This is a genomic window from Pseudoxanthomonas sp. (assembly GCF_036845285.1).
Taxonomy (GTDB): domain Bacteria; phylum Pseudomonadota; class Gammaproteobacteria; order Xanthomonadales; family Xanthomonadaceae; genus Pseudoxanthomonas_A.
In genome coordinates, this window is sequence record NZ_DAIUEE010000016.1 from 1 (window position 1) to 56,239 (window position 56,239).

Sequence of the window (56,239 nt, forward strand, 5' to 3'; positions counted from 1 at the left end):
CTCATGGCCTGGATCGGCCTTCTTGTAAGTGTCCGTGAAAACGGGGGTGAACCCTACATACCCTGGGTGCACGATGCCTTGCTACCCGGAGAATCGACCTACGCCTTGCTTAACAAGCTGGGTTGGTTCGCGGGAAGAGGGCCTCTGCAACTAATGCGCGATCTTCGCATCACTGAGAAGAATCTGTATCCAGGCAAGCCTGAACGGATCGACTACGCCACCGTCGCGAATGAATGGAGCAGCGAGGCGTATAGACACCTTTGGCCAATACTGCGCGGGAGACTGAAGGACTACTTCGATAAGTCCCGCTTTCTGACTCTGAACGACTATGTTCCTGCCGCATGGGAAGACGAACATCTGCGTTTATGCAAGGAATGCATCGCGCTTGGCATGCATTTCACAGTCTGCCAGCTGAAGTTCATCGAGTTCTGTCCTTACCACAAACGACGACTTATCTCGCACTGCCTGGATTGCGGGGAGCAACTGGATTACAACGCCGCTTTGCTCCGCCCTGCATTTTGCTGCAATGCATGCGGCAGCTCTCTGTTGGCTGCCGATATGAGCGATATATGCGCGAATCAGCGCATCCGACGGGCGATTGCACACGCTCATCGAGATCTCATTGCGGCAATGGATGCTTCCGCGCCGATTACTTCAATGGTAACGAGTTGGATTGGCATGCAAGGTCGGTTTCCGGGTGTCAAGGAAGCTATGACAGAGATGTTAGAGCCCCAAAGACAGCGTTGCGAGGATCTTTCCCTTGTTCCTCGCTATGCCGCTATCAACATCGCAATCAATCAGCACGGACTGCCATCAATACAGCCGATTTCGAGACCCCCACGTAGCGACGAACCTTATTTGATCAATGGGGAGCATCAATATGCTATCCATAAGAGCGCCCAGTTGCGTTCGGGTGCGTGGCTGCTCCAGCGGTACTCCGATCATCTGGTGTGCATCGCCACCTCGCGAGAGGTGATCAAACGCAAGGGGGTGTCACAGTTTTCATCTCGGATCGCATCCGAGCTCTGCTGCATAGGAAACGGGTTCGCCGTTTGGGAGAAGGGCTGTAATGAACGTGTATATGAGAAGCTCCCTTACAAATTCTGGGATGCCTGGGGGCTGAAGAGCACGGCCGAGAGATCCTTCGGGTCTTACATCCTAGAGAAGGCGTGTCTGACCGGTGCCATCGCGACGTTCCTGAGAAGCGAGCAACAGGAACTGACAGGATGGCAAGCCAGTAAGTGGTCAACAACCTTTCAGAATTGGGAGCCAATCAGGAAGCAGGGGGCCAAGCCCGCGATACTTTGGCATGATCTGAGTGACATCGACTTCTCCGAGGTGTGTGAAGCTTCAGATCTTAACGAGGCAGCACGATGGCAATGGGCTTCGGCTCACTGCGCGGAGCGCCATGAAGCACCGGACAATTCGGCGCTTGGAAGAATCCGCGTGGAGCATGAAGCCAAGTATCTTAAGATCGACTACGGAGCGCGCGAGCGTGCAGCGACCGCTATGCCGATCTTGCACGCGAGGATAAACGAGGCGAACGGGTGTCCCCGCCACCGCGGTAACCGCTAGACGACGTTGCATGGGTTCCGAGGGTATTGGCCGTCGTGATCAACAGCGACTTTTCATATTCACGCGAGATATCGCCGTGCGTCTTAAGCAACGCCAGTCGCAGCGTGAGCAACGCCGCCTCAACACTAGCCTTTGCGGGGGTATGTGAGGTCAAACCGTCCACTGTTACTTCTAGGGCGCCATGCTGATAGCGCTCCGGCAGGCGGTGTCCAATGCGCTCATACCATGCTTCGCCAGCCGCATACAGGCAGGCGCAGGCATCGAGCATGTCCTGGTTCCTCTCCACCAGGAAGGGCAGTGGCGAGAAGTCCTCCAATGCCGGCGCGAGGCTCGAAGGCGCGGATCGATCACCCCACACCGATACATTGGCCACCGCATCGTGCAGGTGAGGATGAAGGTGCTCGGCCAGTCGCTGGCCATCTTCGAAGCCGCGTTCTTGCATCGATGCAGTGAACGCAGCTACTGCGTTGTAAGCCAATTCCCTTGCCGCCTCTTTCTCCCAGCGCCTGCGCCACGTGACCTCGTGCAGAAAGGCGAGGACAAAGAGCAGCGTACTGGGGGTGGCTGCCCTGATTAGCGCCCCGGTACACCGGTGCTCAAGGTCGGCGGACAGCGCCGGATCCAGGTGCTTCACGGCGGCCATGATGCGCCCCGGCACGAGCATGAGCCCCCGCGTGTTGGTGTAGGCCAGCAGTTGCTCGCGTGAGTCCAACAATGAAGGCGGATCTGCCTGCATGTAGCGGCTGAAATCGCGTAGCAACCAGGCGCGTGAAGCCGGGACACGCTCGCATACCCGTTCGAGCAGGTTGAATTTCTTGGTTTTGTCCTTGATCTCTTTCCAATAGGCCCCGTCGGGCTTCTTGCCCGCGTGGTGGATCTCCTCGAAGACCCGAGGCGTCAGCCCCTCATAGATCACTTCCGTGAAGCCTTCACAGGGCAGAAGCAAAGTGCGATTCAACCACTCGACGTCGCAGTCCAACGACCTCAACAGGTATCGGGTCCAGACCCGGGCGCCCAACTGAGGAAAACCGCTAGCACAGTCCAGCACCATGATCGGGGCTCTTCGGGCGAGGATTGAAAATCAAACCACGGCCGGAGGTTCGATTTGACGACCTCCCGGACAGGTAGCCTGTACGCCAGTACCACTGGGATTAACAACTAGCTCATAAAAAAGAGCCCGCCACGGCAATGGTCGGACTCTTGAGGCCAGGTCGTTGGAGGACCTGTTGATGCCAAAGACACTATACACCCCTTCCCGCCAGGCGGGTCAAGGTCGTACCCGTTTGCCTGCAGCCGTCGGTCTGTCCGGGCACGCCGATGGCTAAGACTCCGGCGCAGCAGAAGCGCAGCCAGTACCTGGCCTCTGTGCGGGCCAGAGGAGCCAGCGGCTACAACCTGTGGTTCGTCAGCCCCCCACAGGACACGCAGTCGCTCCCGCTGACGCTATGTTCGGACATCGAGCTGGACACCTTCTTCTATCTGGAAGGCTCGCCGGACCTGGCATCCATCGACTATGCCCCTCTGCGCCACGGGCAAGCGCCCTCGCGGCCGGGGCGGCGGCACTTCGCGACCGTCACCACGCTGGAGGGAACCGAGCTGGATGTCGAACTGGCCCCTGAGGCCGACAAGGCATCGGTGGCGGGCCGGCGATTGATCAGCCTGGCGGTGCTCAACGCGGGGAAGGTGCGGATTCAAAGCTGGCGGGCCATCGTCCCCACGATCAACCGGTGCCGATCGCACTCCTTGGGCCCGGTAATCATTCGCTGCCGGCATCTTCTGGAAGAACATAGCGAGCTCACGGTTCGAGTCCTGTGCCAGCAGCTGGCCACGGAGAGCACCGCACTGGTGACTGGCGCGCTGGCCACGCTGCTGCGCGCACGCGAGATCCAAAGCGACGCGGACACCCACCTGTGGGGGCCGGGCACCGTGTTGCGGGCACATCGTCATGGGTAAGCGCCTGACCCTGAAGACGACGCCCCCCGAGCGTTTGGTGCTCGACAGCTGGGCCATGCCGTCCCTTGAAGGCCTGGAGGCGGCGCAGCAGAAGCGGTTCCACTCGCTCAAGGACGCCATTTTCGCCTATGTGGGCGGCGCTCGGATCACGCCCAAGCTGAAGGAGTTGTCGATCTGGAGAGAGGTGTTCTATCGCGCGTATGACAAGTGCGTCACCCCTGATGAGCGAGGCGCGCCAATCGGCTGGGTGGGGCTGTTGCCCTATCTGGAGATCCGGGCACGTCAGCGTCGGGCGCCCCTGCCGAAGCACCAAAGCAAAGGCCTGGCAGGAGCGCTGGGACAGCTGCTAAGCACAAACAGCGACATTGCCGCAGCGCTGGAGTCGTACTTGCTGTGCAATGCCAAACGAAAGCCCGGCGGTGAAGCGGGCATTCGCCACAAATCGGTCCACAGGGAATTCCTGCGCATGTGCGAGGCCAAGGATCCCGACAAGCAGTCGTGGCCGTTTACCTCCCGCCGGCAGGGGGCAGGGGCCGTGCGCGAGTTCACCGAAGCCTTCCTGATCAAGCGCTATGACGAGATCGTGGCCACTCAGTATGGCGACAAGGCGGCGACCAAAGCCAAATCCGGCAACGGCCACGTCTCCCGACTAGTGGCCTGCATGCCGATGGACATCGTCGAGATGGACGAGCACGCCATCGGCTGCATCGGCACCGTCAGGATCGACACACCGGAAGGCTTCCGGTTCTTGGATGCAGGCCGCATGACGCTCCTGCTGCTGGTTGATCGCCACAAGGGCTGGATCATGGCCTTCAAGGTGATCTTCCGCGAAGCGGCCAACGCCGGCGATGCCATGGACGTGCTGCATGCGGGCATGGTCGGCGAGCCGGACTGGGCCCACCGGAAGGGCGATCAGCTCGCCAAGCGCCCTTTGGTTGATCTGGATGACCGCTTCGGCTGGTGTGGGTTCAACTGCCTGCTGCTGGACAACGCACTCATCCATCTGGCCGACGAGCTGCTCTCGCGCGTCATGGCGCTGAGCGGATGCACGGTGAACTTTGGTCCGGTCAAGACGCCGGCCAGACGCCAGTTGGTGGAGCGCGTCTTCAATGAACTGGAGCGCGCCGGCTTCAAACGACTTCCCCAGACCACCGGTGCCGGTCCCCAGGATCCAAAGCGGCAGAAGGCCGAGGAAGCCGCGCGGGCCTGCGTGATATCCGAGCGCGAGATCGTGGCCCTCGTGGCGGCCCTGGTGCGCAAATTCAACGAGAAACAGGGCAAAGCCAACCTGGCGGCCAGCCCCGCCCAGCGCATGCATGCGCTGATCTGCGGACCCGAACGCGATCAGTACCTGTTTCCGTTCCTGCCTCCGCTGCGGGAAGGCGAGGCGGATCTGTCCAAGTCGATCCTCACAGCAGAGATTCGGGGCAATCAAGCCACCGGACGTCGCCCCTATTTTTCCTTTCTGGAGGTCGACTACACGAACCCGGCGGTGGCCAAGGACTGGAGTCTGCTTGATCAGCAGGTAGACCTGCATGTGACGCGCACCAACGTCCGATTCGTTGACGTCTTCTACCGCGGGCGTCCCTTTGGTACCTGCCAGGCCGGCGGCCGCTGGCGCTGGAGCGATCACTCGATTGATCTGCGGCGCCAGATCAATCAGCTGCTTCGTGAGGGCTACATCGAGAACGACAGGAATGACGATGTCGTGGCCGCCTTCCTGAAGAAGGTGGCAGATGACTACGCCAAGGCCAAGGGCAAATCCAAGCCCGCCAAGACAGCCGTGCGACATGTGGGCGATCACAACGCCCGTCGCGATGTGCCCGATGACGTCGCCACCACCACCGCGCAGGTGCAAGAGGCCGAGGTCGCGGTGACTGAGCTACTGGATCGAGCCAGCGAATCAACAAGTTCCCACTACATGCAGTGGGACGACATAGGTGCCTTCAACGGAGATCGCAATGACTACTGAGGAAATTCTGCGTTTGCGTGATCAGATATGGGATGAGCATCCGCTGATCATTGAGCGGGCGGTGCTGCCCACACTGGCGGCCAAGGATGTCCTGGGCCGTGTCTGGGCACTGGGCCGAAAGGGCAGGGGCTCCATTGCCTTCTTCGCCCAGCCGCTGTCGGGCAAGAGCTCCTGTGCCGAGCTGCTGCTGGTGGAGATGAAGCGAAAGAAGCCCGGCTGCGGCGTGCTGATCTTCGAGGTGGTCGAAGACACCAATCCGGCCGAAGGACGATTGCTCGCAGAAATCCTCAATCAGATCGACTACGCACCCAAGATCCTACGTGACCTGGCCGGAAAGCGTACGCAGGTGCATCGCGCGCTATTGGCGCTGTCGGGGGAAGCGCGGCACCTGTTTCTGATCTTCGATGAGGCCCAGGAGCTGAGCTGTGATGAGTTCGCCTGGCTTAAGTCGGTGATTAATCGCCTGGTGCGCGACCGCGTCAAGGTGACGGTGGTGCTGTTCGGGCAGGTGGAGCTCAAGGAGAAGCGTCAACAGCTCAAAGCCGCACGCTCGGATCTGGAAAAACGTTTCATGTCCACCCTCAATGAGCTTAAGGGCATCCAGAATGCGGGCGAGCTTAAAGCCGTCTTGGCAGCTGTTGACGACAGCTCCGAGTTCCCCGCCGGCTCGGGTCTGACGTATTTGCAGTTGCTCATGCCCAGGTTCTATGAGAGTGGGGGGCGGCTGCAGGCGCACTGTGACCCGATCTGGCAGCAGCTCAAGAAAAGGCGCCTGCCGGGGGTGGGCACGGTGGTGGCCATGTCCAGTGTGGCCGGGTACTTGGCTAACCTCTTCATTCTGCTTCGCAAATTGGACAGCGACGAGTTGAAGATCACTGCGGAGGTGTTGCAGAGCGTCCCTAGTGAGTAAACCACTACTCACCGGGACCTGGGTACCTAGTTTGCCCGATCACTGCAACAACTCATTGTTCGGGGCGCTATTCTCGATCGCGCGCTTCAACCTGTGCAGCGCCTTGGAAATCGCACGGATCGTGGATGCACTCGCGGCGTCGGAACTGGCTCATCTCAAGCCACCGTCGGTCATTCACCTGACCGTGTTCATGCGATGGGCAGCATGTATTGAGTCTGACATTCACCGGCTGGAGAGCGACTTCCTGATACAGGTCCTGGCGCGTGCGCGGCAGGACCTGGACGAGGTCCCGGCAGAATGGCTACTGGCGGCTCTTCGTTGTTGTCCGCAGTGCGCCAAGACGGAAACACACCTCATCGCGCATCAGCACAGGGCAATACATCATTGCCCTGTGCACGAAGTGCCGCTGCGTGGGTTCTGTGATTACTGTGGCATGGAGCGTCGCTATCGCATCGTTCGTGGTACTAGGTTCCTGTACTGCAGCCGATGCATGAAGCGGGCTGGATACCGGTACTGGGAGAATGATAAGACCGTCAGCCTGCTTGCGACGCGAGGGATCGCCCGGCAACGGCAGATCGCTCAGGCCGTCCTGATCGCAGGTCTTCCTAACGACGATGATCCCCTGCACGCGTGCGGCATCAGTCCCCAGGACCTGCGGTGCCTGTATGCCGAGGGCTATCTGGATCCTCGGCAGCGGTCTGCGCAAAGTCAGGTGCTGGATCGCTATTTTCGCTTCCTGTCACCGCCACTTGCCGATTCCGCTGCCCCGTTCAGCCATCTTGAAGGTGTGCACCGCGTGCTGAAGCACGTACGTTTTCTGGCGATGATGACCGGCCACGACTGTCTTGATGAGCCGCCGGGTGATCAGACAGAAGATGATCTACGCTGTCCCTGCCAAGTGGGCTTTCAGCTCTGGGCGTGGCGTGTTCACGAGGGCTTGTTCGCCAGGCAGGGTCCTTCCGCCAGACTGAATGCGGAACAGTTCGAAAGCGCCCATCTCGGCTTATGTCTGTCGGTGGCCTGGTTTGCCCACACACAATGGGAGACGACCGGCGATCTGGATGCTTACCGAATGCTCCTGCGATTTCTTGAGCCAAAGATGGTGCGAGTATGCGGCAGCGAGGATCGCGCCGAGGACGACGCGGTCGAACTCGGATTGCTCTGCCACCAGCATCAATGGTCTGCCATACGATGCCCGCGACCCAATCAGCGGGTGGCGCGCATGGTGCGAAAGCTGGCCAGCTTCGATCGAGGTGCGACTCGCGCAGAAGGCAGCGATACGATCACAGATGTCGCGTGGATCATGTCCATGGCGTCTCCACGGCCAGCCTGACCCGCACGGATTCGCATTCCTTTGTTCAAAAATGTGATCGCATCTTACGTGCGGTGATCCACTAAACTCAGTTTGATTCGGCCATCAAGTCCTAGTGAACACAAGGTATTACACGCATGAGCAAACCGACGCTGGATTCCATCGCCACCGCCAAGGCCCAGTTGGAGAAGGAGCTTCGCAAGCTGGAAGAACAGGAAATTCAGCTCCGCCAGCAGCAGTCCATAGAGGCACATACCGAGGTAGTGAGCCTGTTGAGCCAGTACGGTGCACATTTCAGTGCCAAGCAGAAGGCGGACATCTCGGCCCTCTTGGGCGCCGGCGGGCCAAAGCAGGTCAAAAAGGAGGCGGCAGGCAAAGAGGTCGCGCCGAAGTATTGGCTCCCCCATACCCAGGAGACATGGAGCGGGCGCGGCCGCCCACCACGCTCATTTACCGCATGGGAGGGCACCGCCGCTTATAAGGAGTGGAAGGCAAAACATCCCAGTGAGAAGTTCCCCAAATTCCCGGGGTAACCGCTTCAGGCATGGCGACCTTTTGCACAGCATCGCCCTCCTCAGAACGATTCTTCATGTTCCTGATCACATTGACGCCCCGGCGGATCCTAGCTCTGGCAGGATCCGACAAAAGGTGCTGGGGTGTATTGATCAGAAGTCTTTAGCCCAGCTCCGTAGTGCTTACGGGCATACCACGATGCGGGGTTGTAATGAGTGAGGTCAGGTCGAAACCTTTCTCACGCGCCGTGCCCAGATATTCGTCCCTGACCGACGCCGGCACCACCGCTTCCCGGGCCAACAGCCATAGATACTTGCGGTCCGGCGAACCCACCAAGGCGTAGCGATAGTCGTCATCCAGGCGCAGGATCCAGTAATCGCCCTTGGTGAACGGAAGCCATTTCAGGCCATCAGGCATGAAGGACACCTCCAGTTTGGCGCCATGGGATTCGTCCACCACGGTGGCTTCTCCGATGGATTGCTGCGCCTTGCCATCTCCATCCCGTGCACGGTTGTCCACGCGAACCGTGCCATCTTCGTTCAGCGAGTAGGTCGCGGTGATGTCCGTGTAGTCTTCTGGCTCGTGCCGCATCGGCAGCCGAGCGATTTCATACCACGTGCCGATGTAGCGATTCAGATCCACCAAGGTCGCGGTGGTGGGTTCGGAGGCGTGCGTCATGGCATGGCACCTGGTTCGGGAAGATGTGTCCGAGGCTAGACAGGTCCCCGTGAAGGGTCCGTTTCATCGCTCCTTAGTCCTCGTCCCACGCTTCTTCTTCATCCTCAAGCGGCGTGTCGTCAGGCATCACCGGTTCCAGCAGGGTGTAGTCATCTATGTCCGGCTTGGCGATCGCGCGACTGACGGGATAGCTCTCCAAGTCAGGCTCCATGGCATGCCGGAGTAGCGATCGGGGTGAGGAAATAGAGCCGCTGAGCCACCGCATGGCCGCTTTGCCCTCCAGGAACACCGGTCCATCAGGTGTGAGTGGGGCCGGGATGGCCGAATTGGGCGCGGTGAGCACGGCGAAGGAGTGCATCACCTCTCCCTCCTGTCCCTCCCATCGTTCCCACAGCCCCGCAGCCAACAGCGCATTTCCATCAGCGCGCTGGATGAAGTGCGGCCACGGTGGCTTTCGTTGCCGATCCCACTTGTAGTACCCGCTCAGTGGTACCAAGCAATGCCGATGCTTCCAGGCGTCGGCAAAGATGCGGCTACGTGGTGCCCGCTCCAACCGGGCTGTGACGGTGGTGTAGCGGGTGTAGGGCGTCTTTGACCAACGGGGCACCAGGCCCCACACCATGTCAGCTACCACGACCAGACGTTGCTCGGTCATGGCCACGGCATAGGCTGGCTTGCCTTTACCCACGTTGTAGCGGTCAGGACCGGTGGCAATCGCCTGCGCGATGGCATCGGGGAGCTCCCCTGGCAGCTGGCCACGCTCCGCGATCGCTTGGGCAAACCTTCGCATGCAGCCAACTTAGCCAGTTTGAAGTGATTGAAGGGTTAGGAGCTGGGCGGACTTTCACTTTATGACCATGTGGCAGCTTCTAGGGTCAAGGCTCCCCCGCATGAGACGTCCTGCCATGAAGCACAAGCCCCTCAATGAACAAGTCATCGTCATCACCGGTGCCTCCAGCGGCATTGGCTTGTGCACTGCATTGCTGGCGGCCGAGCGGGGGGCGAAGGTGGTCTTGCTGGCGCGCAGTTCCCAGACCCTCAATGAGATCGTTCATACGATTTCAGCCGAAGGGGGCAGGGCACATGCCATTACCGTGGACGTGTCCGATCGAGATGCCCTGCAACAAGCCGTGATCGAGATCGTCACCCTGCATGGTCGGATCGACACGTGGGTCAACAATGCAGGTGTCGCGATCTACGGCAAACTGGACCAGGTCACCGAGGCGGACAGCAAGCGGCTGTTCGAAATCAACTTTTGGGGCGTGGTCAACGGCTCGCTGCTAGCGCTGCCGGCGTTGCGCTCCGCACATGGCACGCTGATCAATGTGGGCAGCGAGGTTTCTGAAGCGGTCGTTCCCCTGCAGGGCATGTACTCGGCGTCCAAGCACGCGGTGAAGGGATTCACCGATACACTCCGGGTAGAGCACGAACACGTGGATGAGGAGAAGGTGTCAATCGTGCTGATCCAGCCCACTGCGGTGAATACTCCCTACCCGCAGCACGCCCGCAACTACTTGCCCAGTGAACCCAAGCTGCCCAGCCCGCTCATCGACCCGCACCGGGTGGCTGAGGCAATTCTGGGAGCCGCCGTCGACGGCGGCAGGAACATCAAGGTCGGTGCGTTGGCCCACGTCAACACGGCTACCAGCAATTTGCTGCCGGCTCTGGCAGATCGTATGTCGGCCATGCAGGCCAACCGCCAGCAACACGACCAGGCCCCGCTTGATCCGGACGGCACGTTGTTCAAGGCCGGCGAAAGTGGTCGTGTGTATGGCGTGTCCAAGGATGGGCAGATCCTTGAAACCACCGCGGATCCGCGCTCGCAGGGCAGCTGATTACTTTGGCGGTGGTCCGGGCGCTCTTAGCGCCCGGCAATGCCCCGAATGCGCAATTCGGCCTGGATCGCCTCTTCGATGGTCCGTCGATCATCCGGACCGAACCCGCGCAGGAGCGGCTCACTGGCGTGGTCGATGGCGCGCCAGAACACCAGCTCATCGTCGGTGGCATCGGGCAAATCTTCCAAAGCAGCCAGGAAGGTGTCCCACGCCGGGCCACCAAGGCGCTGCTCGGCAGCCGTGCCCCCGTTAACCCCTAGCAACTCTGCCAGGGACTGCAGTCGGTCATAGATTTCAGGCTGCAAGTGGGTCGGGGCTTCTTCGTAAATTTGGGCCCACAGCCTTTCGAGAAAGTAGTGCGGATCTTCGTTGAGCGTGCCCGTCCGAATGACGTGCTCGGCCTGAGAGAGGCTTGCGGTGATCTGATCCTGGCTCAACATGGGCGGCTCATTGGGTTGCTCCGTCCTTAGCCCTGCAAGAAACGTTTGGGCAGACGGGAGACGTGACGACTGTCGGGAACGTGCCAGCGCCACAAGTGATTGGTGGCTTTGGAGATGCCGATCCGCGGCGTACTGGCGGGCTGGGAGGGGGGCGCGATGCCGTCATCGCCTACCCAGATGCCTCGATCCCGGGTTACCAGGTCCGCACCGTTGAGATCCAGGTTGATGCCGAGCCCCTGCGCCAGACGGCCAGGCCCGCTGCCGAGTTCGCGATCCTGCCTCGGATGACCGCGGGCATCACGGATGGCCTCCACACGTTGCACCGGCTCTATGGCCCTCAACAGCACGCCGTACCCTTCACCTATCTCACCGCACACGGTGTTGGCGCACATGTGGATGCCATAGCTCAGGTAAACGTAGAGGTGACCCGCGGGGCCGAACATGGTGGCGTTGCGTACGGTCTTGCCGCGGTAGGTGTGGGCAGCGGGGTCTTCCGATCCGCAATAGGCTTCAACCTCCACGATCCGGCCAGCACGTCCATCCGGCGCCACGATCACCTTATTGAGCAGCTCAGGCGCAACCACGCGCGGATCTCGACGGTAGAACGAGCGGGGAAGGGCATGCACAACCGCGGTGCTCAGTCAGGGTGCAGCGCGGCGGGACTTCGACCGGTGATCCGATGGGCGATCGCACGCACCAGTGCGGACTGTCGGCATTGTGCCCATCGCATGACCCAAGCCTTGCCGTCTTCCGGCGAGGGCACCGCGATTCGGGCGGGAGGTTCCCCGTCATGCATGAGGGTTCGTACGACCCATGCATTGCCGGCCGGCTCGATCTGGGCCAGCGGGATCTCCTGCAGGCGCAAAACCAGGCGGCTGCCGTCTTCAAGCCACGAGAACTCGGGTGAAAGCGGTTTGTAGCTGGCCATGGGCACTCCTGAGACACTATCCCCGACGCTAGGTGGGGGTGCGTCAATTCCGTGTCAATCGCACAGCCATCCGTACGAGCGGCGCCCGCGTATCTCGGTACAGGGCTTCTATCGCGCTTTGACTAACTGATCCCAGCGCGTGGTGTAGGCCGGCGAAAGACTTTTCTGGTTCATCGCCCAGCGCGGCCTGACCGACCCGACCGCACGCGGTTGCCAAGCGGAGGAGGCCATGGCCACCGTGCCGCGACCGAATTTGGCATTGGCCTTGTCCATCACATTCATCAGGGCTTGCGAGCGCGGGTCGATACCGGCAAACAGATCTGCCTGGTGCACATCGCCTGCGGTTAGATCCAGCAAGCCCACCCCGGCCTTCTTGTAGTGGTATCCGGGACGATACATCGCCTTGGCCAATCCCTGCGCGATGAGCAGTACCTCACGCGTATCACTGGTGGGGCCGATGAAGTTGAAGGCTTTGGAGGGGTGGTACTGGGCGGCACTGGATTTGAAGGGATTGGTGTTCAGCCATACCCACACGCCGCCGGCTTGCAGGGACCGGGCGCGTAGCTTTTCGCACGCTCGCTGGGCGAAGGTAGATACGGCTTGCTGGAGATCCTCCAGCGCAACCACTTCTTGGCCGAAGGAGCGCGAGACCACGATTTGCTGCCGATCCGGCTCTGCCTCCTCCAGCTCGCTACACACCACGCCCTGCAACTCGCGCTGTGTGCGCGCCAAGGTGACCCCATAGCGTGCGCGCAAGGTATCGGGATCTGCCCGCGCCAAATCGGCGGCGGTCAGAATGCCTTCTGCACCCAATTTTGCCGTGAGCTTTCGGCCTACACCCCAGACATCTTCCACCGGGTAGTGTTCCAGCGCCTGAGATCCAGGCAGTACCGTCACCACCCCGTCCTGGGTCTTCTTGGCAAGCTTGTTGGCCAGCTTGGCCAAGGTCTTCGTGGGCCCGATGCCTACGCAACAGGGGATGCCGACCCACTGCAGAATTTGCGCGCGGGCTTGTCGTGCCAAGCTCTCCTGCTGCTGTTCAGGCACGCCGTCGAAGGTGACGAACGACTCGTCGATGGAGTAGATCTCCACACTCGCAAACCAGTTGCGCAGCACGCAGACCACGCGACCTGACAGATCGCCATACAACCCAAAGTTGGCCGAAAAGATCTTCAGCTGTCGACGTATGTGTGGGGGCACTTCGTGGATGGGTTGACCCATCCGCACGCCCAGATCCTTGCACTCTTGGCTGCGTGCAATGGCGCATCCGTCGTTATTGGACAGGATGCATACCGCTTGGTGGCGCAGTGAGGGGTTGAAGACCCGCTCACAGCTGGCGTAGAAGTTATTGCCATCTACCAACCCGAACATCTCAAACTCCGTGTTGCTCAGGTGACATCGGCTCTGCGGTCAATTCGTACTCACGGCGACGCAGGTGGGAGAGCACGCCTTCAAAGCGCTCCAGTTCGCCCTCGTCGGTGATCGCGCGCTGGTAGAGCGGCTCTTCATCCAACACCTCGACGACACTGGCCACCGCGCTGCCATCTTCAGCCACCGTGAGACGGCTTTCGTAGATGCAAGGCGCCGTACCGGCACGCCAACACCGCAAGGTCTCGCCATCCACCCATAGTGCCCAGCGATCTTCCGCCTCACGAGGCCATACACCTTCGCGCAGGCGCTCCACTTCCGTGGCACTGAACATGTGTCCACAACGGATCGGCCAACGAGCGCTTTGCAGCGGCTCGAGCTCAGGTAGCCAGGCAGGAGTGGGAGCGGCCATGCTCAGCGCCTGAACTGTCTACGAAACGACCAGGTCACCACGCCCCATACATCCAGTTCGGTGTCCTCCGGAACCAGGATGGGGGGCGGCGCGTACGTCGAATTACCCGAATGAAGCTCATAGCGACCCGCGCGCAAGCGCAGCTGTTTGACGGTGAAGCCGCCTTCCCAATTCACCATCACGATGTCGCCGTGTTTGGCCTGGATAGAACGGTCTACCACCAGGGTATCGCCGGGAAAGATCCCGAACTCCACCATAGAGGTGCCCGTGTCGGCCTCCACGTAGAACGTGGCAACCGGGTTACGCACCACGCGCTGGTTGATATCCAGCACATCCTGGCTGCCGTAGAAGTCTTCTGCGGGCGAGGGAAAGCCGCACGTAGCCCGCACCGGCAACAAGGGCAGGTCGAGCACAGGGGGATGGAGCGGAGCGGCGCCCAGGTAATGAGGTGGTAGCGGCTGGTTGAGCATGGCGAGAGTCTCTACAAGTCAGGATCACCCGGTGAGACGGCACCGGGGAGACAGGCTAGAGCGCGGTCAGGGGTGGTGCCAAGACCATCCACGCATGAGCGACCTAAAGCCTTGTCAGGCCACGATCGTCACCGACCGTGGAACTGACGTTCAGCGAGTCAGAGCACGTTCCACGCGCGATATCAACGGAAGCAGGAATGCCCTGAAGGTTCTTCGCTCCAAATTGACGAGCCACCCGTATGGTCCCCCTCGACGGTGAGGAGATGGCTCAGATGACAAAAACGTTAGCGGAACTGGACATTGCACTGGACGAACTGGCCGGCACACTGCCGGGCCAGCTCTCGGACCTGCGCCCTGAGGATCATGCCGATGCCATTGCAAGCGTGGCCAATGGCCTGCTGGCCGCCACGCCTCCCGAGCATTACGATCATGTCTGGAGCCGGTTGCAATGCATCCAGCGAGAAGCCGGTCTGATTCCCGGTGATGACGAACCCTGCAGTGAAGGCTGATGGAAGACACCCTGGATATCCCGCATGCCGTGAAGTTGCTCGAGCAGCTCAACGAATGGGTGTGCACCTTTCCCCTGACGACATCCTTCCGGGAACAGACCACCTATCGTCAGTTCGGGACGATGCTGCAGGCCAAGCAGGCAGAGTTGGGCCTGACCCCGACGATGTGGGATGAGCTGTCTCGACTGCATGGCAACGAGGACCTCGCCCACGCGTGGTTGGAATACGGCATGACCTTGGACAACCGGGAACTCATATGCCCGACGTACTTCCTGGATCTGCCATTGAATGCGTATTGGATGGACGCATACGCCCCGGTGATGACCGCAGTAGATGACTACATCGAGGCCCATCGCCAATTGCCTAGCATCAGTGACGAGGCCTTGGTGGAGGTCGTGCGCCAGCACATGCCAGCGTCCAGCCCCTGAATCTTCGAGGACCTTGCATGTGCTATTCGGCTGAAGCCTGGACCCTCTACGACAACTTCGTGAAGGAGTTCGGGGCGGATATCGACATCCGCGAATTCTGGAAGGTCTATCTCAAGCGGGATGAGGCCTACCGCGTTCGGAAGCCGGCCCGCGACACGCCCAAGATTCCCAAGGGCATGGATTTGAATTTCTTGCCGCCCAAGTCCGAGCAAGAGCAACAGATCCAGGAACTGATCTCGCAGTGGAACGGGCAAAAGCTGGCCGAGAGTGAGGCAGCCCTGGCCGCCCAGCAGGCCCGGCTAGAAGCGGCAGAGGCCAAGCTGGCCGTCAAACCCACCAAGACCGCGCTCAATGAGCAGCGCGTTGCGAGAAACAAGATCAAGCAGATGACGCGCTGGATCGAAGATGCCAAGCGCACCCGATTGCAGCCTGCTACGGATAACCGCATCTACCCGGACTGGTACGTGCCTATCCTCATCTCGGAAGGTGGCAGGAAAGTGGTGCGGCCCATGCGCTACCACTGCCGTCCCGCCGGCATGAACCCTTCCATCGATTGGACCAAGGACGGGCGGGTATCGGGCACGTACAACGCCCGTCGGGACAAGCTCACCTTGTTCTGGCGCAAGCAGTTCGGCTACACCCATGGCCTGATGCTGGCTGAAACGTTCTATGAGAGCGTCGACGATGGCATGGGAGGATCCAAGGAGATCCATTTCCGCCCGCGTACTGGCGAGACGATGTACATCGCCTGCCTGTATTCGCACTGGGTGGATCCGACCGGACAGGAGCCTGATCTGTGGTCCTGCGCGGCCATTACCGATGAGCCAGAGCCGGAAGTGGCCGCCGCCGGGCACGATCGCACCATCATCAACATCAAGCCCGAGCACGTGGATGCCTGGCTCAACCCAGATCCGAACCATCTGGATGCGTTGTTTGCCATCTTCGATGACAAGCGGCATCCGTACTATGAATTGATCCAGCAAGCGGCCTGACGGCACTCCGCGGAAGATACCGTTGCCTCACTATCCCAACGTGGGCGCTGGCCAGGCAGGTTAATCGTTCACGCTGACCTCGGGCGGGTATCACATTGCGCGACATGACAAGCCTGACCATTCTCTACGTAGACGATGATCATCAGCATCGAGACTTGGTGGCCCAGGCGCTGACCGGCGCAGGTCACGCGGTCACGCAGGCCGCCGACGCGGCCGCGGCGCTGGATCACCTGACCAAGTCGCCTTTCGATTGTGTGGTCACCGACTACAACATGCCCGGCGATACCGGGGCGGCGGTGGCGCGCCAGGCGCGTGTACTCAATCCTCGTGCCACGGTGTGCGTGGTGTCGGGCCATCCCAAGGAAGAGATGACGGATCTGCCCACCGGGACCCTGTTGATGACCAAGCCCTTTAGCGTGCCGCTGCTGCTGGACGTGCTGACCCCGCGCTAGGCCTGGGATGGACGATCCTGCCACCGCAGCACACCAGCCCTCCGGGCCACTGTTCACCCCAGATGGGCGCTATCTGGTGGTGCGAGGACGGCTCTGGCGCACCAGCGATCCGCGTCTGTCCGAACCGGAGCGCAGTGCGCTGGTCAAGGACCTAATGGCGGCCCGAGGCGCGGTCAAGCGCGCCCTGGCCAGTGGCAACGCGCCCGACCTGAAGGCAGCCCGGCAGGCGGTGCATGTTGCGAAAACGGCGCTAGGCGAACGTGGACCGGTGTGGTGGGACGATGCCGCGCCGGACTATACCCGCACCTTGGCCAAGAACTCGCCCTACGCCCACTGGTATGCCGAGCAGGCTGGCGGCTAAGGCGGCCGCGCACGGCCTATTCAACATCTGCTTCACACCTTCCGTCCTACAAGGGGCGTTCACGTTCTGGAGGCAGCCATGGCCCGTCCGATCTGGAGTGGATCCCTCTCCTTCGGCCTGTTGAACATCCCCGTGTCGCTGATGTCGGGCGAGCGGCGCACCGACCTGAGCTTCCGGATGCTCGACTCGCGCGACAAGAAGCCCATCCGCTTTGAGCGGGTCAATGCCGACACCGGCGAAGAAGTGCCGTGGAAGGACATCGTCAAAGCCTTCGAGTACGACAAGGGCAGCTATGTGGTGATCGAAAAAGAGGACATCGCCGCCGCGGCGCCCGAGTCCCATGAGTCGGTCGATGTGGAAACCTTCGTCGATGCGGCCAGCATCAACCTGCGCTACTTCGAAAAGCCCTATGTCCTCGTTCCGGGCAAGAAGGCAGAAAAGGGCTACGTCCTGCTGCGCGAGACGCTGAAGAGCTCGGGCAAGGTCGGCATTGCCAAGGTCGTCATTCGCACGCGTGAGTACATGTGCGCGGTCATGCCCGATGGCCCGGCCCTGGTGCTGATCCTGTTGCGTTACCCGCAGGAGCTGGTCGATTTCGATGAGTACAAGCTGCCCGAAGGCAAGCCGGCGGACTACCGCTTGGCGCCCAAGGAGTTGCAGATGGCCGAGCAGCTGATCGACTCGATGACTTCGGAGTGGAATCCGGCCGATTACCACGACGAATTTCGTGCACGGCTGTCGGACATCATCAAAAAGCGCATCAAGTCGGCCGGGGCGACGACCAAGTTCGAGGAGCCCGAGCCCCGCGAGGATGCGGCCACCAACGTGGTGGATTTCATGTCCTTGCTGCAGCAGAGCCTGCAGAGCAACAAGCGCACCCCGGCCAAGAAAGCGACCGCGGCCAAAAAAGCCCCCACGAGCAAGCAAGCACCGGCCAAGGCGGCCAAGGCGGCCAAGGCCACCTCAGCGCCCAAGAAAGCCGCCAAGAAAGCGGCCAGCCGCAAGGCGTCCTGATCACCACCTCCAATGAGAACCATGATGGCAGATGACAAGCGCAATACCGGCTCACCCGATCGCGATCGCATCAACCTGAGCGAAGACTACGAGGTGCAGTACTGGACCAAGGAGCTCGGAATCTCGGAAGCGCAACTGCGCTCGGCGGTGTCGGCCGTGGGCAACACCGCCAAGGCCGTGCGCGCGCACTTGGGTAAGTAAGTGCCATGAGCCTGACCGACTACCGTCGCAAGCGCAGCTTCGACAAGACGCGCGAGCCGGAGCCGGGCAAGGCTGCGCCCAAGGGCAGGCGACCGATCTTCGTGGTGCAACTTCACCACGCCAGCCGGCGGCACTACGATTTTCGCCTGCAGATCGGCGATGCGCTCAAGAGCTGGGCCGTGCCAAAAGGACCCAGCTATGACCCCTCGGTCAAGCGCATGGCGGTGGAGGTGGAAGACCATCCGCTGGATTACGCCTCTTTCGAAGGGGACATCCCCAAGGGGGAGTACGGCGGCGGCCATGTGGCGCAGTTCGATCATGGCGTCTGGAGTACCGATACCGATCCGGAAGCGCAATTGGTCAAAGGGCATCTGCGCTTTGAATTGTTCGGCACCAAGCTCAAGGGCGGCTGGCATCTGGTGCGCTCAGGCAAACCGGCCAAGCAGCCGCAGTGGCTGCTGTTCAAGGACAAGGATGCCTATGCCGGCAAGCTGGAAGCCGATGACCTGCTGGCCGATGTGACGCAGGCCCCGGCAGCGGATCTGAAGCGGGCAGGCTCGGGCAAGACGGCCAAGAAAAAACTCACCGCTTTGCCGTCGAAAAAGGCACCCGCCAATGCTTGGGCAAAGAAGGCCCTGAAACTGACAGGCGCCAAGAAAGCCGCTCCACCTTCAGGCCCCTTTGAGCCGCAGTTGGCCAAGCTGGGCGATGCTCCGCCTGAAGGCGAGCAGTGGATCCACGAGCTTAAATGGGATGGCTACCGCATCCTGGCCACCATTGCCAAGGGTCAGGTGCGCCTGTGGTCGCGCAACGCGTTGGAATGGACCGACAAGATTCCTGACATCCGCGATGCCATCGCGCAACTGGGGCTGACCTCCGGCGCACTGGATGGCGAGCTCATTGCCGGGTCCGGCACCAAGGAAGACTTCAACCTGCTGCAGTCCACGCTCTCGGGCGAGCGACAAGGCACGTTGGCTCTGGCCCTGTTCGATCTGTTACATGTGGATGGGGTGGATGTCTCGGCGGCGCCGCTGATTGAGCGCAAGGCCTTGCTGCAGGCAATGCTGTCCGATCCACCGGCGCACTTGGCCTTCTCCTCCCATATCGCCGGCGATGGCCACAGCGCCTACCAACTGGCGGGGCAGCGGCACTTTGAAGGCATCATCTCCAAGCGCGCAGACCGACCGTATCAGGGCGGGCGGAGCGAGGACTGGCGCAAGACCAAGCAGCTGGCCTCCGACGAGTTCGCCGTGGTCGGCTACACGGCGCCCAAAGGCAGTCGGACCGGGTTTGGCTCGTTGCTGTTAGCCAAGCCTGATCCGGAGCATGGTTGGCGCTACGTAGGCCGGGTAGGCACCGGCTTCAATGATGCGCTGATGCGCCAGGTCACCCAGCAGCTGGCCGGAGCAAGGGGCAAGAAGCCCACCGCCCATGTGGGCACCACCGACACTGACCTGCGAGCGGCTACCTGGTTTGCACCGCGGTTCGTGGTGGAGGTGTTCTTTCGGGGCATCGGACGTCAGCAGTTGCTGCGTCAACCCAGCCTCAAAGCCATTCGCACCGACAAGGACGTCAAGGACCTGACCAGGGGGGATCGCATCAAAGCCAATCCAAAGGCCCGAGCATCCTCGAAGGCCTCCGCCCCGCGCGCCACGCAAGCCAAGACGGCGAAGAGGGGAGGCAAGAAGACGGCACGAAAAGCGAGCGACACGGCGCTGCCCACGCTCTCCAGTCCCACCAAAGTGTTGTTCCCGGACTCGCGTATCACCAAGCAGCAGGTCTGGGATTACTACCTGGCCGTGGCCGACCACCTGCTACCTGAGATCGCGGGTCGTCCGCTATCCATCATTCGCTGCCCGGCGGGCATCGAGCGGCCGTGCTTTTTCCAGAAGCACCTGACCGCCGGCCTTGAGCGCGTGGAGACGGTCAAGCTCAAGGAAGAGTCTGGCAACAATGCCGACTATCTGGTGGTGGAGGACCTGCCGGGGCTCATGGAGTTGGTCCAATTCAATGCGCTGGAGTTCCATCCCTGGGGCTCGCACGCCGATGCACCTGATCGCGCCGATCGGGTGGTGTTCGATCTGGATCCGGGGCCGGGCGTCCCGTTTACCGAGATCAAGCAGGCAGCCGTGGATATCCGCAAGTTGCTGGCCCAGCTGGAGCTGGAGTCGTTCCTGCGGGTCTCCGGCGGTAAGGGCTTGCACGTAGTGGTACCGCTCAATCCCGGCTGCGATTGGTCCTTGACCAAGCGCTTTGCCCACGGCTTTGCCGATGCGCTAGCGCGCTCAGAACCTGACCGCTTCGTGGCCACGGCCACGAAAGCCAAACGAACCAAAAAGATCTTCGTGGATTACCTGCGCAATGGGCGAGGGGCCACGGCCGTGGCCTCCTATTCGATGCGTGCCCGTGCCGGGGCGCCGGTGGCGATGCCCTTGGCATGGAGCGAGCTGTCCAAACTGACCAAGGCCAATGCGTTCACGATCGATGAGGTGCCGGCGAAGTTGAAACGACGCCGCAAGGATCCCTGGGAAGGGATCGGATCGATCAAGCAAAATCTGGCGCGATGGGCCGACGAGGACTGACGCAGGTTCCCAGAGGCGTCAGCCTTCTTCCAGGGCCAGCAGCAGTTGCTTGATGCGATAGGGTTTGCTCAGGAACACCACACCCTCCGGTAAGGGAGGCAGCTGACCGCGCTGGTAACCCGATACCAGCACCACGCGTGAGTGCGGTGAGCGTTCCAGTGCCTTGGTTGCCACCTCCAGACCGGTGACCTCCCCGGGCATACGTACATCGGTCACGACATGGGAGTACGCCGTGCCCCCCTCGAGCATGGTCAGCGCGCTGGCACCATCGGTGGCCAGACTGACCTGATAGCCGTGGCTCTGAAGGGCATCCTGCATGATGACGCGAAGATCGTCCTCATCTTCTACAAACAAGAGGGACATCTCGCTCATGTAAACGCTCCGGGTAGGGGGAAATGCAGGGTGACGGTGGTGCCGGCGCCAAGGGCGCTTTCCAGCTCGGCAAATCCGCCAGATTGGGCGGCAAAGCCATGGACCTGGCTCAAACCCAATCCGCTGCCACGTCCGATTGGCTTGGTCGTGAAGAACGGGTCGAACACCTGGGCCTGCTGCTCGGCCGAAATGCCGACACCGGTATCTTTGACGGCCACGCAGACGTACTCACGTTGACGGTGCTCAGGATCGGCCGGAGTGGCTTTGACGCAGTGAAAGCTGGTCAGGTAGAGGGCGCCACCGGATGGCATGGCATCGCGCGCATTACTAACTAGATTGAGAAGACTGGCTTCAAACTGTCCACGATCGACATCGATCATGGGCAAGTCCGGTGCCAGATCGAAAAAAACCGACACGGCCGAACCCGCGCAGCGGCGATACAGGTCCTTGCCGCTTTCGATCAGGCGATTTAGGTCAACACGCTCTGGCACCAAATTCTGGCCGCGGCCAAAGGTCAGCAGCTGGCGCGAGAGTAGGATGCCGCGCTCGGAAGCGCGCAAGGCGGTAAGGACCATCTCAGAGACTTTCTCGTTCTGGGCCCGCGTATCGATCACGTCCAGGCTGTTGATGATGATGGTCAGCAGGTTATTGAAATCGTGGGCAAGACCCAGGGTGAGCTTGCCGACGGCCTCCATTTTCTGGGATTGCAGTAAGTCCTGACGCGCTTTCTCAAGGCGTTGCTCGGCCAGATACCGCTCGGTGATATCGCGGGTGACCTTTGCAAATCCCACCAGCTCACCGGCATCCCAGATGGGATCGATCACCACGCTGGCCCGGAACCGGGAGCCATCCTTGCGCAGGCGCCAGCCCTCGCCGGCGAAGCGACCCTCGCGCTCGGCGATATGCAGGTTCTTCATCGGGATGCCCTGAGCGACATCCTCAGGCAGGTAGAAGGCTGAGTAGTGCGTGCCTTCGATCTCCTCCTGCCGGTAGCCCTTGATGCGTTCTCCACCGGCATTCCACGAACGGACATAGCCCTCTGCATCGAGCATGTAGATGGCATAGTCGGTGACCGAGTTGAGCAGCAGTTCGAATTGCCGCAAGCGGTCGGATAGGTCAACGCGTTCTGGGTGGCGTGCTTGCATGCCGGATCTCCGTTGCCGCGACCCTATTGAAACGCAGGTGAAATAGTCGTGCATGTGCGACAACGTATGGCTGTTGCACAGCAGCACATAAGAGCTATGCGAATGCCATTTAGGTGAACCGCCGCTGCCTTAGTCGGCAATGCAACGCACCGCGAACACTACGCGACTGCCCGGCGGCAGCAGCGGTATGGGCGTACCGCCGGCGGCCAGCAGCTCCGCCGGGGTGGCAGGGCAGCTTGCCCCGCCACTGGGTGTGCAACTGATCACGGTGCACGCACTCAGGCCGGTACCCGGTGTGTCACGGACAATGGCCCCATCTGCGGCCACGGTTCCGGCCGCATGCGTCACGGTCACCGTGTAGTCGATGGCATTGCCCTGTACGACCTGCGTGACCAAGGACGTCTTGGTGACCGATAGGTCCACCGTGCGTGGGGTGTTAACGAAAGTGCACGTCAGGTCGTCGCCCGCCACCGGCGTGACCTGGAAGCTGCGGCCTTGACCTGGCGGCACGTCGGTGGTGCCCGTGATGCTGTTTACGCAACTGTATTGCGTGTCGTACAGCGCCAGGTTGGCGGCCGGCGTGCCCGCGCCGCTTTCGGACAGCGTGTAGGTCGTGCCGGCGGTGGCGGTGAAGGCGGCGGTCGATACGCTGCTCGCCGCTCCCGTACTGGTCGTACTGGGGCCGCCGTTGTCGATGGCGATGGTGAACTGGTCGGTAGCCATCGCGCGGCCGGCGATCGTCTTCACTAGCGTCAATCGGGGCGGGGCCTGAACGCGTAGCTCGGTGGTGTTGGTACTCTCGGTGAATACCTCGCCGCTGGAGGCGCCGGTGTAGCTCACCTGAGCGAGGTTGCGGATCACCGCGCCGTCGGCGGCATCGGCGCGTACGCGCACCACAAAGCTCACCGTGGCGGAGGTCGGCTGCGTGCCAATGCAGCTTTGGCAGCGCAACAATCCGCCCTGGCTGCCATCGGCGCCGGTGCCTACGCGAAACACGGTCGTGTTTGACGCCGCTTCCGCCACGTCATCGCCCACCGTATCGGTCTTGGCTCCGGTATTCGCACCGGCGCTCACCTGCAGGCTGCCGGCCTCAAAGTCGGTATTGGCCGGGATCGCATCGCGGATCGATACATTGACTGCATTGTCCTGGCCAGTGTTCTGCAGTGTCATGGTGTAGCGGATGCGATCGCCCGCGCGCGCCTGGCCGGCGGGCAGGCCCGGATTGGTCAGGTTGGCCTGGGTCTTGGCGGTGGCCGCATCCACGGTGGGCTGGAACACATCAATGGCCGTGGTCAGCAGCGAGATCGCATAGCCCTCGCTGCTGGTGCGCGCGGTGAGGGTAGCGGAGGTCGCGCCGTTGGCCAGCGCGGTGTTGCCGGGATTGGCGAGCTGCACGATGTCGGCATCAAAGCCCAGCGTGTTGGTCAGGTTGTTGTTGGCCACGCTGCGCTGGTTGACCACACTGCCCAGCCGGCAGATCGTGGAGTTGAAGACATCCCCAGCGGTGTTGCAGGCGTCTGACACGTTGACCAGCGAGGATCCCTGGCCTTGGAAGGTGAAGCCGTCGGCCGCGCCGCGGTCGCCATCCATCGCCATCCAGCCGAGCTGCGCGGCCACCGTCCCACTAAAGGGCGTGCGGAATCCGGAGACCGTCAACGAGACTTGGTTCACCGGGGCAGTGCCGGTGGTGGCGATCACCGCCAAGCCATCGTTGATCGTGAAGTTGCGAAGCGGACGCGCCGGGTTCTGCACCACCAGCACCAGGGTCCAGCCGCCGAAGCGGTTCACCAAGCCGGACTGCAGCGGGAGGTTGGCCACACGGTAGGTACCCGCGCCGCTTGCACGCACGGCGTTGGTCACGTCGGCGCGGCAGGTGTAGACGTGGTGGGGTTGTCCTGCGCCCCAGATAGTAGAGCGCGGCGACACATCGCAGCCGCTCGCCGAAAGCGCCTGGTAGCCAAGCCCCGGTCGGCCGAAGCGGATCGAGGTGGCTGTTGGCGACGGACTGGGCTGGCTGCTGGCATCGCTGGCAACCAGGCCACCCCAGTACAACTGCGCGCGTACGATCTGCGCGCCGGCCGGCAAGTCTGCCGCTGCTAGGGTAGCGCTGCTGGAGTTGGTGATGCTTGCATCGGTCGTATCGGCCGGCAGCCGGGTAGCCACCATCGTCAGCCCGTCGTTGATGGCAGCACCGCAGCTGCCCGTGGTGCTGTTGCAGGTGAGGTTGGTATTGGACAGGAACAGCAGGTCGCCGTTGAGCGTGGTGGTGTAACGCTGGTCAAAGGCCCGGTAGACCTGGGCCGAGGCTGAGGGTGCGAGCGCGATGAGCGCGATTGCCAGCAGGAGAAGCCAGAAAGGGGGTTTGTCCTGAATGATCCTCGCACATGCCTGGGCGCAATCTTGCTTGGAACGTCCTACCGAAAAGATCACGCGACCTCTCACCATGGATGCAGGGCTCTGAATGATCTCAGATCATCAGCAACAAGCATGCCAAGCCAACGTGCTGCTCAGCCCGCTCCCTGAGAACTCCAGCGTGCCCAGCCAGCATCGGCGGCTGAAGCAAAGGTCGCCACGGGTTAGATCCTGACCCACTGCGTCACCTCACATTGATCTCGCAGCGCGCTCTTTTCAGAACGATTCTTGCTCGGGCGTGATGGCGTAGATCTGCACCGGAACCATGCTGCCATCGGCGCGCTTGGCTAAAGTTGTTACGCGCTGGTAGCCCGAGCCCTCAAAAGCATCGAGTCGGTCCCACTGCTCGGGCAACTGCGGAGAAGTGAAAATCCAACCTGCCACCTCGTCCCCGACCAGCCCTTGGGGACAGGGAACAATGCCCGGATACCCCAGCGCGGCGCCCCAGCCGCGCTGGACGAGCCGGCCGCGCACCGTGCCATTCTCCCAGTGGCCGGGGACACCACTGAGCACATGCGCATTGGGCTTGCCCGGCGCCAAGGTGCCATATACGAACAGTCGATCATCCATCAGCACACCCCGATACATAACTCACGCGCCCGTTCCCTGCTTCCATCGGTCCGGACCTGTACAGCGTGCGATCACCATGGCGTGGTCAGCAGCGGAACGAGTATGGCGTGCTACCCCAGCCAGCGGGTTGAGCGTTCTAAAAGGCCCGAACGGGTTTGTCGAACACGCCAGGATCCAAGCACTGCTTAAGTGCCCTCTAGCACCTCTCGCACGCGCACGGCCAGTTCGTGCAAGGTGAAAGGTTTGACGATCAGATGCACGCCCGCGTCCAGCACGCCGTTGTGGATGATCGCGTTGCGGCTATAGCCGGTGGTGAAGAGCACTTTCAGATGCGGCCAGCGTGCGAGGGCTCGATCGGCGAGCTTGCGTCCGTTGATCTCCGGCATGACCACATCGGTAAACAGCAGGGTGATGGCTGGCTCTATTTCCAGAATCTTCAATGCGGCCACGGCACCGTCGGCTTCCAGGACGCGATAACCCAGCTCTGTCAGTGCATCCACCGACACTTGGCGCACGGAGGCCTCGTCCTCCACCACCAGAATGACTTCCTGCGCCTCGCCACGCGGCAGGGGACGAACCAGGGCCGAGGCCGCGCTCTCGGCCGCAGCGCCTTGCAGGCGAGGCAGATAAACCTTCACGGTGGTGCCACTGCCCACCTCCGAGTAGATCTTCACATGCCCGCCGGACTGCTTGACGAAGCCATACACCTGGGAGAGGCCCAGACCCGTACCGCGACCCACTTCCTTGGTAGTGAAAAACGGATCGAAGGCCTTGTTGATGACCTCTGCGGGCATGCCTTGTCCGGTGTCTGAGACGGCGATCAGGACGTACTGGCCCGGAGCGATCCCCGGATGGGCTCCGGCATAGCCGTGATCGAGGTGGCAGTTGGCCGTTTCGATCGTGACCCGGCCGCCCTCGGCCATCGCATCCCGTGCATTGACCGCCAAGTTCAGGATGACGTTCTCCAACTGGTTCGGATCGGCATGGGTACGCCAGAGGCCGCCAGCCAACACCGTCTCCAGTTGGACGTTCCCGCCCAAGGAGTGGGCAAGCAGCTCCGACATACCGGCCACCAGCTTGTTCGCATCCAAGGCCTCGGGCCCGAGGGGTTGCTGGCGGGAGAAAGCCAGCAGGCGTTGGGTCAACTGGGCAGCGCGCTTGGCTGCTTCCATGGCAATGTCGATATAGCGTCGCGCGCGCTCGTCGCCCGGATCCAGCCGTCCGACCAACAGGTCCAGCGGGCCGACGATCGCGGCCAGCATGTTGTTGAAGTCATGGGCAATGCCACCGGTCAGCTGGCCGACCGCTTCCATTTTCTGACTCTGCCGCAGCGCATCTTCCATGCGGATGCGTTCGGCCACCTCCGCCTGGACACGGCTCTCCAACTGCTCGTTGAGTTCCTTGAGCTGGCGTTGAACCAGATTCCTGGCCGTGACGTCGATCGCCACGCCAACCACGCGCACGCAGCGATCACCTTCAAACAGTCCGCGCCCGGTGGCCGCGACCCAGCGAGTAACGCCATCTTCTTTGCCAATCGTCCGATACTCCACATCGTAGAGCGCACGCCGTGCAGGGTCGGCCGCAGCGGCAAAGGCCTCACTGGTCCTTTGTCGATCCTCCGGGTGCAGGCCGGCGTAGAAATCGTCCATCGAGCACGGCACATGCGCCGAAATGCCGAACATGGCTTTGGTACGTGCCGGCCAGATCAGCAGATCGTTGACCAGATCAACATCCCAGAACCCGATGTCCGAGGCCTCGGTAGCCAGACGAAGACGCTCCTCGCTCTCGGCCAACGCGGCCTGGGCAGCCTTGCGTTCGGTCAGGTCCAACATGGCGCCAATCATGCGAATCGGCTCGCCGGCAGGCCCTCTTAACACCGTCCCACGATCCAGCACATCAGCGTACTGACCATCTGCGCGAAGGAAGCGGTACTCGGCCGACCACGCGTGGCCGCCTTCATCGATCACCGCATGAATGCTGTGGTCAATGCGCTGGCGATCATCGGGGTGGATATGCTCCAGCCACCACTGTGCACTGCTCTGCAGCTGGTCATAGCCAAAGAGGGTGGTCAGGGCTTCATTCCACACCACATGGCCATCGGACATGCGCCAATCCCAAATGGCATCCCGCGTGGCCAAGGCGGCGAGCCGGTAGCGCTCCTCGATCTCACGGTGACTGGCTTCGGCGGCCTTGCGATCGGTGATATCCAGCGATGCACCGATCAAACCGATGACGTGACCTTGCGCATCCCGCAACGGCGCCTTGGTGGACAGCCAAATCGCGCGCCTGCCGTCGGGGAAATTGATTTCTTCCTCAAGCTGCTCAAGCTGGCCGGAGGCCATGATGCGCGCATCAGCGTCCATGACCGCCTTTGCTTGTACTAAATCCTCCAGCATTTCGGCATCAGTACGCCCCAAATACTCCTCTGGCGTCCTGCCCAACAGCTCGTTGGTACCGCGATTACCTATCAGCAGACGACCTTGCCGGTCCTTTGCGTAGACCACTCCGGGCACCGCTTCGACAAACGTATTCAGCAGCGCTTCGGCACGGTCCCGCGCCTCTTCGATGCGGCGCGTTTGGCTGATGTCGATCAATACGCCAGGAAAGCTGATGGGCACCCCTGCCGCGTCACGATTGACCCATCCGCGAGCCTCTACCCATCGCCAGTCATCGTCCGTCCCCCGCGTCCTGTACCGGTGAACGTACTGTCCGCCTTGCGCCACGGCATCTGCTATTGCCGACCGCAGCTCGTCCTGATCATCCGGGTGGACCGATCCAATGAGATCTGCGAGCGACCACGGCTTGGTCATCGGTCCCAACCCAAACGCGCGCTCCAGCGAGGCGTCGACCCTGACCTTGTCAGTGGTGATATCCCAAATCCAGGTTCCGATGACGGCACCGGAGGCCAGTGCCACGCGACCTCGCTCATGGTCCAGCATGTCCGGCGGTGCATCTAAACGGTGGGGCATGAAGGTCTCACCTGTGTGGGATTTTCGACGGGGATGCAAGTGATAGGGGCTCAGGCTCGAACCGCCGCAATGCAGTCTATCCGAGCAGGCCAGCCAACTGGCTAATCAACGCGCAGACGTCTCGGGACCCGCTGCGCGCGATAAAACCCAGCTCGTTCAGTGAAGTCGATCTTCATTAACTCCGCGTGCATTTGTCGCTCACATCGCAGCGAGCACATTACGTGGGCGGCCACCCCGGTCGCGTATAGCAGGTACTTGGTCATGCCGAACCAGACCCCCAAAGACAAGCAGCAGAGCCCCGGTCGGAATCAGGATCAGGGTAACCAGAACACGCAGCAAAACCGCGGCAAGAACGATCAGCAGGGTCAGAAGCAGGACACCCAGCAGAAGTCGCGCAAAGACCGCGACCAGATGTAATGCCGCACGGCCGAGCGAGGAGGGCAGCTGCCTTTCTCGCTCCCTGGCCTATCGCTTGCCTGCATCGACCTCTCGACGTAGCAGCAACGTTTCATTCCCCTCAACGACATCCCCCACTTCTTGGCACCCCGTGCCAACACCATGAAAGGACACACCCATGACACGTGACACTCAGCCCGATGCAAACAGGGATCCCATCACCGGCGCGCCGGGCTCACATCCGGTAGGGGTGGGCGTTGGCGGCGTCGCCGGTGGCGTGGCGGCCGGCGCGTTGGCCGGTACCGTTTTTGGTCCGATCGGCACCTTGATTGGTGCGGCCGTGGGTACGGTGGCCGGTGCAGCCGCGGGCAAGGGCGTTGCCGAGCGGATCGATCCCACCGCAGAAGTCGACTATTGGCGCAACGAAGCGCCCACGCGCGATTATTACTCCGGCGAGCATGACTTCCAGCGTGACTATGCCGGCGTCTACCAGGCCGGTGCCGTGGCCCGCGGCGAATACCCCAATGAGTCCTGGGACGATGCCGAGCGTCGCCTTCAGTCCACCTGGGAGGCCGATCGCGGCACGTCCACGCTGGATTGGGACCGCGCACGTCCGGCTGCCAAGGATGCGTGGGATCGCGCTGATCGCACCTACAACGCCTACGCCTGGAGCGACGACACCTACGCCAAGCGCTTCGAAAGCGCGGCCTATCGCCAGGACGGTGATGAGTACGACGACTATCGTCCGGCCTACCGCTACGGCACCTACGCGCGTGGTCAGTACGCCGACCGCGACTGGGACGATGGGTTGGCTTCAGACCTGGAACGCGGTTGGGAGCGCTTCAAGGGCACCTCGCGCCTGACCTGGGAGCGGGCCAAGCATGCCGTGGCCGATGCGTTCACCTCCGACGACCGTCGTCGGAACTAAAACGCGACCCCTGTGCCGCCTCCGGGAGTGGAGGCGGCATTTTTTGTCTTGCCTTTAGCCCGTCGGTCCGCCCATCACCGGCAGCACGATGCCATTGACGTAAGACGACATCACCGGTGAGGCAAGGAAGACGAAGGCGGGTGAGAGTTCTTCCGGCTGCGCCGGGCGCTTCATCGCGCTGTCTTTGCCAAACTCGGCTACTTCATCGGCCGGCTTGTCAGCAGGATTGAACGGCGTCCACACAGGACCGGGGGCCACCGCATTGACCCGAATGCCGCGCTCAAGCAGGTTGGAGGCCAATGCTTTGGTAAAGGCGTGGATGGCGCCTTTGGTAGCGGAGTAGTCGATCAGCTTGGGGCTTCCGAACAGCCCGGTGACCGAGCCGCAATTGACGATGGACGCGCCATGCTGCATATGCGGCAGGCAGGCGCGTGACATGTGGATGTAGCCGGCCACATTCGTCTGCAGCGTCTCCTGCAGGTGCTCATCGGTCAGGTCTTCCAGCCGTTCGGCATGGAGCTGAAAGCCGGCATTGTTTACCAGCACATCGATGCGGCCAAAGCGTTTGGCCACCTTATCGGCGGCTTTCTTGCAGAAGCTCGAGTCGCGCACGTCCCCCGGAATCAGCAGCGCGGTACGACCTTCCTTTTCGATCCACTTTGCCGTTTCCTTTGCATCCTTGTGCTCGTTCAGATACAGCACCGCCACATCTGCGCCTTCGCGGGCAAACAGTACCGCCACCGCGCGACCGATCCCTGAATCCGCACCCGTGATCAGGGCGGTCATTCCTTCGAGCTTTCCGCTGCCGCGGTAGTTGGGAGCCTCAAAGGCCGGTGCCAACATCAGATCGGCTTCGGTACCGGGCTTGGGCAGGTGTTGGGCAGGCATGCGCACCGGCTGCTTTCGCGTGCCGGCTTGGGTGGCCTGCTTGGTGGGCTTTTTCTTGCCGCGGGCATCCTTGCGATCGATCTGCGCCTGCAGTTGGCGCTGACGTACCGCCGTGGTGTCAGCTGAGGTGGTGGTGGGGCCTTTGGCGGTCGTTTTTTTCTTGCTGGCCATGATCGAGTCCTCCGAAGTAAACACCGCATCATCGCGTCAGCCAGTGTCGCTGCCATGTGAGGCCAGCGCACCGACCGCGTATCTAGAGGAGTTAGGAACGTGGCCCGCCGCGGCAGCGCGTTCGCAAGTGAATCAGCGCGCCGGGGGGCTCAGGGCCTGCATGATCTGGGGGATGTGGGGACAGATTTCGCGCGCGAGGAAACCTAGTGCGCCCATGCGCTCAGCAAGATGTCGGCCTGCCTGTCCATGCAAGAACACTCCCCAGGCTGCGGCAATAAGGGGCTCGGCGCCGCGTGCGGCCAGTCCCCCTATCACCCCCGCCAGTACATCCCCCGAACCGGAGGTGGCCAACCCCACGCCGCCGCCTTCATACCGCAGCAACTCGCCCGCGGGGCTGGCAATCCACGTGCTCGGGCCCTTGAGTACGAGGACCACATGCAGATCTTTTGCCGCTTGTAGAGCCAAGGCGGGTTCGTGGCCGGGGATCTGGTCCACCTCGCACCCCAGCAATTTGGCCATTTCGCCGGCGTGCGGCGTCAAGATCGCTGCCTGCGAGCGTACGTGAGCCTGCTTGAAGCAGGTAATGGCGCCGGCATCCAGCACGAGGGTAGGGTGGGTGGGCAGCTCGCCCAGCAAACTGGCCAACGCGGGGCTGTCGCACATGCCGGGTCCGACGACGATGGTATCGGCGCGCTCGGCTTCCTGACGGCAGGCAGGGCACATGCCAGCTATCTGGCCCTGCTCGTCACTGGGCTGACCCAGCACGCGCGCCTCGGGCATATGGGGGGCCAGGAAGGGCGCTGCGGGCCCGGGAATGGCCATTTGGAGCTTGCCCGCACCCGCCCGCAGGGCGGCCTGCGCGGCCAACAGGATTGCGCCTGGGATATCGACCGATCCGCCGATCAGCAAGACCCGGCCACGGTCTTCTTTGCTATGGGCCCCATGTGCCGCCGGCAGTGGGTGCGCGGCCAGCCATGCCTCATCCAGCACGTGACCCAGCGGCTGGCTCACTTGGGGCCCGCCGGCGTGTCGGGCGCTTTGGTGACCTGCGCCAACTGTGCAATGTGCGGAACGATCAGGTTGGCGCTTTCCAGTTCAAAGCGGGCGCCTTCGCCGGTACCGGTGAGCTGGTAGTGGGTGATGCCGCAATTGGGCACGTCCGCCTCCCGGTCGATGTCCAGAATCTGCTGTTCATCCAGGCATTCGAGCAGATACCGAAAGCAATTCACGATCACCTGATGGGCCACGATGAGGACATGCTCGCCCACGTGATCGCGCCTGAGAACCTCCAGCACGCTGCGCAGCCTCAGGATCACATCGCACCAGCTCTCACCGCCAGGCGGACGGAAGTAGAACTTGCCAACCAGTGCCCGCTGCTCGGCAAGCTCTGGAAAGGTGGCCTTGATGCCGGGCACCGTGTAGCGGTCCAGGATGCCGAATTCTTTTTCGCGAAGGCGCTCATCGATGGCGATATCTGATGCTTCATGTCCCAAGGCCGTCGCGGTGGCCAGACACGTCTGGTAGGCGCGCACAAAGGGCGAGCTGAAGAAGACGGTAGGACGCGCCGAGGCCGGTTGCTCTGAGAACCACTGCGCCAAGGCAACCGCCTGCCGTTCACCCAACGCGGATAACGGTGTATCGGCATCGCGGTGTTCCAGCTCAATCAACCGATCACCGGCCAACTCGGCCGCATCCCGGGCGACATTGCCGGCGCTTTGCCCGTGACGCACGATCCAGAGATGGGCAGGCCAGTCCGTGTGTAACAGCCGCGGCATAGGCTTCGTTCCCAGAAAGGGGTCAGGCTAGAAAGCCGCGTGTCGTGTTGTGGTGAAGTCGCCTGGTTGTTTGCCGTCAAGGGCAGGGCAGCGTGGTGGCGTCACCGTGCCCCGGATGGACCTGGTAGGTCAGCAAATGCTGCGCATCAACCGGGCCAAGCCATGGGTTGGTTTGGGCGCCGGTGGATGCCTTCGTGCGGACCGCCACTTGGATCTGCAGGACTGCACCCTGGAAATGCTCGGGCACATGAAATTCAAAGGTGCCGGTGTCGTTCCACTCCGACAGCGCCATCGAATCGGTCCCCGCCGCAAATCCGGCTAGTTGTCCGGATTGAACGTTGACCTGCAGCGCTATGCACGATCCCACGCGAACCGCAATTTCGCTATCACTGTCACCTGACTTGAGCGCTCGGCCGTCGACAGTAGCCTTAAGTTGGGTCAGGGTGGCACTAGGGCTCATAAGCAATCAAGGTAGGTCTTAGTAAGCATCATGCCTGGGTCGCGTGCAGAGCCAGCACAGCTGCGGGCGGGGCCTATTGCGGTGACGAGGTGCCCCTACGCCGCAGACGTCTGCGATTGGCCTTGGCCATACGAACATAGGGCGCCAATCCCGCCGTCGTGATCTGACCCAGCAGCCCCTCCAACGTGTGGTGGGATGACATGGGGTGGGCCGTAGCCGGCCAAGCTGACCATGATGTCGCCATTCGCATCCAAAAGGCCGCACCCGCAGTACCCATGGCCACCCACGCCAGCCAGACCGCTTCCCACTTCTCGAGCGACATACGAGAGAGCTCCTGACGATCAGCGCCGTTAAGCACACCCCCAGCGCTAGCCATTCGGACCATGCGGTGCGCGATCACTTCCGGTGCCGCGATGCTCAGATCGATGAATTGGCGAGCAGCCTTACTGGCAGTGTTTCGGGGCATGGGACACTCCTGATGCGGTGCAGCATGAACGTTGATCTGTAAGGCGGAGTGAATCCCCTGTGCAGCGGGTAGGGATAGCGGCTATCGCGCCACTACCCTGAACTCGTTCGCTCATCCGCACGCTTTTTTTTCCACATCACGACTTGCCCTACCACCGCGGTCAGCAGGATAAGACTGTTGGTGGTGATGAATACCCAGTTTTCCACCAACCAGCTGTAGAGAACAAAACCCAGCGAGGCGGCCATCTGGCCCAGAAACAGCCAGGTAGAAACGCCTTCACTCTCTGGCTGTGCAGCCTGCTTTTGGATTTGCCTGACTAGCGTGGCAAGCAGGATGGCCGAGGCGAACCAGCCGATCACATCAGGCGACATACACCCTCCTCATCCTAGATCCAGTCCAGCGAACCGCTTGTGAAAGAACCGCATGCAGGTTGGGTCATTGCTATGAACATGGATCATTCTTGATAACGGCACCAACCTGCGTTCTGGCGAGACACGGTGCGGCCGCTAGCGTGAGAGGGTAGGGGTGTGCGAGCAGTGAACGGTTTCACAAGCCGTTGGCAGGATCAGGTCTATATCACTAGACATTCCCCAGCTAATGGAGTCAGCAATGGCAAGCAAGGGCTATGATCCGAAACAAGTGAAAGAACTTCTCCTGCAGGCGTTGGAAACCGAACGCGGCGGCATCAAGATTTACACCGCCGCCATCGCCGCAGCAGTGAATGAGGACCTGCACAAGGAGTGGCAGGAATACCTGGATGAGACCAAGCATCACGAGAAAGTGCTGACCCAGGTTTTCGAAGAACTGGGATTGGACACCGAAGAGATGAGTCCGGGCAGAGAGGTGGTGGCGCATAACGGCGCCTCCTTGGTGGCCGCCATTGAAATGGCTCGCGCCAATGCAGACGCCGCTGCAGCTGAGTTGGTGGCCTGTGAGTGTGTTGTTCTGGCAGAGACCAAGGACCATACGAACTGGGAGCTGATCGGCAAAGTCGCCGAGTCCTCCACCGACAAGCTCGCCAAGATCCTAAAGGCCGCTTACGAGGAAGTGGAGGAGGATGAAGACCATCACCTCTACCACACCAAGGGCTGGTGCCGGGAACTGTGGATCCAGGCGCTGGGCATGCCCGCGGTGCTACCGCCGCCGGAAGAAGTCAAGAAAGTGGAAACGGCCATCGGCGCCGCACGCGCAGAGCAAGCCCGCGAGGACATGCTCTAACCCTACAAACCCGCCCACCGGCGGGTTTGTTTTCATCCACCTGTGTTCTGCGCCTTCAGGCGCGCATCTTTGGAAGCAGGCACCGACATGGCAACTTCGCGTAAATCTAAGACCGCTCCCAAAAAGAATGTGAGCGGACAATCAGCGGCTCGCAACTCCGACAGTGCCGCTCCCAAGGCGCCGAGGCGGGGGACGGGTGATCTACTTGCCAAGCAGGCCGCTGACGTCGAGGCCACCGTGGCGGCCTTGCCCTTCAATGAGAACAAGGCTGCTGAGCATGGGCGGGAGCAGGCCACCATGCCGCCGGAGGGTACCGAGATCATTCCGCCCTCGCCGTTGGTGAGCGCCAGTACGCTGGCCGAATCCAATGAATCAGCCAAAGTGGGCACGCGTGCAGACGCCGGGACCAACCCCACCGTGGGTTCGCTGGATCGGGTGAGGGTAGATGGCAGCGGGCAGCGCCTGACGACCAATCAGGGCGTGCCGGTGGCCGACAATCAGAACTCGCTCAAGGCGGGGTTGCGCGGGCCTGCGCTGTTGAAGGATTTCATCCTGCGGGAAAAAATCACTCACTTCGACCATGAGCGCATTCCAGAGCGCATCGTGCATGCACGCGGTTCTGCGGCCCATGGCTATTTCGAGTCCTACAAGAAGCACACCAAACTGACCCGCGCCGCGCCGTTTCAGGAAGCCGGAAAGATCACGCCGGTATTCGTCCGCTTCTCCACCGTCGCCGGCGAGCGTGGCAGTAAGGACACGGCTCGGGATGTGCGCGGCTTTGCGGTGAAGTTCTATACCGATGAAGGCAACTGGGACCTGGTGGGCAATAACATGCCGGTGTTCTTCATCCAGGATGCGATGAAGTTTCCCGACCTGGTGCATGCGGTCAAGCCTGAGCCCCATCACGCCATGCCGCAGGCGGCCTCAGCTCACGATACGTTCTGGGATTTTGTCTCGTTGATGCCCGAGTCGACCCACATGCTGATGTGGCTGATGTCAGACCGGGCCATTCCACGTAGTTACCGGATGATGCAGGGTTTTGGCGTGCACACGTTCCGCTTCGTCAACGACCGGGGCCAGTCCTCCTTCGTCAAGTTTCACTGGACGCCGCTGCAGGGCACCCATGCGCTGCTGTGGGATGAGGCGGTCAAGATCTCCGGGTGCGATCCGGACTACCACCGGCGCGACTTGTGGGAAGCCATTGAGGCCGGCGCCTATCCGGAGTGGGAGTTGGGCGTGCAGGTGTTCTCCGAGCAGGACGCCGAGCGCTTCTCCTTCGACATCCTGGATGCCACCAAGATCGTGCCCGAAGAACTGGTGCCCATTACCCCCTTGGGACGGATGGTGCTCAACCGCAATCCGGACAACTTCTTTGCCGAAACCGAACAGGTCGCCTTTTGCACGGCCCATGTCATTCCTGGCATCGATTTCACCAACGATCCGCTCTTGGCCGGTCGCATCCACTCCTACGTCGATACCCAGCTCTCTCGACTGGGCGGTCCCAACTTCCATGAGATTCCCATCAACGCACCGATCGCCCCGGTACACAACAATCAGCGCGATGGTCTGCACCGCCAAGCCATTCACCGCGGCAAGGTGGCCTACGAGCCCAACTCGCTCGGCGGCGGATGTCCGTTTCAGGCCGGAGCAGCCGGATTCGTATCCTTCCCCGAGCCTGTAGAGCAGGACGAGGTGCGCGGCAAACCGGAAAAGTTCGCTGAGCACTTCAACCAGGCCGCGTTGTTCTTCAACAGCCAGACGCCGGTAGAGCAGGCGCACATCGTCGCCGCGTTCCGCTTCGAGCTGTCCAAGCTCACCGTGCCGGCCATCCGTCAGCGCGTGGTCTCCATGCTGCGTAATGCCTCCGAGGACCTGGCCGCCCAGGTGGCAGACGGGTTAGGCATGACCTTGCCCGAGCCCATGCCGCGTGCCTTGCCAAAACCGCCCAAGGCGGAAGTGACCTCCTCCGAGGCGCTCTCCATGTTCGGGCTACCGGGTCAGGTAGGGGTGGCCACGCGCAAGGTCGCCATCTTCGTCGGCGATGGCGTGGATGGGGATCAGGTAGCAGCCGCACAGAAGGCATTGCTCAAGGCCGGCGCTGTGGGTCGCCTGATCGGACCCCGAGTGGGCGCCTTTACCGCGGCAGATGGCAGCCAGATCGATGCCGATGCGTCCTTCGAAAACGAGCCGTCCGTCCTGTTTGACGGCGTCATCCTTCCCGATGGAGAGGGGACCGCGAAAGCGTGGGTGCGCGATGGGCGGGCGGGCGAGTTCGTTAAAGACCAGTTCCGCCATCTGAAAACGATTCTGGCCCTGGGCGAGGCGGTGGCCTTCGTGGAAGGTGCAGGGGTCTTGCGCGATGAGGATGATGCCGGCCTGTTGCTTCATAGTGACCCGCCCAAGGACGCGATCGAAGACTTTTTGGCGGCCTTGGCCAAACATAAGCACTTTGAGCGGGAAACCGATCCACCGCTGCTGTAGAACGCTAGCGGGCGGCCTGATCAGGTGAATCTGACAGTGGACTGGAGATCCACCGTGTGGGACTCGCAACGCGTGTCCCACGGCGCCAAGATCCTATCGTCAGGGTGCCGGCGGGGTCTGGTTGAAGACCGCCCAGAATTTCCCCAACACCTTCAGTGCCGACACGAATTGAGCCGGTTCCACGGGTTTGAGCACGAATGCGTTGACGCCCAGATTCCACGAGGCAATCGCATCGGACTCCTGTCGGGATGAGGTAAGAATCACCACCGGCAGGTGCGCCAGGGCGGGATCTGCCCGGATCTGCGTCAACGTCTCGATACCCCCTAGCCGGGGCATCTCAAGGTCCAGCATCAAAACGATGGGTCTGTTAACGGGTCGCTCGGAGAACTTGCCTTCACGACGCAGGTAATCCAACACCTCCACGCCATCGAACACGCGCACGATGGGATTGGCCAGATGCGCCTCTCGAAATGCATCGAGCACCATCTCGGCATCGTTATCGCTGTCTTCGGCCAACAGGATGGTCGGCATTCCGGGAGGCACCATGACCGCTCTTCAGGCAGATGAGACTGCTTCACTATACCGTCTCACATACATGAATAGGGCGCACTTCATTCGTTCTTCGCGGTTGACCACGCCAAGCTTGTATGTCGTGACAGGAGCCTGGTTATGACGTCCCATCGCAGCTCGTTTTGGTATCGCAATGGCCTGTCGCTGGTACTGCTGGGCATGTTTCTGGTTTTCTTCGCTGCCCAGACGTGTACTGGTTGGCGGGCAGACAACCAGGAACGGGCGCAGCAGGGACAAGCGGCGCAGCCCCTGACGACGTACCTGCAGGGAGGCCACTTCCTGTCCGCTACGTTTGAGAACTGGGAGAGCGAATTCCTTCAGATGGGCATGTACGTACTGCTGACAGTCTGGTTGCGACAACGCGGATCGGCGGAGTCGCGGGAGCTGGATCCGGCGCAAGAACAAGAACGGGTCGACCCCGGTCCGACCCCGACGCCGGTGACGAAAGGGGGGGTGTGGAAGTGGCTCTACGCCCATTCCTTGAGCGTGGCCTTCGGCGTACTGTTCCTGTGCGCGTTTGTAGGGCATGCCTATGGAAGCTGGCTGCATGAGAACGAGCAACGCATCGCGCAGGGTTTGGCCGCCATCCCCTTGAGCACGCATCTGGGCGGTGCGCAGTTCTGGTTTGAGTCCATGCAGAACTGGCAGAGCGAGTTCCTGGCGGTGCTGTCCATTGTCGTGTTGAGCATCTTCCTGCGACAGGACAAATCACCCGAGTCCAAGGCCCTTGCCGCGCCGCATGGACAAACCGGGACGTGAACGCAGGGCAAGGCGCCTGTCGTTGGAGCGTGTTGGTCCCAACAGGCTGGCATCGACGGGCCGATGTCGCGCCAGCGAAAGAGCTAGCGGCTGCAGCGCATCAATTCGAGCCGTCTGGCTCAGTGATCGGGCACCGATTGAAATTACTGCGGAACTGACGTGATACCGCCATCACGCGCTTGCGCGCTCGATTGACTCCGCCCAAGGGGCGATGGGCCGCCAGCGCATTCCAGGGAGAAAACGCCAGCGATTTTTCCGTCTGTTCTGACAGGCCCGACCAGGTGCGTTGTGGCGGCAGCGCCAGGGTTGCCACGGTGATCCACGGGCTGATCTCTTCAGGCCAGGCGATGGAGGCATCTTCGATTGGCATGCGCTCCAGGTCTCGACACAGTTGAACGTTAAAGGCCCACTGCGCTTCCTCACTGGCCAACGCGGCCTGGATCGCCCGGCGTTGGGCATCACCTTCGTTGGGGATGGCGGTACCAGCGAGCGCTTGCAGCGTCGGCGATAGCGGGGCCAACGAGAACTTGGCCATGTACGGTCCATACAGGAAGGGCACTTGGGTGAAGTAGGTTTCTCCCAAAGGATGTCGCTGCGGCTCGCCGCCCAAGCCCTTGAGCTTCCCGCTTTGCAGCCCGACCGCCTCCAATGCCGCCTCGGCACCTCGCAGCGTGGCGGAGATGACGGTCTTGGTGCGCGGCATCTTTTCGGTGGTGGCGGCCAACAACTTGGCTGGACCGACAAAACCGGCAGGCGTGGGCGCAGTGAAGGCCGGTCCATTGACCATCAGGAAATCTTGGGAGTGCCCCGGCAGACTTCCGGCCGCACGCTCGCCCTCCACATGTAGCACCTTGAGCGCCAGCGCCCGTGGTGTGGAGACCGTATCTGGCAATTGCTCAGCAGGAGGAGAGGAAAAGCGCACCAATGCTTCGAAACACCGCGCTTTGGCAAACAGGCCGTGGGCCAATTCCGGAGGCAGATCGCCATGGACCTGAAACGTGCCATGCACCAACGCGTGGCCCTTGGCATGCACGGCGCGATGGGCCACGCCTTCGTGCTCGGCGACTCGTTGCGCCATCTGCGAAAACACGGTCTCCAAGGCCAAGATGGCTTCATTTTCCTCCGCACCGATGACCTCGAGGGAAGACCGGAAAGGTATCGGCGAGGCGAGAGGCGTCATTGGAAGAGCGTCCTGTGAAGACCCGGGGAGCTACGCTGCGTCAGAAGTGGAAGGTCCTTTAAGACCCATTCGAACGGCAGCACGCGTAAGCAGAGGCACGCGCTGGAGTACCCACTGGCTCGCCCATCGCAGGGCGGCCTGTTTGCTTCGGCACACCATCTGCTGGGGGACAACCTCCACCGCATTGAAAACCACGCTGGCAATCCATGCCTCGCCCGCCGCGGCGACCTGCACCATAGGAATTGACGCCAGGAACACCGTGTCCGTACTGGCATCTTCAACCCAATGAAACGGCAGGGGTAGAGCAGGCTTACCCGTATCAGGCATCGGAGTAGGGGGGCTTCGAGGACCTCGCGAAGCTGACAAAGCGTGCGTGTAAGGCTGGTGAACCTTAGCGACGAGGCGAAGCGGCCAGCTGGCGATGGATCGCCGTGGCGGCAATGGCGGCCTGTCCGAAGGCCACGGAAATCTGATTGATGGCACTGCTGACATCCCCGATGGCATACAGGCCCGGGATGGAGGTCTGCAGGTGGGCATCGGTGAACAACTCGCCCGATCGCAGTAGTCGCGCGCCAGCGGCTGTGGCCAACGTGTGTCGTGACTGGGTGCCCAAGGCGGCGTAGACCGTGTCGAAGCGATAGGCGCGACCGACGTGATCCTCCACCAGGCATCTGTTGCCCGAGATGCGAACGGTCGGCTCACAACCGATGATCGGGATATCGAGCTGACGTGCCTGTCGAAGGGAGTGTTGCGAGGCCTTGGAACCATCGTTGATCGTCAGGGCGGTTACGGTGGAAGAAAATGCTCGCAGGAAGCAGGCATGGCGCAACGCCGATTCCGGTGGGCCCAGGACGCCAATGGATGCATCGGTGGCTTCGTACCCGTCGCAAATCGCACACAGGCGCAGCAAGCCGCGCTCAATGGCCGTCTTGGGGCTCAGTCCCTTCAGGGTGGGCAGCGTGTCTTCCACGCCTGTGGCCAGGATCACGGTGTAGGCCTGCAAGCTCCGTCGGGGCAGGGTGATCGTAAAAACGTCCAGACCCACTTCGATGCGGGAGGCCACGGCCTTGATGCACGTGACCCCGTATTGGCCCGCTTGCTCGCCCAAGCGGGCCAACAGGGCGGTCCCGGCCACACCTGCCGGAAATCCCGGGCAGTTGTGGGTCTTGGGAATCCATTTCGCCCGACTCTGACCGCTATCGATGAGCGCCACGGAGCGATGAAAACGACGCAAGTAGGTCGCCGCCGTCAGACCGGCCGGCCCACCTCCCACGATGAGGCAATCCCAGATCTTCGTCGGTGCGGAGGACTTCATGAGGGATTCCAGAGATAGGCAAACCAGGGTATGGCAGGAGGTGATTTCACGCCGCCTCGACAGGCGGTCCGGCTATTTTTCACCAAACTGAACTACAGGAGCCGTGTCGATGTCTGCCGTCGTTCTGATCATTGAAGACAACCGCAGTTTGGCTGAAACCGTGGGCTATTTCCTGGAGGCCAAAGGCTTGGAAGTGGACTACGCGGTCGACGGCGCCGAAGGGTATCGGCTGGCCAGTGAAAATCGCTACGACGCCATCATTCTGGACGGCAACCTTCCCCGCATGGATGGCCTGCAGGTAGTCAAGCAGCTGCGCACGGAGGCGCGGGTGGCGACGCCCATCATCATGGTGACCGCGCGCGACACCCTGGAGGACAAGCTCGTCGGCCTGGAGGCGGGGGTGGACGATTTCCTGACCAAGCCCTTTGCCACTCAAGAGTTGGAAGCGCGCCTGAAGGCCATAATCCGCCGCAATCGCAAGGAGGTCGCGCGGGCGGTGTTGCAGGTGGGTGATCTCACGTTGGATCCTGCCTCGCAGATCGTGCAACGGGATGGACGTCGCTTGGAGCTTACACCTGCGGGTATGCGGCTGTTGACGATCTTGATGCGCGAATCCCCGCGCGTGGTCTCACGCCGGGAAATCGAACGTGAGCTGTGGGGGGATGATCTGCCCGATTCCGACGCCCTGCGCAGTCACATGTACAACCTGCGCAAAGCCATCGACAAGGGCTTCGCTACGCCCATGCTGCACACGGTGCAGAGCGCCGGCTACCGCCTGGCGGCGAACATCGGTCAGGCGTCCCATGCTCAGGATGCTCAGGCGGCCTGAGTAGCATGGGCCGGATTGATTCCCACGCTTTTGAGAACCTGGTGCAGCGCCTGTCCGCGCAGGAAGGCGTTGCGCACTGTCTGCCATATCCCGGCATGACGCCGATTCCAGACGGGTTCGATGCCTTCGCCAAGCAGGATGCGGCCAGGGCAGAGATGGAGTGGGGCGATGCTTGCCCTGCCTATGCCTTGGGGCTCATCACCTACGGCAGCTATGTGCTGCCACGGGATGAGGAGTATCTGGAAGTGCTGTGGGATGAGCTTGGCGGCGATTCCACACAGTTATGGGCGCAAGCGCGGTCGCTGGTGCTGGCAACGTGGGCATGGTTGAGTAATCCACCGGTGCAGGAGCCAGGTCCAGGCGCTAGCCATGACGCGAGCGATCCAACCGGTCTGATGCACTAGCCTGTACGGGAGGTTGCTTTACACGGCCATGACATGACGGCGACCAAGATCAGGGACAACTGACTTGGAGAGGCCTATGCGTTCGGAATGTCTGTTTGCGGGGGTGGTGTTGCTGCTCGCGCTGCCGGGGTATGCCGCCACACCCGACACCACCCTGGCCGCCCAAGCCAATGATCCCGCAACCCGCCAGGGCATGGCCGCCCTCGTGCGAGCACAAGTGTTGCTGGATCGTGCCCATTTCTCACCCGGTGAAATCGATGGGCGGGCCGGCTCGAATCAGCGGCGTGCGGTTCGGGGGTATCAGCAGGCGCGGCAGTTGAAGGTCAGCGGAGAACTGGATGAAGCGACATGGACCTCATTGAACCAGGACGAAGCGCCTGCCTTGGTGACCTACACGCTGACCGCCGACGATGTGGGACAACCCGTGGCGTCCATACCCGAGGACATGATGGCGCAAGCCAAGTTGCCCTCGCTGGCCTTTGGGAAGGTCTGATCAAAGCGTCTTGATGCCTGAATTTCAGCGTCAAAGCGCCTGATGGACCTCGATTTGATCAATTGTTCGCCATTTCTGGCGGTTTTCGGCAGGCTTCCCCGCCTGCCAGGCGGATCTACCCCGTCGGCTGCAGCAAACGTCGCCGCGCCATCCACAGATTCGACAGCGCGAACAGGGTCAACACCTGTGCGGTGTTCTTCGCCAAACCGCGGTAGCGCACCTTCGTGTAGCCGAACTGCCGCTTCACCACCCGGAACGGATGCTCCACCTTCGCCCGCACGCTGGCCTTGAAGTGCTCCCAGCGTTCGGCGTACTTGCGCTCGCGCGTATTCTTCATCGCGCGCAGCTTCGAAGGCTTTTCCGCGATCCAGAACGCAGCCTCCAGACCCTGCAGCTCCTCGCGCTTGTCCGCGCCGGTGTAGCCGCTATCGCCCGTGATCGTGTCTTCCTGGCCGTGCAGCAGCTTGTGCACCTGCGTCACATCATTCACGTTCGCCGCCGTGCACTCCACGTGGTGCACCAGGCCCGACTTGTCATCCACGCCAATGTGCGCCTTCATCCCGAAGTGCCATTGGTTGCCCTTCTTCGTCTGGTGCATCTCAGGGTCGCGTTCGCCGTCCTTGTTCTTGGTCGAGCTCGGTGCCGCGATGATCGTCGCATCCACGATCGTGCCCGCCTTCAGACTCTGGCCCTTTCGCGCCAGGTGCGCGTTCACTCGCTCCAGGATCCTTGGCGCAAGGTCATGCGTCTCCAACAGCCGTCGAAAGTTGAGGATCGTCGTCTCGTCCGGGATGTTGTCCAACCCGCCCAAGCGGGCGAAGCGGCGCATCACCGGCATCTCGTACAGCGCCTCTTCCATGCCCGGGTCGCTCAGCGCGTACCACTGCTGTAGGAAGTGGATGCGCAGCATCGTCGCCAGCGGATACGGCTGCCGGCCACGCTGGCCCAGCTTCGGATAGTGCGGAGCGATCAACGCGAGCAGCGCGTTCCACGGCACCACCTGCTCCATCTCCGCCAGGAAAACCTCGCGCCGCGTCCTCTTCCGCTTGGCCGTGTGTTCCGCGTCCCCGAAGCTCAGCTGCATCGTCGTCATCCGTCGAACCTTGCGCTATTGTCGCCGAAGGGAATTGTTCAGAGCATCCTTTGAGTCGATCGAAGAAGCTTTGGGCGAGCGCTTCCATATCTCACCCACATTGCTGAAGGCGCTGAATCCGAACGCGGACTTTTCAAAGGCCGGTACGCCGTTGCAGGTGCCAAACGTGGCCAGCCTCACGGCGCTGCCGAAAGCGGCCAGCGTGGTGATCGACAAGTCCGATTCCACGCTGGGACTTCTGGATGCCAGCGGTGCACTTATTGCACAGTTTCCGGTGTCCTCAGGCAGCGAGAAGGATCCGCTTCCTTTAGGGCAGTGGAAGATCGTCGGGGTCGCAGAGAATCCGACCTTCCACTACAACCCCAAACTGTTCTGGGACGCCGACCCGACACATGCCGAAGCCAAAATAGCGGCTGGGCCCAACAATCCCGTGGGCACGCGTTGGATCGACCTGTCCAAGAAGCACTACGGCCTGCACGGAACATCAGAACCCAGCGCCATCGGCAAAGCTCAGTCACACGGCTGTGTGCGGCTTACGAACTGGGATGTTGAGCGCGTGGCGCGTGCCGTGTCGCCGGCGCTGTCAGTGACCATGCAGGAGTAGGGGTGAGATACCTGCTTGCGCTGATTGTCGTGGTCTGCACGCTGGCCGCCTTGCTGTGGACCGGCGTCGAGATTTCGCCGACCTCCCCACCTGACGCTACCCCCAGCGTATCGGCCACCCCGACTGACGTCGGCGCAGCTAAGCCGGCCGTCGTCGCGAGCCCGGACGCGCCAACGAAGCAACATGTATCAGATCCTGCGTTACCTGCACCTGCAGCACGCACGAATCCGTCGGGCACGGTGCTGATACCGGTGCAAGGGGTACAGGCAACCGCGTTGCTCGACACGTTTACCGATGCCAGAAGCCAAGGCCGAAGCCATGATGCGATCGACATCATGGCTCCCGCCGGCACCCCCGTACTGGCCGTGGCCGATGGCCACATCGAAAAACTGTTTACCAGCGAGCGCGGCGGACTGACGATCTACCAATTCGACCCCGCTGGGCGACTGGCCTACTACTACGCGCATCTGCAAGGGTATGCACCGGGGCTGGCAGAGCAACAGCAGATCACCCGCGGCCAACTGCTCGGATATGTAGGATCCACCGGTAACGCCAGTCCGGACGCACCGCATCTGCATTTTGCCATCTTCGAACTTGGCCCGGAGAAGCGTTGGTGGGAGGGCACAGCGATCAACCCGTATCCAGCGCTGACTCAAAGCCAATAACGTAACTCCTGCCGTTGCCTCGGTCCGCGGCGCAGGTGCTGCTATAGAATCGGGTATTCACCCCGCGCCTAGCCGACCACAAGAATCCTTGAATGACTAAGACCACCTTGGACGCCATTGCGACCACGCGAGCTCGACTGGAAGAAGAATTGCGCGATCTGGATAAGCAAGAAGAGCAGCTACGTCAGCAGCAGGCCTCGGACGCCTACGCCAATGTGTTGCAACTGCTGACCCAGTTTGGTGCCCACTTCTCTGCCAAGCAGAAAGCCGAGCTGGTTACGGCGCTGGGCAGTGGGGAGCGCGCACCGCGCAAGAAGGCATCGAGCACTAAAGAGGTAGCCCCCAAGTACTGGTTGCCGCACAGCGGTGAAACCTGGTCAGGTCGAGGCCGTGCGCCTCGTGCCTTTGCTGCCTGGGAAGGGACGGCCGCCTACAAGGAATGGAAGGCACGCCACCCCAACGAGAAGTTCCCGAAGTTCCCAGGCTAGCGGCCGTATCGGTCTGTGTGAGGCGCAAGGCGGTGTGACGGTAGGGGAGGGTTCTCGTCATCTTCACTGTGTTGACCTCAGTCTCGGATCGAGAAGGAGGCCCGCCATGACACGCGATACTGTGGCAGAGCAAACGCCCCAAACCGCCGATACACCCAGTCGTCACTCCGTCACCCTGCAAGTCAACGGCAACGATCACGCCCTTGAGGTTCAGGCTTGGTCCTCACTGCTGGATGTGCTGCGTGAGCAGCTCGCTCTGACCGGCACCAAGAAGGGGTGCGATCACGGCCAGTGTGGTGCTTGTACCGTGTTGATCGATGGGCGCAGGATCAACAGCTGCCTGACGCTGGCCGCGCTTCAGGCGGGCAAAGACATCACCACGGTGGAAGGCTTGTCCGATGGCCAAGCCCTCCACCAGATGCAAGAAGCCTTCCTACAGCACGATGCCTTCCAGTGCGGCTACTGCACGCCCGGCCAACTGTGCTCGGCCGTGGGTTTGATCAACGAAGGCCGCGCCCGCACGCGTGATGACGTGCGGGAACTGATGAGCGGCAATCTGTGCCGATGCGGCGCCTATACCCAAATCACCTCTGCGGTGTGCGAGGTGGCGGGGATTGAGCAAGCACGCGATCCCCAGTGCCCCATCATTGTGGGGAGCGTGCCGGCATGAACCCGTTTACGTTGGTATCGGCCTGCGATTCTCGTGGCGCCCGACAGGCGTTGGGTCATGTGGCGCAGCAGCCGCGTATTACCCGTCCTCAGTTCATCGCCGGTGGCACCAATGTGCTGGACCTGATGAAGGCCGGCGTGACCCAGCCCAGTCGCCTGGTCGACATCAGCGGCCTGGGGCTGGATGGCATCGAATGGTCGCCCGAGGACGGCTTGCGGCTGGGCGCCACGGCCCATAACGCCGATACGGCCTATCACCCCTTGGTCAGCGAGCACGCCCCCCTGCTGGCTTCGGCGATTCTTGCCGGCGCCTCGCCCCAGATACGCAATGCTGCCACCAACGGGGGCAATCTGCTCCAGCGCACGCGCTGCATGTACTTCTACGATGTGGCGCTGCCGTGCAACAAACGTGCGCCAGGCAGTGGCTGCAGCGCCATCGGGGGCGTGACCCGTCAGCATGCCATCCTGGGCGCAAGTGAGGCCTGTATTGCCACTCACCCCTCCGACATGTGCGTTGCCCTGGCCGCCCTGGAGGCACAGGTCGAGGTGGAGCGAGGTCAAGGACGCGAACTGATCGCGTTCTCCGATTTTCATCGCCTGCCCGGCGATCACCCGGAACACGATACGCACTTGCCGTCCGATGCCTTGATCACGGCGCTGGTGATTCCACCCAATCCCTATGCGGCTCATTCGGTGTATCTGAAAATCCGCGACCGGGCGTCCTATGCGTTTGCCTTGGTCTCGGTGGCGGTCGGGTTGGAGCTCTCCGATAAGGGAGCCGTGGTGTCGGCGCGCGTGGCTCTCGGTGGAGTGGCCCATAAACCGTGGCGACTGGAGGAGGCGGAAGCCCTGCTGGTGGGCCAGCCTCCCACTGCCGAGGCGGCCGCGCGCGTGGCTGATCGGCTGCTGCAGGGTGCCATCGGGCAGGGCGACAACGACTTCAAGATCGAATTGGCCCGGCGCTTGGTGGTGCGCGGGATTACCGTGGCCGCCCACGGCACCGTCACCAATGACACGGCCCTCAAAGAATCATCTGGGGAGCAGGCCCATGAGTGAGGTCGATCCTCGCGTGCCTGTGGCCGCACCAGGCACCGGACATGTTCGCAAGGGCCAACCGCTTACCCGGATCGATGGACCGGCCAAAGTGCAGGGTCAGGCCCGCTATGCCTCCGAATTCCCGGCCCCCGATCTGGCCTACGGCGTGGTCGTAAACACTGCGGTAGCCAAGGGCACGATTGTTGCGATCGATCTGGATGCCGCCCTGGCGGTGGAAGGCGTCCTGGATGTGCTTACGCACCAACGGCGGCCCAGGATGCGGGCAGGGCGCGTGTTTCATAAAGACCTGATCGCGCCGGGCGGCAAGCCGTTCCGCCCGCTTTACGACGAGCATGTGGTCTACAGCGGACAGCCGGTGGCGTTGGTGGTCGCTAATAGTTTTGAGGCAGCGCGCCGGGCCGCGATGCTGATGCGGGTTGAGGTGGCGCCCGCGCCCCACGAGACCTCCCTGCGTGCGAACCTGGACAAAGGCCACAGCCCAAAAGGCATCAAATTTGGCTACAAGCCGCCTCCCAAAGAAAAGGGTGACGCCTCAGCCGCGTGGCACAACGCCCCGTTCCGGATGCAGGCAACCTCCTATGCCGAGGCCCAGCACCACAACCCGATGGAGCTGTTTGCCACCACCGTCGTGCGTGATGCCGAAGGTCGCATGGTCGTGCACGACAAGACCCAGGGCTCCCAGAACAGCCGTTGGTACGCCTCCCATGCCCTGGGGATCCCGAAGTCCCGACTGAGCGTGCGCAACGCCTTCGTGGGGGGCGCCTTTGGCTCGGGGCTGCGGCCCAACTACGCCCTGCTGCTGGCAGTGATGGCCTCCGAGTATCTGGACCGCTCGGTTCGTGTCGTCCTGACACGCCAGCAGATGTTCACCTTCGGGCATCGGCCCGAGACGTGGCAGCAGATCCGGCTTTCTGCCAACGCCCAAGGCCAGCTCCAGTCCATCGAGCATGATGTGCTGACGGAAACCTCGCGCGCGGAGGACTACACCGAGGTCGTGGCTAACTGGTCGGGCCAGTTGTATGCGTGCGAGAACATTCGTCTATCGCACAAGCTGGTCGACTTGGACCGGTTCACGCCGATGGATATGCGTGCACCAGGGGCGGCCCACGGCGTCCATGCCCTGGAAGTGGCTATCGATGCCATGGCCTGCGAGGTCGGCATGGATCCGCTGGCGTTTCGGCTGGTCAATTACGCCGAGGTGCATCCCATCGAGGACAAGCCGTTCTCCTCCAAAGCGTTGCGGGAGTGCTTTGCCTTGGGGGCCGAGCGATTTGGCTGGTCACAACGCCCCCCAGCACCTCGTGCCACCAAGATCGGTACCGAGTATGTGGGGTGGGGGATGGCCACCGGGACCTGGGATGCCCTGCAGATGTTTGCCCGTGCCAAAGCTGTCCTGGATGCACAGGGCCGGCTTCGCGTCAGTAGCGCTGCCTCGGACATCGGCACGGGCACCTATACCGTGATGGCCCAAATCGCCGCTGACGCCATGGGCTTGCCGCTGGAACACGTCACCTTTGAACTGGGTGACTCGACCCTGCCCGTGGCGCCGGTGCAGGGAGGGTCTGCCCACGTGGCCACGATTGGATCGGCCATTGAAGGGGTCTGCGATAAGTTACGCGCCGGCTTGCTCAAGCTTGCCAAACGCCATCACAGCGAGCTTTTTTCTGGCTGCAAGGATGACGATGTCGAGTGTGTCGAAGGGGGTTTGCGGCGCAAGGCCGGTGGGGCCAGCGTTCCGATTGTCGAGCTGATGGCGTTTGCCAAGGACGGAAAGCTGCGGGCCAGCCATCTGCTCCTGCCAAACCAGCGTGAGCAGTCAAAGTATGCGCGGGCCACGCACTCGGCCGTGTTTTGCGAGGTACGTGTGGATGAAGCATTGGGCACGATAAGGGTCACGCGCGTGGTCAGTGCCATTGCTGCCGGCCGGATCATCAACCCGATGGCGGCGCGCAGTCAGATTCTGGGGGGCGTGGTATGGGGCATCAGCCATGCGCTGCATGAGGGCACCCACGATGATGCTCGGCTGGGGCGCTTCATGAACCACGATTTCGCTGAGTACCACGTGGCCGTGAACGCCGACATCCACGAGATTGACGTGCTCTTTGCCGATGAAGACGATCGGGTGGTCAGCCGGTTGGGGGCCAAAGGAGTTGGTGAAATCGGTCTTGTAGGGGTATCGGCGGCCATCGCCAATGCCATCCATCATGCCGTGGGCGTGCGCATCTACGACACGCCCATTACCCCAGACAAGGTCATGGCCGAACTTGTACACAGTGGGGCGATCTAGCGAAAGCGCGTGTCGATCTACTGGGACTAGAACGCCCGACGCCTGGCTTGGCTTACGCAGCCAGCAATTGCATCAGCTGATTGAGCCGAAACGGCTTTTGCAGGAAGTGCGCATACCCCGGCAGGCTGGGAAGCTGCCGCGGGGGATGGCCTGAGGCCAGAATCACCCGCGCCTGAGGACGTGAGCGCTTCAGGTGCTCAGCCAGATCAATGCCGTTTTCCGAACCTGGCATGTGTACATCGCTGACCAGAACATCGCATGGGAAGTCTTCCAGGATCACCTTTGCGCTATGCGCATCCTCGGCAATGCGAACCTCCATGCCAGCGTCCTGAAGCACATCGGACAACAGAGCGCGCAGCTCCACCTGATCCTCGACCAACAGCACCCGAATCGAGCCTCCCGCAGACGTCAGATCCGAGGAAGGACTGTCCGAAGCACCCATCTGCCTGCTGTTGGTGTCGTCCACTGCCACGCGCTCCCCTGAAAAAAGTTGGAAAAGGATTGAGATAAGAGCGTGAAGAAGTTGTAAACGTAAATGAAGGTAGCATGGCGTTTTTGCACTCGGGGCAAGGGCAGGGGATGAGCCAACAGGACCAGGGGAAGCGGCACCGCGACACCATCATTTCCTTCATCGCGTTGGGCTTGGCGGCCACCACCATCGGGCTGGAGGCTGTCATCCCGTTGGGCTATGCCGTCTGGCTGTTGTACTTCTTGGCCATTGGTGTAACGGTGTATCAGCGCCGGCCGTGGGTGCCGGTGGCGCTCGCCGCCTTGGCGTGCACGTTGCTGGTGGTCGGTTTCAATCTGGCTCCCCCCAGTCACAACTCCGCCTTCTCAGTGGTGAATCGAACGGTGGGCGGGGTCTGCTTCCTTACCACGGCACTGATCGTGATGCAGGCCATCCGCGCGCGTTTGGAGGCCGAACGCGCGCTCTGGCTGCAGGAGGTGGAAAACGAGGTTGCCGGCGTGCTGCAAGGCGAGCAGACCCCTCACAGCTTGGCCGAGGGGGCGCTGCGGGTGCTTTGCGATCATCTGGGTGCCCATACCGGCGTGCTATACCGTTTGAACGGCCAGGAACTGGTCCTGATAGGTGGCGTTGCGCTCGCGCGCGAGGTTCCCAACCGGATTGCCGCCGGCTCGGGTCAGTTGTGGGAAGCCATCGTCAAACAACGCCCTCGGGTAGTTCGTGGCATCGAGGCCTCCCATGTGGGTGTTGAGTCGGCACTAGGTCGAAGCGCGGCAGTCAAACTGCTCGTGGCACCGCTCACCGCCGATGGCAGTGCCAGTGGGGCCCTAGAGCTGGGCCTGATTGAGTCCCCGGTCGATGAGTCCACGGCCATGGAGTTGCTGCAGCGGTGCGCCGATACCATTGGTATTGCCCTCAGAACCGCCATGCTGCGTAGTGAACTGATTGAGCTGCTGGAAGAAACCCAGCGCCAAAGCGAGGAACTGCAGGCCCAGCAGGAAGAGCTGCGGGTGGCCAACGAGGAACTGGAGGAACAAAGCCGCACCCTGCAGCAATCCCAGGTCAACTTGGAGCAGCAGCAGGCTGAGTTGGAACAGACCAACGTGCAGCTTGAAGAGCGGACCCACGAACTCGAAGGGCAGCGGCAGCAGCTGCTGTCGGCACAGGACAACCTGATGCGCAGTCGGGAAGACCTGCTGGCCGCCTCGCGCTACAAGTCCGAATTCCTGGCCAACATGTCGCATGAACTGCGCACGCCGCTGAACAGCTCGCTGATCCTGGCCAAACTGCTGGCCGACAACAAGGAAAGCACGCTCACTGCTGAACAGGTCAAGTACGCCCAAGCGATCCATTCGTCCAACAATGACCTGCTGGCGCTGATTAACGACATTCTCGACTTGTCCAAGATTGAGGCAGGGCACGTTGAACTGCAGGATGACACCCTCAGCACCGAAAGCGTGGTGCAGCGCCTACGTGAGACGTTCGATCCACTAGCGCGCCAAAAAGGACTGGACCTGACGCTGGAGATTGCGTCCGACGCCCCGTCCCAGTTCGTGGCCGACGGACAGCGCCTGCAGCAGATCCTGAAGAACCTGCTGGCCAATGCCATCAAGTTCACTGAGCGCGGCTCGGTCACGATGCACGTCAAGCCTGACACCCAGAATCGTGTCGGGTTTGTTGTGTGCGATACCGGTATCGGCATCGCCCGCGAGCAGATTGAAGTGATCTTCGAGGCCTTTAGGCAGGCCGATGGCAGCACGAGCCGTCGCTTCGGCGGCACGGGGCTCGGGTTGGCGATCTCGCGTGATTTGGCCGCTCGCATGGGCGGGGCACTCACCGTGGAGAGCGAACCCGGCCGCGGCAGTTGCTTTACCTTGGTCATCCCCACCGATGGCGCACCTGCCGCCGATCAGGAGCCGCAAACTGCACCCTCGGCACCGCGCACCATCAGTCCGGCGAATCAGGCCACCGGCCCGATCGCAGTGTCCGCCACGATGGCTAGCCCGCCGGCCTCCGCCAACGCACCGGTGGCCGCCAGTCCCATCACGCGACGCTATCCAGACCGCCTGATTCTGGCGATCGAGGATGACGTCGAATTTGGCCGTGCTCTGGTCGCCCTGGCCCAAGAACTCAGGTTTGACTGTGTGGTGGCCTCAACGGCCGAGGAAGGGCTGCGATTGGCCTCTGAGCTTCGACCCAATGGCATCCTGTTGGATATCGGCCTGCCGGATGTATCTGGCTTGAGCGTACTGGAGCGCTTGAAGCGCGATCCGGCGACCCGACACGTGCCTGTGCACGTGGTGTCCGCGCTGGAGCGCACCCAGGTAGCCCTGGAACTGGGCGCGGTGGGCTATCTGATCAAACCGGCCACCCGCGAGCGGTTGGCCAGTGCCATTGAACAGCTGGAACAGACGCACGCGCGCGATGTGCGCCGACTGTTGATCGTGGAAGATGATCAGGAACTGCGACAGAACCTGCAGCTGTTGCTTGCCCGCGATCAGTTGGAGATCGTCGCCGTCGGCACGATTGCCGAGGCGATCGAGAAGCTTGATGTCACCACTTTCGACTGCATGATTACCGATCTGGCCCTGCCCGATGGCAGCGGCTATGACCTGCTGGAGAAGATGTCGACCAGTGCCACCGGCGCGTTCCCACCGGTGATTGTGTATACCGGCCGAGCACTCACACGCCATGAAGAGCAGCGTCTACGACGCTACTCCAAGAGCATCATCATCAAGGGGGCACGCTCGCCGGAACGGCTATTGGATGAGGTCACGCTGTTCCTGCACAGTGTGGAGGCGACCCTGCCCGGGGACCAGCAGCGCATGCTGCGGGAAGTCCGTCGGCGTGATGCGGTACTGGATGGCCGCAACGTCCTTCTGGTCGAGGACGACGTACGCAACATTTTCGCCTTGTCCAGTGTATTGGAGCCGCTCGGTGTACAGCTGCAAATCGCGCGCAACGGACGTGAAGCGTTGGACACGCTCGTCAATCAGGACTTCGATCTAGTGCTCATGGACATCATGATGCCGGAGATGGATGGACTGACGGCCATGCGGGAGATTCGTCGCAACCCGCAATGGCAGGATTTGCCGATCATTGCGCTGACGGCTAAAGCCATGGCCGATGATCGGGAGCATTGCCTGGAAGCCGGTGCGAACGACTACATCGCAAAGCCGGTCGATGTGGAAAAGCTGGTGTCCTTGTGCCGGGTATGGTGCGCGCGGCAATGACCCCCAGCGAGTTGTTCGATCTGGAGCTGGGGGTCTTACTGGAAGCGCTTTACCGGCGATACCACTATGACTTTCGCGAATACGCGATCTCCTCCCTACGCAGGCGCGTGCGCCAGGCCATGGATCGTTTCCAGTGCGATAGCGTGGCCACGTTGCAACATCGGCTGCTCCACGAGCCGGCGCTGTTTACCCAGGCCATGCAGTACTTCACGGTCCAGGTCTCTGAGATGTTCCGGGATCCGGACTACTTTCGGGTCCTGCGGGAGCAAGTAGTGCCGGTGCTGAAGACCTACCCGTCGTGCAAAATCTGGGTAGCCGGTTGCAGCACGGGGGAGGAGGTGTGGTCCCTGGCCATCCTGCTGGATGAAGAGGGCCTGCTGGAGCGCACGGTGCTCTATGCCACCGACATCAATCCTGAGGCACTGGCCAGCGCCGAGGCGGGGGTATTCGCATTGGATCGGATGGCTCAGTTCAGCCGTAGCTACCTGGCTGCCGGCGGTCGCGGCTCGCTCTCGGACTACTACACGACCGCTTACAACGGAGCCTTGTTCGATCGGCGCCTGAAACGCAACATCGTCTTTGCCGACCACAGCTTGGCTACCGATGCGGTGTTCTCTGAGGTCCACTTTGTCTCGTGCCGTAATGTGCTGATCTACTTCAAACGCAGCCTGCAGGACAGGGCAGTGGGCCTGTTCCATGAAGCCTTGGTGCACCGCGGCTTCCTGGGGTTAGGCAGCAAGGAATCCCTGCAGTTCGGTGAGCACGCCGCGGACTTTGAAGTCAGCTCGCGTGCGCAGCGGCTTTACCGGAAGCTCGCATGACCTCTCCAGCGCCACGCCTTTGCGACACCGTAGACGCGATCGTCGTGGGCGCTTCAGCGGGAGGTGTGAGCGCCGTGAGGACGCTGTTGGAGGACTTGCCGGCGAACTGTCCGGCGCTAGTGATGATTGTCCTCCACCTGCCGCGCGATCGACCCAGTCAGGCGGCCGAACTATTTGCACAGTACTGCGCGCTTCCCGTTGCCGAGGCAGAGGACAAGGCACCACTTACGCCGGGCACGGTATGGATCGCGCCACCGGACTACCACCTGATGGTGGAAGATCGGGATACGATGTCGCTCAGCCTGGATGAGCCGGTCCTTTTCTCTCGGCCCGCGATCGATCCCTTGTTCGAAAGCGCAGCGGCCGTGTTTGCTGATCGCGTGCTGGCGATCCTGTTGACCGGTGCCTCCAACGATGGCAGCGAGGGTGTCGCTGCCATTCGGGCCGGTGGTGGCCAAGCATGGGTACAGCAACCGGAGGAGGCCAGCTCGCCCATGATGCCGGCCTCAGCGCTGGCGTATGCAGGCGCTGATGCGGTACTTACCCTGGATCAGATGAGTGTGCGCTTACGGAGCTTTCAGCCTTGAACTTGACCTTGTCCAATCCTGAGCCGGTGCGTAGCGAGCCGATCAATATCCTCGTCGTGGACGATGTGCCCGAGAACCTGGTGGCCATGCGCGCGCTTCTGCAAGCCGACGGGGTGCAGGTGCTGTGCGCCGCCTCTGGCGCGCAGGCACTGGAACTGCTGCTCGTCCACGAGGTAGCCGTGGCCCTGCTTGATGTGCAGATGCCGGAGATGGACGGCTTCTCACTGGCCGAGCTGATGCGAGGTGCAGCGCGTAGCCGGGAAGTGCCGATCATCTTCTTGACAGCCTCACCGAACGACCCCAAGCGCGCTTTCAAAGGGTATGAAGCCGGTGCCGTGGACTTCTTGCACAAGCCCATCGAGCCCCACGTCATCCTCAGCAAAACGAATGTGTTCGTCCAGCTGTTCCAGCAGCGGCAGCTGCTAAAAGAACGCGCCGAATCGCTGGAAAGAGCGCTCAAGCTCAATGAGACCATGATGGCGGTGTTGACGCACGACCTGCGGACACCGCTCTCGGCTGTGCTGCTGTGTGCAGAGAAGTTGGCCCTGCAGCTTCCCGGGGATGAGCGCGTCCAAAGGACGCTGTCCCAGCTGGAAACCAGTGGTTGGCGGATGGCGCGGATGGTGGAGCAACTGCTGGATTTTTCCCGCATCCGCTCGGGCGGCTTCCAGATCGAGCCTCGGACGATAGATCTAACGCAGGTGCTGTTGGGCGCAATCGATGAAGTAAAACGCGTCCATGCCAACGCGGACATTGCGTTTGAGGCCGGAAATCCTGTGGAGGTCAAGGCAGATCCGGATCGATTGACGCAGGTGGTGATCAACCTGGTTGGCAATGCGGTGATCCATGGCAAAGAGGGACCTGTTCGTATCGTGTTGGAAAGCGCGACGCAAGGCGCTGTTGTGGTGCGAGTCTCCAACGCCGGTCATATCAGCGAAGAGTTGCTTCCTCGCCTATTCGAGCCATTCAAGGGCGCATTCCACGCCAGCCAGGGACTCGGGCTCGGGCTGTTCATTGCTGACCAGTTCGTCAAGGCACACGGCGGCACGCTGTCGGCGAGCAACGACAACGGGCAAGTCCACCTGGAAGCTCGTTTTGAAAAAATGACATAACCCTGTAGGAGTCTAGATCGGTAAGCACTAGCGCGTCCTTCATTCCACGCACCAATCCGGACATCTTGAGCAACATCATCTTCCACGACCGCTATCGCGAGCGCCATGGGTGAGCAAGGAAGTGCTCACGGGGTAGAGAATTCCGACGGTGGCACGGGACTACCAGCACCCAGATGCACTACGGAGGTGTTGGCCCAGGAGAAGGACGTCTTGGCCCGTTCTATGAGAATGGGTGCTTCGACTTGCACGCTCTAGGCCCAAACTGAACCTGGGAGCATCTGCTAGCGAATCGCCCAGACTTTAGTTAGAGCGATGGCGAAGATTGGCGATAAAGCTGCGGTTAGAGTCTTGTCTCTTGGTTCGCGAGCTTGGGATAGGCCACTTCGGCGCGGATGAGAACCTTTATCTCGCTACCCCCTGTAGGGCGGGTGGCCACCACCAAAGAACCCCCG

General features: G+C 61.7%; 56 protein-coding genes and 2 pseudogenes (1 of these 58 cut by a window edge). 33 read left to right on the top strand and 25 right to left on the bottom strand.

What is annotated here, in order from left to right:
- On the top strand, positions 1-1,575 hold a 1,575-nt coding region (locus tag V7060_RS16175; protein WP_334180280.1), incomplete at its 5' end, for a hypothetical protein.
- Here V7060_RS16175 and V7060_RS16180 read toward each other — a convergent pair.
- Complete coding sequence (locus tag V7060_RS16180; RefSeq protein ID WP_334180281.1) at positions 1,508-2,626, bottom strand: hypothetical protein; 1,119 nt, start codon at positions 2,624-2,626, stop codon at positions 1,508-1,510. The genes V7060_RS16175 and V7060_RS16180 overlap by 68 nt on opposite strands.
- A gap of 266 nt (positions 2,627-2,892) precedes the next feature.
- Between V7060_RS16180 and V7060_RS16185 the strand changes: the two genes are divergently transcribed.
- The 5 genes from V7060_RS16185 (at position 2,893) to V7060_RS16205 (ending at position 8,255) form a co-directional block, all read left to right on the top strand.
- Positions 2,893-3,528, top strand: coding sequence for a hypothetical protein (locus tag V7060_RS16185; protein WP_334180282.1), 636 nt, complete (start codon positions 2,893-2,895; stop codon positions 3,526-3,528).
- Positions 3,521-5,500 carry a hypothetical protein gene (locus V7060_RS16190; RefSeq protein WP_334180283.1) on the top strand — a complete coding sequence of 660 codons (1,980 nt, stop codon included), beginning with the start codon at positions 3,521-3,523 and terminating at the stop codon, positions 5,498-5,500. The genes V7060_RS16185 and V7060_RS16190 overlap by 8 nt, the downstream gene beginning before the upstream one ends.
- Positions 5,490-6,410 (top strand): ATP-binding protein, encoded by a 921-nt coding sequence (locus V7060_RS16195; RefSeq protein WP_334180284.1) that lies wholly within the window; start codon positions 5,490-5,492, stop codon positions 6,408-6,410. Before V7060_RS16190 ends, V7060_RS16195 begins: the two co-directional genes overlap by 11 nt.
- A 31-nt stretch (positions 6,411-6,441) precedes the next feature.
- Complete coding sequence (locus V7060_RS16200) at positions 6,442-7,743, top strand: hypothetical protein (protein WP_334180285.1); 1,302 nt, start codon at positions 6,442-6,444, stop codon at positions 7,741-7,743.
- Positions 7,744-7,859: 116 nt separating this feature from the next.
- The gene (locus V7060_RS16205; protein ID WP_334180286.1) at positions 7,860-8,255 is read left to right on the top strand and encodes an H-NS family nucleoid-associated regulatory protein; all 396 of its coding nucleotides are present in this window, start codon (positions 7,860-7,862) and stop codon (positions 8,253-8,255) included.
- Between the two features lie 142 nt (positions 8,256-8,397).
- On the opposite strand, the gene V7060_RS16210 is transcribed toward V7060_RS16205, so the two are convergent.
- On the bottom strand, positions 8,398-8,913 hold the full coding sequence (locus V7060_RS16210) for a lipocalin family protein (protein WP_334180287.1): 516 nt from the start codon (positions 8,911-8,913) through the stop codon (positions 8,398-8,400).
- 73 nt (positions 8,914-8,986) lie between these two features.
- Positions 8,987-9,703 (bottom strand): SOS response-associated peptidase, encoded by a 717-nt coding sequence (locus V7060_RS16215; protein WP_334180288.1) that lies wholly within the window; start codon positions 9,701-9,703, stop codon positions 8,987-8,989.
- 115 nt (positions 9,704-9,818) lie between these two features.
- On the opposite strand from V7060_RS16215, the gene V7060_RS16220 reads away from it, so the two are divergent.
- The gene (locus tag V7060_RS16220; protein ID WP_334180289.1) at positions 9,819-10,748 is read left to right on the top strand and encodes an SDR family oxidoreductase; all 930 of its coding nucleotides are present in this window, start codon (positions 9,819-9,821) and stop codon (positions 10,746-10,748) included.
- A gap of 26 nt (positions 10,749-10,774) precedes the next feature.
- Here V7060_RS16220 and V7060_RS16225 read toward each other — a convergent pair whose 3' ends face one another.
- The 6 genes from V7060_RS16225 to umuD form a co-directional block, all read right to left on the bottom strand.
- The gene (locus V7060_RS16225; protein ID WP_334180290.1) at positions 10,775-11,188 is read right to left on the bottom strand and encodes a hypothetical protein; all 414 of its coding nucleotides are present in this window, start codon (positions 11,186-11,188) and stop codon (positions 10,775-10,777) included.
- Positions 11,189-11,214: 26 nt separating this feature from the next.
- The gene (locus V7060_RS16230; protein WP_334180339.1) at positions 11,215-11,829 is read right to left on the bottom strand and encodes a DNA-3-methyladenine glycosylase; all 615 of its coding nucleotides are present in this window, start codon (positions 11,827-11,829) and stop codon (positions 11,215-11,217) included.
- Positions 11,826-12,116: a hypothetical protein gene (locus tag V7060_RS16235; RefSeq protein ID WP_334180291.1), complete on the bottom strand. Its 291-nt coding sequence runs from the start codon at positions 12,114-12,116 to the stop codon at positions 11,826-11,828. The genes V7060_RS16230 and V7060_RS16235 overlap by 4 nt, the downstream gene beginning before the upstream one ends.
- 108 nt (positions 12,117-12,224) lie before the next feature.
- Positions 12,225-13,487 carry a Y-family DNA polymerase gene (locus V7060_RS16240; RefSeq protein WP_334180292.1) on the bottom strand — a complete coding sequence of 421 codons (1,263 nt, stop codon included), beginning with the start codon at positions 13,485-13,487 and terminating at the stop codon, positions 12,225-12,227.
- A gap of 1 nt (position 13,488) precedes the next feature.
- A complete protein-coding gene (locus tag V7060_RS16245) occupies positions 13,489-13,896 on the bottom strand; it encodes a hypothetical protein (RefSeq protein ID WP_334180293.1) in 408 nt (135 codons plus the stop codon).
- Between the two features lie 2 nt (positions 13,897-13,898).
- Positions 13,899-14,366, bottom strand: coding sequence for a translesion error-prone DNA polymerase V autoproteolytic subunit (umuD, locus tag V7060_RS16250; protein ID WP_334180294.1), 468 nt, complete (start codon positions 14,364-14,366; stop codon positions 13,899-13,901).
- A 239-nt stretch (positions 14,367-14,605) separates the two neighbouring features.
- On the opposite strand from umuD, the gene V7060_RS16255 reads away from it, so the two are divergent.
- The 8 genes from V7060_RS16255 to ligD all read left to right on the top strand — a co-directional run bounded on the left by V7060_RS16255 (position 14,606) and on the right by ligD (position 20,905).
- Positions 14,606-14,875 carry a hypothetical protein gene (locus V7060_RS16255; RefSeq protein WP_334180295.1) on the top strand — a complete coding sequence of 90 codons (270 nt, stop codon included), beginning with the start codon at positions 14,606-14,608 and terminating at the stop codon, positions 14,873-14,875.
- The gene (locus V7060_RS16260) at positions 14,875-15,303 is read left to right on the top strand and encodes a hypothetical protein (RefSeq protein ID WP_334180296.1); all 429 of its coding nucleotides are present in this window, start codon (positions 14,875-14,877) and stop codon (positions 15,301-15,303) included. Before V7060_RS16255 ends, V7060_RS16260 begins: the two co-directional genes overlap by 1 nt.
- Before the next feature lie 17 nt (positions 15,304-15,320).
- Positions 15,321-16,295: an SOS response-associated peptidase family protein gene (locus tag V7060_RS16265; RefSeq protein ID WP_334180297.1), complete on the top strand. Its 975-nt coding sequence runs from the start codon at positions 15,321-15,323 to the stop codon at positions 16,293-16,295.
- A gap of 104 nt (positions 16,296-16,399) precedes the next feature.
- A complete protein-coding gene (locus V7060_RS16270; RefSeq protein ID WP_185896134.1) occupies positions 16,400-16,747 on the top strand; it encodes a response regulator in 348 nt (115 codons plus the stop codon).
- 7 nt (positions 16,748-16,754) lie between these two features.
- A complete protein-coding gene (locus V7060_RS16275) occupies positions 16,755-17,108 on the top strand; it encodes a hypothetical protein (protein WP_334180298.1) in 354 nt (117 codons plus the stop codon).
- Positions 17,109-17,186: 78 nt separating this feature from the next.
- Complete coding sequence (locus V7060_RS16280) at positions 17,187-18,122, top strand: Ku protein (RefSeq protein WP_334180299.1); 936 nt, start codon at positions 17,187-17,189, stop codon at positions 18,120-18,122.
- A 24-nt stretch (positions 18,123-18,146) separates the two neighbouring features.
- Entirely contained in the window at positions 18,147-18,323 is a 177-nt protein-coding gene (locus V7060_RS16285; RefSeq protein WP_185896137.1) for a DUF3606 domain-containing protein, read from the top strand.
- A gap of 5 nt (positions 18,324-18,328) precedes the next feature.
- Positions 18,329-20,905: a DNA ligase D gene (gene ligD, locus V7060_RS16290; protein WP_334180300.1), complete on the top strand. Its 2,577-nt coding sequence runs from the start codon at positions 18,329-18,331 to the stop codon at positions 20,903-20,905.
- A gap of 18 nt (positions 20,906-20,923) precedes the next feature.
- On the opposite strand, the gene V7060_RS16295 is transcribed toward ligD, so the two are convergent.
- The 5 genes from V7060_RS16295 to V7060_RS16315 all read right to left on the bottom strand — a co-directional run bounded on the left by V7060_RS16295 (position 20,924) and on the right by V7060_RS16315 (position 28,319).
- Complete coding sequence (locus V7060_RS16295) at positions 20,924-21,277, bottom strand: response regulator (protein ID WP_334180301.1); 354 nt, start codon at positions 21,275-21,277, stop codon at positions 20,924-20,926.
- On the bottom strand, positions 21,274-22,422 hold the full coding sequence (locus tag V7060_RS16300) for a PAS domain S-box protein (RefSeq protein WP_334180302.1): 1,149 nt from the start codon (positions 22,420-22,422) through the stop codon (positions 21,274-21,276). The genes V7060_RS16295 and V7060_RS16300 overlap by 4 nt, the downstream gene beginning before the upstream one ends.
- 129 nt (positions 22,423-22,551) lie before the next feature.
- Positions 22,552-24,852, bottom strand: a complete 2,301-nt coding sequence (locus tag V7060_RS16305; protein ID WP_334180303.1) for a DUF11 domain-containing protein — start codon at positions 24,850-24,852, stop codon at positions 22,552-22,554.
- A gap of 198 nt (positions 24,853-25,050) precedes the next feature.
- Positions 25,051-25,404: a gamma-glutamylcyclotransferase family protein gene (locus V7060_RS16310; RefSeq protein ID WP_334180304.1), complete on the bottom strand. Its 354-nt coding sequence runs from the start codon at positions 25,402-25,404 to the stop codon at positions 25,051-25,053.
- Between the two features lie 185 nt (positions 25,405-25,589).
- Positions 25,590-28,319 (bottom strand): PAS domain-containing protein, encoded by a 2,730-nt coding sequence (locus tag V7060_RS16315; RefSeq protein WP_334180305.1) that lies wholly within the window; start codon positions 28,317-28,319, stop codon positions 25,590-25,592.
- A 315-nt stretch (positions 28,320-28,634) separates the two neighbouring features.
- Between V7060_RS16315 and V7060_RS16320 the strand changes: the two genes are divergently transcribed.
- Together V7060_RS16320 and V7060_RS16325 are read left to right on the top strand one after the other, a co-directional pair.
- The gene (locus V7060_RS16320) at positions 28,635-28,790 is read left to right on the top strand and encodes a hypothetical protein (protein ID WP_185896144.1); all 156 of its coding nucleotides are present in this window, start codon (positions 28,635-28,637) and stop codon (positions 28,788-28,790) included.
- Between the two features lie 157 nt (positions 28,791-28,947).
- Positions 28,948-29,697 carry a hypothetical protein gene (locus V7060_RS16325; protein WP_185896145.1) on the top strand — a complete coding sequence of 250 codons (750 nt, stop codon included), beginning with the start codon at positions 28,948-28,950 and terminating at the stop codon, positions 29,695-29,697.
- Between the two features lie 54 nt (positions 29,698-29,751).
- Here the strand turns inward: V7060_RS16325 and V7060_RS16330 are convergent, their stop codons facing one another.
- From V7060_RS16330 to V7060_RS16350, 5 genes are all read right to left on the bottom strand, one after another.
- The gene (locus tag V7060_RS16330; protein WP_334180306.1) at positions 29,752-30,756 is read right to left on the bottom strand and encodes an SDR family oxidoreductase; all 1,005 of its coding nucleotides are present in this window, start codon (positions 30,754-30,756) and stop codon (positions 29,752-29,754) included.
- A 132-nt stretch (positions 30,757-30,888) separates the two neighbouring features.
- Positions 30,889-31,767 carry an NAD(P)H-hydrate dehydratase gene (locus tag V7060_RS16335; RefSeq protein WP_334180307.1) on the bottom strand — a complete coding sequence of 293 codons (879 nt, stop codon included), beginning with the start codon at positions 31,765-31,767 and terminating at the stop codon, positions 30,889-30,891.
- Complete coding sequence (locus tag V7060_RS16340) at positions 31,764-32,531, bottom strand: histidine phosphatase family protein (protein WP_334180308.1); 768 nt, start codon at positions 32,529-32,531, stop codon at positions 31,764-31,766. Before V7060_RS16340 ends, V7060_RS16335 begins: the two co-directional genes overlap by 4 nt.
- A 76-nt stretch (positions 32,532-32,607) precedes the next feature.
- Positions 32,608-32,991 carry a hypothetical protein gene (locus V7060_RS16345; RefSeq protein WP_334180309.1) on the bottom strand — a complete coding sequence of 128 codons (384 nt, stop codon included), beginning with the start codon at positions 32,989-32,991 and terminating at the stop codon, positions 32,608-32,610.
- Between the two features lie 558 nt (positions 32,992-33,549).
- Positions 33,550-33,828, bottom strand: a complete 279-nt coding sequence (locus V7060_RS16350) for a hypothetical protein (RefSeq protein ID WP_334180310.1) — start codon at positions 33,826-33,828, stop codon at positions 33,550-33,552.
- 238 nt (positions 33,829-34,066) lie between these two features.
- Between V7060_RS16350 and V7060_RS16355 the strand changes: the two genes are divergently transcribed.
- Together V7060_RS16355 and V7060_RS16360 are read left to right on the top strand one after the other, a co-directional pair.
- Positions 34,067-34,675, top strand: coding sequence for a hypothetical protein (locus V7060_RS16355; RefSeq protein WP_334180311.1), 609 nt, complete (start codon positions 34,067-34,069; stop codon positions 34,673-34,675).
- Between the two features lie 87 nt (positions 34,676-34,762).
- Entirely contained in the window at positions 34,763-37,156 is a 2,394-nt protein-coding gene (locus V7060_RS16360) for a catalase (protein WP_334180312.1), read from the top strand.
- Positions 37,157-37,255: 99 nt separating this feature from the next.
- Here V7060_RS16360 and V7060_RS16365 read toward each other — a convergent pair whose 3' ends face one another.
- Positions 37,256-37,687, bottom strand: coding sequence for a response regulator (locus V7060_RS16365; protein ID WP_334180313.1), 432 nt, complete (start codon positions 37,685-37,687; stop codon positions 37,256-37,258).
- A gap of 138 nt (positions 37,688-37,825) precedes the next feature.
- On the opposite strand from V7060_RS16365, the gene V7060_RS16370 reads away from it, so the two are divergent.
- Positions 37,826-38,485, top strand: coding sequence for a DUF6766 family protein (locus V7060_RS16370; RefSeq protein ID WP_334180314.1), 660 nt, complete (start codon positions 37,826-37,828; stop codon positions 38,483-38,485).
- A gap of 100 nt (positions 38,486-38,585) precedes the next feature.
- On the opposite strand, the gene V7060_RS16375 is transcribed toward V7060_RS16370, so the two are convergent.
- Together V7060_RS16375 and V7060_RS16380 are read right to left on the bottom strand one after the other, a co-directional pair.
- Positions 38,586-39,665 (bottom strand): catalase family protein, encoded by a 1,080-nt coding sequence (locus V7060_RS16375; protein WP_334180315.1) that lies wholly within the window; start codon positions 39,663-39,665, stop codon positions 38,586-38,588.
- 391 nt (positions 39,666-40,056) lie between these two features.
- A complete protein-coding gene (locus tag V7060_RS16380; protein WP_334180316.1) occupies positions 40,057-40,980 on the bottom strand; it encodes an NAD(P)/FAD-dependent oxidoreductase in 924 nt (307 codons plus the stop codon).
- A 109-nt stretch (positions 40,981-41,089) separates the two neighbouring features.
- On the opposite strand from V7060_RS16380, the gene V7060_RS16385 reads away from it, so the two are divergent.
- From V7060_RS16385 to V7060_RS16395, 3 genes are all read left to right on the top strand, one after another.
- Positions 41,090-41,809 (top strand): response regulator transcription factor, encoded by a 720-nt coding sequence (locus tag V7060_RS16385; RefSeq protein WP_185896159.1) that lies wholly within the window; start codon positions 41,090-41,092, stop codon positions 41,807-41,809.
- A 5-nt stretch (positions 41,810-41,814) separates the two neighbouring features.
- Entirely contained in the window at positions 41,815-42,213 is a 399-nt protein-coding gene (locus tag V7060_RS16390; RefSeq protein WP_334180317.1) for a hypothetical protein, read from the top strand.
- Between the two features lie 76 nt (positions 42,214-42,289).
- Positions 42,290-42,706 carry a peptidoglycan-binding domain-containing protein gene (locus V7060_RS16395; protein WP_334180318.1) on the top strand — a complete coding sequence of 139 codons (417 nt, stop codon included), beginning with the start codon at positions 42,290-42,292 and terminating at the stop codon, positions 42,704-42,706.
- A gap of 115 nt (positions 42,707-42,821) precedes the next feature.
- Here V7060_RS16395 and V7060_RS16400 read toward each other — a convergent pair whose 3' ends face one another.
- Positions 42,822-43,790: an IS5 family transposase gene (locus V7060_RS16400; RefSeq protein ID WP_334180340.1), complete on the bottom strand. Its 969-nt coding sequence runs from the start codon at positions 43,788-43,790 to the stop codon at positions 42,822-42,824.
- A gap of 58 nt (positions 43,791-43,848) precedes the next feature.
- On the opposite strand from V7060_RS16400, the pseudogene V7060_RS16405 reads away from it, so the two are divergent.
- The 6 genes and pseudogenes from V7060_RS16405 to V7060_RS16430 all read left to right on the top strand — a co-directional run.
- Positions 43,849-44,403, top strand: a pseudogene (locus V7060_RS16405) (L,D-transpeptidase); the annotation flags it as partial.
- A gap of 71 nt (positions 44,404-44,474) precedes the next feature.
- On the top strand, positions 44,475-45,068 hold the full coding sequence (locus V7060_RS16410; RefSeq protein ID WP_334180341.1) for a peptidoglycan DD-metalloendopeptidase family protein: 594 nt from the start codon (positions 44,475-44,477) through the stop codon (positions 45,066-45,068).
- 92 nt (positions 45,069-45,160) lie between these two features.
- The gene (locus V7060_RS16415; protein ID WP_334180319.1) at positions 45,161-45,556 is read left to right on the top strand and encodes an H-NS family nucleoid-associated regulatory protein; all 396 of its coding nucleotides are present in this window, start codon (positions 45,161-45,163) and stop codon (positions 45,554-45,556) included.
- 175 nt (positions 45,557-45,731) lie between these two features.
- Positions 45,732-46,226: pseudogene (locus V7060_RS16420) on the top strand ((2Fe-2S)-binding protein); the annotation flags it as partial.
- Positions 46,223-47,281, top strand: coding sequence for a xanthine dehydrogenase family protein subunit M (locus V7060_RS16425; protein WP_334180320.1), 1,059 nt, complete (start codon positions 46,223-46,225; stop codon positions 47,279-47,281). The pseudogene V7060_RS16420 and the gene V7060_RS16425, both read left to right, overlap by 4 nt.
- The gene (locus tag V7060_RS16430) at positions 47,274-49,568 is read left to right on the top strand and encodes a xanthine dehydrogenase family protein molybdopterin-binding subunit (protein WP_334180321.1); all 2,295 of its coding nucleotides are present in this window, start codon (positions 47,274-47,276) and stop codon (positions 49,566-49,568) included. The genes V7060_RS16425 and V7060_RS16430 overlap by 8 nt, the downstream gene beginning before the upstream one ends.
- 52 nt (positions 49,569-49,620) lie before the next feature.
- On the opposite strand, the gene V7060_RS16435 is transcribed toward V7060_RS16430, so the two are convergent.
- The gene (locus V7060_RS16435) at positions 49,621-50,010 is read right to left on the bottom strand and encodes a response regulator (RefSeq protein WP_334180342.1); all 390 of its coding nucleotides are present in this window, start codon (positions 50,008-50,010) and stop codon (positions 49,621-49,623) included.
- A 137-nt stretch (positions 50,011-50,147) separates the two neighbouring features.
- On the opposite strand from V7060_RS16435, the gene V7060_RS16440 reads away from it, so the two are divergent.
- The 4 genes from V7060_RS16440 to V7060_RS16455 are packed head-to-tail and all read left to right on the top strand — an operon-like array spanning position 50,148 to position 55,787.
- Positions 50,148-53,267 carry a response regulator gene (locus tag V7060_RS16440; protein WP_334180343.1) on the top strand — a complete coding sequence of 1,040 codons (3,120 nt, stop codon included), beginning with the start codon at positions 50,148-50,150 and terminating at the stop codon, positions 53,265-53,267.
- Positions 53,240-54,088 carry a CheR family methyltransferase gene (locus tag V7060_RS16445; RefSeq protein WP_334180322.1) on the top strand — a complete coding sequence of 283 codons (849 nt, stop codon included), beginning with the start codon at positions 53,240-53,242 and terminating at the stop codon, positions 54,086-54,088. Before V7060_RS16440 ends, V7060_RS16445 begins: the two co-directional genes overlap by 28 nt.
- Positions 54,085-54,675 carry a chemotaxis protein CheB gene (locus V7060_RS16450; protein ID WP_334180323.1) on the top strand — a complete coding sequence of 197 codons (591 nt, stop codon included), beginning with the start codon at positions 54,085-54,087 and terminating at the stop codon, positions 54,673-54,675. The genes V7060_RS16445 and V7060_RS16450 overlap by 4 nt, the downstream gene beginning before the upstream one ends.
- Positions 54,676-54,677: 2 nt before the next feature.
- Positions 54,678-55,787 carry a hybrid sensor histidine kinase/response regulator gene (locus V7060_RS16455; protein WP_334180344.1) on the top strand — a complete coding sequence of 370 codons (1,110 nt, stop codon included), beginning with the start codon at positions 54,678-54,680 and terminating at the stop codon, positions 55,785-55,787.
- 340 nt (positions 55,788-56,127) lie between these two features.
- Here the strand turns inward: V7060_RS16455 and V7060_RS16460 are convergent, their stop codons facing one another.
- On the bottom strand, positions 56,128-56,239 hold the 3' portion of the coding sequence (locus tag V7060_RS16460) for an ATP-binding protein (RefSeq protein ID WP_334180324.1). The gene runs 392 nt beyond the window's last position; 112 of the gene's 504 nt are visible here — the last part of the coding sequence; its start codon lies beyond the right edge, outside the window — the gene reads right to left on this strand; it ends in the stop codon at positions 56,128-56,130.

Coding starts and splice junctions, on each gene's coding strand:
- V7060_RS16180 (WP_334180281.1), bottom strand. CDS start 2,626: ATGGTGCTGGACTGTGCTAGCGGTTTTCCTCAGTTGGGCGCCCGGGTC.
- V7060_RS16185 (WP_334180282.1), top strand. CDS start 2,893: ATGGCTAAGACTCCGGCGCAGCAGAAGCGCAGCCAGTACCTGGCCTCT.
- V7060_RS16190 (WP_334180283.1), top strand. CDS start 3,521: ATGGGTAAGCGCCTGACCCTGAAGACGACGCCCCCCGAGCGTTTGGTG.
- V7060_RS16195 (WP_334180284.1), top strand. CDS start 5,490: ATGACTACTGAGGAAATTCTGCGTTTGCGTGATCAGATATGGGATGAG.
- V7060_RS16205 (WP_334180286.1), top strand. CDS start 7,860: ATGAGCAAACCGACGCTGGATTCCATCGCCACCGCCAAGGCCCAGTTG.
- V7060_RS16210 (WP_334180287.1), bottom strand. CDS start 8,913: ATGACGCACGCCTCCGAACCCACCACCGCGACCTTGGTGGATCTGAAT.
- V7060_RS16215 (WP_334180288.1), bottom strand. CDS start 9,703: ATGCGAAGGTTTGCCCAAGCGATCGCGGAGCGTGGCCAGCTGCCAGGG.
- V7060_RS16220 (WP_334180289.1), top strand. CDS start 9,819: ATGAAGCACAAGCCCCTCAATGAACAAGTCATCGTCATCACCGGTGCC.
- V7060_RS16225 (WP_334180290.1), bottom strand. CDS start 11,188: ATGTTGAGCCAGGATCAGATCACCGCAAGCCTCTCTCAGGCCGAGCAC.
- V7060_RS16235 (WP_334180291.1), bottom strand. CDS start 12,116: ATGGCCAGCTACAAACCGCTTTCACCCGAGTTCTCGTGGCTTGAAGAC.
- V7060_RS16240 (WP_334180292.1), bottom strand. CDS start 13,487: ATGTTCGGGTTGGTAGATGGCAATAACTTCTACGCCAGCTGTGAGCGG.
- V7060_RS16245 (WP_334180293.1), bottom strand. CDS start 13,896: ATGGCCGCTCCCACTCCTGCCTGGCTACCTGAGCTCGAGCCGCTGCAA.
- umuD (WP_334180294.1), bottom strand. CDS start 14,366: ATGCTCAACCAGCCGCTACCACCTCATTACCTGGGCGCCGCTCCGCTC.
- V7060_RS16255 (WP_334180295.1), top strand. CDS start 14,606: ATGGTCCCCCTCGACGGTGAGGAGATGGCTCAGATGACAAAAACGTTA.
- V7060_RS16260 (WP_334180296.1), top strand. CDS start 14,875: ATGGAAGACACCCTGGATATCCCGCATGCCGTGAAGTTGCTCGAGCAG.
- V7060_RS16265 (WP_334180297.1), top strand. CDS start 15,321: ATGTGCTATTCGGCTGAAGCCTGGACCCTCTACGACAACTTCGTGAAG.
- V7060_RS16270 (WP_185896134.1), top strand. CDS start 16,400: ATGACAAGCCTGACCATTCTCTACGTAGACGATGATCATCAGCATCGA.
- V7060_RS16275 (WP_334180298.1), top strand. CDS start 16,755: ATGGACGATCCTGCCACCGCAGCACACCAGCCCTCCGGGCCACTGTTC.
- V7060_RS16280 (WP_334180299.1), top strand. CDS start 17,187: ATGGCCCGTCCGATCTGGAGTGGATCCCTCTCCTTCGGCCTGTTGAAC.
- V7060_RS16285 (WP_185896137.1), top strand. CDS start 18,147: ATGGCAGATGACAAGCGCAATACCGGCTCACCCGATCGCGATCGCATC.
- ligD (WP_334180300.1), top strand. CDS start 18,329: ATGAGCCTGACCGACTACCGTCGCAAGCGCAGCTTCGACAAGACGCGC.
- V7060_RS16295 (WP_334180301.1), bottom strand. CDS start 21,277: ATGAGCGAGATGTCCCTCTTGTTTGTAGAAGATGAGGACGATCTTCGC.
- V7060_RS16300 (WP_334180302.1), bottom strand. CDS start 22,422: ATGCAAGCACGCCACCCAGAACGCGTTGACCTATCCGACCGCTTGCGG.
- V7060_RS16310 (WP_334180304.1), bottom strand. CDS start 25,404: ATGGATGATCGACTGTTCGTATATGGCACCTTGGCGCCGGGCAAGCCC.
- V7060_RS16320 (WP_185896144.1), top strand. CDS start 28,635: ATGCCGAACCAGACCCCCAAAGACAAGCAGCAGAGCCCCGGTCGGAAT.
- V7060_RS16325 (WP_185896145.1), top strand. CDS start 28,948: ATGACACGTGACACTCAGCCCGATGCAAACAGGGATCCCATCACCGGC.
- V7060_RS16330 (WP_334180306.1), bottom strand. CDS start 30,756: ATGGCCAGCAAGAAAAAAACGACCGCCAAAGGCCCCACCACCACCTCA.
- V7060_RS16340 (WP_334180308.1), bottom strand. CDS start 32,531: ATGCCGCGGCTGTTACACACGGACTGGCCTGCCCATCTCTGGATCGTG.
- V7060_RS16345 (WP_334180309.1), bottom strand. CDS start 32,991: ATGAGCCCTAGTGCCACCCTGACCCAACTTAAGGCTACTGTCGACGGC.
- V7060_RS16350 (WP_334180310.1), bottom strand. CDS start 33,828: ATGTCGCCTGATGTGATCGGCTGGTTCGCCTCGGCCATCCTGCTTGCC.
- V7060_RS16355 (WP_334180311.1), top strand. CDS start 34,067: ATGGCAAGCAAGGGCTATGATCCGAAACAAGTGAAAGAACTTCTCCTG.
- V7060_RS16360 (WP_334180312.1), top strand. CDS start 34,763: ATGGCAACTTCGCGTAAATCTAAGACCGCTCCCAAAAAGAATGTGAGC.
- V7060_RS16365 (WP_334180313.1), bottom strand. CDS start 37,687: ATGCCGACCATCCTGTTGGCCGAAGACAGCGATAACGATGCCGAGATG.
- V7060_RS16370 (WP_334180314.1), top strand. CDS start 37,826: ATGACGTCCCATCGCAGCTCGTTTTGGTATCGCAATGGCCTGTCGCTG.
- V7060_RS16375 (WP_334180315.1), bottom strand. CDS start 39,665: ATGACGCCTCTCGCCTCGCCGATACCTTTCCGGTCTTCCCTCGAGGTC.
- V7060_RS16380 (WP_334180316.1), bottom strand. CDS start 40,980: ATGAAGTCCTCCGCACCGACGAAGATCTGGGATTGCCTCATCGTGGGA.
- V7060_RS16385 (WP_185896159.1), top strand. CDS start 41,090: ATGTCTGCCGTCGTTCTGATCATTGAAGACAACCGCAGTTTGGCTGAA.
- V7060_RS16390 (WP_334180317.1), top strand. CDS start 41,815: ATGGGCCGGATTGATTCCCACGCTTTTGAGAACCTGGTGCAGCGCCTG.
- V7060_RS16395 (WP_334180318.1), top strand. CDS start 42,290: ATGCGTTCGGAATGTCTGTTTGCGGGGGTGGTGTTGCTGCTCGCGCTG.
- V7060_RS16400 (WP_334180340.1), bottom strand. CDS start 43,790: ATGCAGCTGAGCTTCGGGGACGCGGAACACACGGCCAAGCGGAAGAGG.
- V7060_RS16415 (WP_334180319.1), top strand. CDS start 45,161: ATGACTAAGACCACCTTGGACGCCATTGCGACCACGCGAGCTCGACTG.
- V7060_RS16425 (WP_334180320.1), top strand. CDS start 46,223: ATGAACCCGTTTACGTTGGTATCGGCCTGCGATTCTCGTGGCGCCCGA.
- V7060_RS16430 (WP_334180321.1), top strand. CDS start 47,274: ATGAGTGAGGTCGATCCTCGCGTGCCTGTGGCCGCACCAGGCACCGGA.
- V7060_RS16435 (WP_334180342.1), bottom strand. CDS start 50,010: ATGGGTGCTTCGGACAGTCCTTCCTCGGATCTGACGTCTGCGGGAGGC.
- V7060_RS16440 (WP_334180343.1), top strand. CDS start 50,148: ATGAGCCAACAGGACCAGGGGAAGCGGCACCGCGACACCATCATTTCC.
- V7060_RS16450 (WP_334180323.1), top strand. CDS start 54,085: ATGACCTCTCCAGCGCCACGCCTTTGCGACACCGTAGACGCGATCGTC.